The organism is Achromobacter dolens (genome assembly GCF_902859745.1).
Classification (GTDB): Bacteria; Pseudomonadota; Gammaproteobacteria; order Burkholderiales; family Burkholderiaceae_B; genus Achromobacter; species Achromobacter dolens.
On the sequence record NZ_CADIJW010000028.1, the window covers coordinates 1 to 57,671 of the forward strand.

Annotated in this window: 44 protein-coding genes and 1 pseudogene (1 of these 45 running past the window's edge); 27 read left to right on the top strand and 18 right to left on the bottom strand. The window is 68.2% G+C overall.

The window, feature by feature from the left end; all coding sequences use genetic code 11:
- Together HV783_RS18515 and HV783_RS18520 are read right to left on the bottom strand one after the other, a co-directional pair.
- Positions 1-216: pseudogene (locus HV783_RS18515) on the bottom strand (hypothetical protein); the annotation flags it as partial.
- A 64-nt stretch (positions 217-280) separates the two neighbouring features.
- Positions 281-1,132 (bottom strand): M15 family metallopeptidase, encoded by an 852-nt coding sequence (locus tag HV783_RS18520; RefSeq protein ID WP_054504393.1) that lies wholly within the window; start codon positions 1,130-1,132, stop codon positions 281-283.
- A 190-nt stretch (positions 1,133-1,322) separates the two neighbouring features.
- Here HV783_RS18520 and HV783_RS18525 point away from each other — a divergent pair, with 190 nt between their 5' ends.
- From HV783_RS18525 to HV783_RS18550, 6 genes are read left to right on the top strand one after another with little or no spacing between them, the layout of a single operon-like run.
- Positions 1,323-2,255 carry a hypothetical protein gene (locus HV783_RS18525; protein WP_144657684.1) on the top strand — a complete coding sequence of 311 codons (933 nt, stop codon included), beginning with the start codon at positions 1,323-1,325 and terminating at the stop codon, positions 2,253-2,255.
- A gap of 50 nt (positions 2,256-2,305) precedes the next feature.
- A complete protein-coding gene (locus tag HV783_RS18530) occupies positions 2,306-5,158 on the top strand; it encodes a type VI secretion system Vgr family protein (RefSeq protein WP_254603948.1) in 2,853 nt (950 codons plus the stop codon).
- Positions 5,159-5,166: 8 nt separating this feature from the next.
- Positions 5,167-6,135, top strand: a complete 969-nt coding sequence (locus HV783_RS18535; RefSeq protein WP_063583456.1) for a DUF4123 domain-containing protein — start codon at positions 5,167-5,169, stop codon at positions 6,133-6,135.
- On the top strand, positions 6,128-6,907 hold the full coding sequence (locus tag HV783_RS18540) for a DUF3304 domain-containing protein (RefSeq protein WP_063583455.1): 780 nt from the start codon (positions 6,128-6,130) through the stop codon (positions 6,905-6,907). The genes HV783_RS18535 and HV783_RS18540 overlap by 8 nt, the downstream gene beginning before the upstream one ends.
- A complete protein-coding gene (locus tag HV783_RS18545; protein ID WP_063580024.1) occupies positions 6,900-9,200 on the top strand; it encodes a T6SS phospholipase effector Tle1-like catalytic domain-containing protein in 2,301 nt (766 codons plus the stop codon). The genes HV783_RS18540 and HV783_RS18545 overlap by 8 nt, the downstream gene beginning before the upstream one ends.
- Positions 9,197-9,985: a DUF3304 domain-containing protein gene (locus tag HV783_RS18550; RefSeq protein ID WP_063580025.1), complete on the top strand. Its 789-nt coding sequence runs from the start codon at positions 9,197-9,199 to the stop codon at positions 9,983-9,985. Before HV783_RS18545 ends, HV783_RS18550 begins: the two co-directional genes overlap by 4 nt.
- Before the next feature lie 36 nt (positions 9,986-10,021).
- Here the strand turns inward: HV783_RS18550 and HV783_RS18555 are convergent, their stop codons facing one another.
- From HV783_RS18555 to tssJ, 6 genes are all read right to left on the bottom strand, one after another.
- Positions 10,022-10,411, bottom strand: coding sequence for a hypothetical protein (locus tag HV783_RS18555; RefSeq protein ID WP_175189644.1), 390 nt, complete (start codon positions 10,409-10,411; stop codon positions 10,022-10,024).
- Between the two features lie 29 nt (positions 10,412-10,440).
- Positions 10,441-10,935 carry a hypothetical protein gene (locus HV783_RS18560; protein ID WP_254603949.1) on the bottom strand — a complete coding sequence of 165 codons (495 nt, stop codon included), beginning with the start codon at positions 10,933-10,935 and terminating at the stop codon, positions 10,441-10,443.
- 127 nt (positions 10,936-11,062) lie between these two features.
- Complete coding sequence (locus HV783_RS18565) at positions 11,063-16,171, bottom strand: type VI secretion system Vgr family protein (protein ID WP_175189646.1); 5,109 nt, start codon at positions 16,169-16,171, stop codon at positions 11,063-11,065.
- A 25-nt stretch (positions 16,172-16,196) separates the two neighbouring features.
- Complete coding sequence (gene icmH, locus HV783_RS18570; RefSeq protein ID WP_054504401.1) at positions 16,197-16,976, bottom strand: type IVB secretion system protein IcmH/DotU; 780 nt, start codon at positions 16,974-16,976, stop codon at positions 16,197-16,199.
- A 50-nt stretch (positions 16,977-17,026) separates the two neighbouring features.
- The gene (gene tssK / locus HV783_RS18575) at positions 17,027-18,373 is read right to left on the bottom strand and encodes a type VI secretion system baseplate subunit TssK (protein ID WP_054504402.1); all 1,347 of its coding nucleotides are present in this window, start codon (positions 18,371-18,373) and stop codon (positions 17,027-17,029) included.
- 81 nt (positions 18,374-18,454) lie between these two features.
- Positions 18,455-19,072: a type VI secretion system lipoprotein TssJ gene (tssJ, locus tag HV783_RS18580; RefSeq protein ID WP_231132838.1), complete on the bottom strand. Its 618-nt coding sequence runs from the start codon at positions 19,070-19,072 to the stop codon at positions 18,455-18,457.
- Positions 19,073-19,228: 156 nt separating this feature from the next.
- Here tssJ and HV783_RS18585 point away from each other — a divergent pair, with 156 nt between their 5' ends.
- The 16 genes from HV783_RS18585 to HV783_RS18660 all read left to right on the top strand — a co-directional run bounded on the left by HV783_RS18585 (position 19,229) and on the right by HV783_RS18660 (position 41,252).
- Entirely contained in the window at positions 19,229-19,951 is a 723-nt protein-coding gene (locus tag HV783_RS18585; RefSeq protein ID WP_254603951.1) for an outer membrane protein assembly factor BamD, read from the top strand.
- 66 nt (positions 19,952-20,017) lie between these two features.
- Positions 20,018-20,542 (top strand): type VI secretion system contractile sheath small subunit, encoded by a 525-nt coding sequence (tssB, locus tag HV783_RS18590; RefSeq protein WP_054504404.1) that lies wholly within the window; start codon positions 20,018-20,020, stop codon positions 20,540-20,542.
- Positions 20,535-22,028 carry a type VI secretion system contractile sheath large subunit gene (tssC, locus tag HV783_RS18595; RefSeq protein ID WP_068959502.1) on the top strand — a complete coding sequence of 498 codons (1,494 nt, stop codon included), beginning with the start codon at positions 20,535-20,537 and terminating at the stop codon, positions 22,026-22,028. Before tssB ends, tssC begins: the two co-directional genes overlap by 8 nt.
- Positions 22,029-22,068: 40 nt before the next feature.
- On the top strand, positions 22,069-22,572 hold the full coding sequence (locus HV783_RS18600; RefSeq protein WP_006384074.1) for an Hcp family type VI secretion system effector: 504 nt from the start codon (positions 22,069-22,071) through the stop codon (positions 22,570-22,572).
- A 70-nt stretch (positions 22,573-22,642) separates the two neighbouring features.
- Complete coding sequence (tssE, locus tag HV783_RS18605) at positions 22,643-23,128, top strand: type VI secretion system baseplate subunit TssE (protein ID WP_054504406.1); 486 nt, start codon at positions 22,643-22,645, stop codon at positions 23,126-23,128.
- A gap of 53 nt (positions 23,129-23,181) precedes the next feature.
- A complete protein-coding gene (tssF, locus tag HV783_RS18610; protein ID WP_054504407.1) occupies positions 23,182-25,020 on the top strand; it encodes a type VI secretion system baseplate subunit TssF in 1,839 nt (612 codons plus the stop codon).
- Entirely contained in the window at positions 24,984-26,084 is a 1,101-nt protein-coding gene (gene tssG / locus HV783_RS18615) for a type VI secretion system baseplate subunit TssG (protein WP_175143757.1), read from the top strand. Before tssF ends, tssG begins: the two co-directional genes overlap by 37 nt.
- Positions 26,085-26,103: 19 nt before the next feature.
- Positions 26,104-28,788 (top strand): type VI secretion system ATPase TssH, encoded by a 2,685-nt coding sequence (tssH, locus tag HV783_RS18620; RefSeq protein ID WP_175189647.1) that lies wholly within the window; start codon positions 26,104-26,106, stop codon positions 28,786-28,788.
- Between the two features lie 16 nt (positions 28,789-28,804).
- Positions 28,805-31,498 carry a type VI secretion system Vgr family protein gene (locus HV783_RS18625; protein ID WP_175189648.1) on the top strand — a complete coding sequence of 898 codons (2,694 nt, stop codon included), beginning with the start codon at positions 28,805-28,807 and terminating at the stop codon, positions 31,496-31,498.
- Positions 31,491-32,477, top strand: a complete 987-nt coding sequence (locus HV783_RS18630) for a DUF4123 domain-containing protein (RefSeq protein WP_054504410.1) — start codon at positions 31,491-31,493, stop codon at positions 32,475-32,477. Before HV783_RS18625 ends, HV783_RS18630 begins: the two co-directional genes overlap by 8 nt.
- The gene (locus HV783_RS18635; RefSeq protein WP_175189649.1) at positions 32,461-35,634 is read left to right on the top strand and encodes a toxin VasX; all 3,174 of its coding nucleotides are present in this window, start codon (positions 32,461-32,463) and stop codon (positions 35,632-35,634) included. Before HV783_RS18630 ends, HV783_RS18635 begins: the two co-directional genes overlap by 17 nt.
- On the top strand, positions 35,634-36,692 hold the full coding sequence (locus HV783_RS18640) for a hypothetical protein (protein WP_254603953.1): 1,059 nt from the start codon (positions 35,634-35,636) through the stop codon (positions 36,690-36,692). Before HV783_RS18635 ends, HV783_RS18640 begins: the two co-directional genes overlap by 1 nt.
- A gap of 152 nt (positions 36,693-36,844) precedes the next feature.
- Positions 36,845-37,855, top strand: a complete 1,011-nt coding sequence (locus HV783_RS18645) for a hypothetical protein (RefSeq protein WP_240317341.1) — start codon at positions 36,845-36,847, stop codon at positions 37,853-37,855.
- A gap of 86 nt (positions 37,856-37,941) precedes the next feature.
- Positions 37,942-38,679 carry a putative type VI secretion system effector gene (locus tag HV783_RS18650; protein WP_175189650.1) on the top strand — a complete coding sequence of 246 codons (738 nt, stop codon included), beginning with the start codon at positions 37,942-37,944 and terminating at the stop codon, positions 38,677-38,679.
- A 249-nt stretch (positions 38,680-38,928) separates the two neighbouring features.
- A complete protein-coding gene (locus HV783_RS18655; protein ID WP_254603955.1) occupies positions 38,929-39,840 on the top strand; it encodes a DUF6708 domain-containing protein in 912 nt (303 codons plus the stop codon).
- Between the two features lie 77 nt (positions 39,841-39,917).
- Entirely contained in the window at positions 39,918-41,252 is a 1,335-nt protein-coding gene (locus tag HV783_RS18660; RefSeq protein WP_175189652.1) for a carotenoid oxygenase family protein, read from the top strand.
- 117 nt (positions 41,253-41,369) lie between these two features.
- Here the strand turns inward: HV783_RS18660 and HV783_RS18665 are convergent, their stop codons facing one another.
- From HV783_RS18665 to HV783_RS18690, 6 genes are all read right to left on the bottom strand, one after another.
- A complete protein-coding gene (locus HV783_RS18665) occupies positions 41,370-42,098 on the bottom strand; it encodes a DUF2894 domain-containing protein (RefSeq protein WP_437341324.1) in 729 nt (242 codons plus the stop codon).
- Positions 42,088-42,744 (bottom strand): OmpA family protein, encoded by a 657-nt coding sequence (locus tag HV783_RS18670; RefSeq protein WP_175189654.1) that lies wholly within the window; start codon positions 42,742-42,744, stop codon positions 42,088-42,090. The genes HV783_RS18665 and HV783_RS18670 overlap by 11 nt, the downstream gene beginning before the upstream one ends.
- The gene (locus HV783_RS18675; protein WP_175189655.1) at positions 42,741-46,040 is read right to left on the bottom strand and encodes a DUF802 domain-containing protein; all 3,300 of its coding nucleotides are present in this window, start codon (positions 46,038-46,040) and stop codon (positions 42,741-42,743) included. The genes HV783_RS18670 and HV783_RS18675 overlap by 4 nt, the downstream gene beginning before the upstream one ends.
- A gap of 10 nt (positions 46,041-46,050) precedes the next feature.
- Positions 46,051-46,938 (bottom strand): DUF3348 domain-containing protein, encoded by an 888-nt coding sequence (locus HV783_RS18680; protein ID WP_116792359.1) that lies wholly within the window; start codon positions 46,936-46,938, stop codon positions 46,051-46,053.
- A 163-nt stretch (positions 46,939-47,101) separates the two neighbouring features.
- A complete protein-coding gene (locus HV783_RS18685) occupies positions 47,102-47,743 on the bottom strand; it encodes an NHL repeat-containing protein (RefSeq protein WP_175189656.1) in 642 nt (213 codons plus the stop codon).
- A 36-nt stretch (positions 47,744-47,779) separates the two neighbouring features.
- Positions 47,780-48,997 (bottom strand): helix-turn-helix domain-containing protein, encoded by a 1,218-nt coding sequence (locus HV783_RS18690; protein ID WP_175189657.1) that lies wholly within the window; start codon positions 48,995-48,997, stop codon positions 47,780-47,782.
- Positions 48,998-49,180: 183 nt separating this feature from the next.
- On the opposite strand from HV783_RS18690, the gene HV783_RS18695 reads away from it, so the two are divergent.
- Positions 49,181-50,410: an SMI1/KNR4 family protein gene (locus HV783_RS18695; RefSeq protein ID WP_175189658.1), complete on the top strand. Its 1,230-nt coding sequence runs from the start codon at positions 49,181-49,183 to the stop codon at positions 50,408-50,410.
- A 12-nt stretch (positions 50,411-50,422) separates the two neighbouring features.
- Here HV783_RS18695 and HV783_RS18700 read toward each other — a convergent pair whose 3' ends face one another.
- A complete protein-coding gene (locus HV783_RS18700; RefSeq protein ID WP_175189659.1) occupies positions 50,423-51,853 on the bottom strand; it encodes a CoA transferase in 1,431 nt (476 codons plus the stop codon).
- A 109-nt stretch (positions 51,854-51,962) separates the two neighbouring features.
- Between HV783_RS18700 and HV783_RS18705 the strand changes: the two genes are divergently transcribed.
- Entirely contained in the window at positions 51,963-53,174 is a 1,212-nt protein-coding gene (locus HV783_RS18705) for a citrate synthase family protein (RefSeq protein WP_175189660.1), read from the top strand.
- Between the two features lie 31 nt (positions 53,175-53,205).
- Here the strand turns inward: HV783_RS18705 and HV783_RS18710 are convergent, their stop codons facing one another.
- On the bottom strand, positions 53,206-53,685 hold the full coding sequence (locus tag HV783_RS18710; RefSeq protein WP_054504422.1) for a DUF6882 domain-containing protein: 480 nt from the start codon (positions 53,683-53,685) through the stop codon (positions 53,206-53,208).
- 215 nt (positions 53,686-53,900) lie between these two features.
- Positions 53,901-54,710 carry a nucleotidyltransferase domain-containing protein gene (locus HV783_RS18715; RefSeq protein ID WP_175189661.1) on the bottom strand — a complete coding sequence of 270 codons (810 nt, stop codon included), beginning with the start codon at positions 54,708-54,710 and terminating at the stop codon, positions 53,901-53,903.
- A gap of 136 nt (positions 54,711-54,846) precedes the next feature.
- Here HV783_RS18715 and HV783_RS18720 point away from each other — a divergent pair, with 136 nt between their 5' ends.
- The gene (locus tag HV783_RS18720; RefSeq protein ID WP_175189662.1) at positions 54,847-55,389 is read left to right on the top strand and encodes a MarR family winged helix-turn-helix transcriptional regulator; all 543 of its coding nucleotides are present in this window, start codon (positions 54,847-54,849) and stop codon (positions 55,387-55,389) included.
- Positions 55,386-56,147: a DNA alkylation repair protein gene (locus HV783_RS18725; RefSeq protein WP_175189663.1), complete on the top strand. Its 762-nt coding sequence runs from the start codon at positions 55,386-55,388 to the stop codon at positions 56,145-56,147. Before HV783_RS18720 ends, HV783_RS18725 begins: the two co-directional genes overlap by 4 nt.
- 61 nt (positions 56,148-56,208) lie before the next feature.
- Here the strand turns inward: HV783_RS18725 and gstA are convergent, their stop codons facing one another.
- Positions 56,209-56,814 (bottom strand): glutathione transferase GstA, encoded by a 606-nt coding sequence (gene gstA, locus HV783_RS18730; protein ID WP_175189664.1) that lies wholly within the window; start codon positions 56,812-56,814, stop codon positions 56,209-56,211.
- 112 nt (positions 56,815-56,926) lie between these two features.
- Between gstA and HV783_RS18735 the strand changes: the two genes are divergently transcribed.
- Positions 56,927-57,671: the 5' portion of a LysR family transcriptional regulator gene (locus HV783_RS18735; protein ID WP_175189665.1), read on the top strand. Its footprint extends 131 nt past the window's final position; only the first 745 of its 876 coding nucleotides appear in the window; it begins with the start codon at positions 56,927-56,929; the stop codon falls past the right edge of the window.

Genomic DNA, 57,671 nt, shown 5'->3' on the forward strand with positions numbered 1-57,671 from the left:
CGCCGCGGCCGCGGCACGGGCTTCGCGGCGGGCGCGCGCGATGCGCAGGCCGGCCCAGCCGGCCGCGATCAGCGCCAGCGGCAGCGCGAACAGATACAGGCCGATGTCCAGCCCGGTGGGCAGCGTGCGTGATTCCTGCCACCAGATAATGACGGCCAGCCAGACCGCCCCGAAGACCAGGGCCAGCAGCAGGCCGGTTTTGAGAAAGCGGGTCATGTGGATTCGTAGCGGTAATCGGTTGTCGGGGCAGGGGGCAGGGTAGTCGCGCGAGATGATCGGCTCATTGCGCGGCCCCCGCGTCGCGTCGCATGACGCCGGGGCGCCGCAATTCGGTGTGGCCGAAGTCCATCAGCTTCCAGCGGCCGCCCCACGTCAGGCCGACACGCTCGGCGGTCTCGCCAAACAGCTCGTAGCCGCGCATGGCCCAGGGGTCCTTCTCCGACACCACCACCTTGCCGTCGCGCAGGAACGCGCTGTCGGCGGCCAGGCCGTATTGGTGATAGCTCTGGTAGGCGCCGGCGTTGGTTACGTGGGAACCCTTGCTGGCCAGTTCTTCCTGGCGCTCGGGGCTGCGGTAGCCCTCGATCAGCACCATTTCATAGCCATGCTCTTCGCGCATGATGCGATAGGCGGCCAGCAGGCGCTGGCGGTAATCGGCGTCCAGCAGGTTCCAGTCGCGGCTCGCGCCGCCCAGGTTCGGGCGCACCAATTCCACCTCGCGCGTGGTGAAGACTTCGGGCGGCAAGGGCGGCGGCGGAACCAGTCTTTCTCCGGTCAGAAGGGCCTGGATGCGAGGGTCCGGACCGGCCATCCGATCCTCGTAAATAAATGTGTGATTGTGTCGCATGACGAAAGCGAAAAGGGACGGAAGCAACACGACAGCGAGGCCCGCGGCGATCTGCCAGCGGTACGCGGAAAACGTGCTGCCGGCACGGCCCACGCCCGCGCGCACCACCTGCGCGGAGCCGCCGACCATCCCGCCCGCATGTCCCGCGCCGCGCGCCACGCGGCGCCGCATTCCCTGTGCGAACGCACGCAGGCTCCGCGCGGTTCCCGTCCGGAATGACGGAAAGACCAGCAGCGCGGAGACGCCAATCGCAAGCAGAAAATATAGGGGCAGTAGAACTAGCAACGGTATCCCTCAATCACGAAGGCGTAATCTTTTGTTCTATTCGGGATTGAGGCAAGCGCTTGGGCGTTGCAGACAGCGTCGATGCTTTAGAAATCGTAACAAGAAGCCGTGATCTAAAAGATGTCATCAGGTATTCTCGGACACCTTGGTTAAAGGGGCTTCGTGCGCCCTTGCCGACACGGGATCTCGCATGGCAGAAGACGAAAAAAGATCGCGACCACCGCCTCCTATTCCCAGCTTGCTAGCCGGACGCTCATCCTCCGCGGATGCGCAGCAGTCGTCGCGCATTCTCGCCACGCTCGAGGGCCGCGTGCCCGAAGCCGAGGCGGGGCACTTGCCGCCCAGGCAACGTTCGAGGGCGCCGCTGCGGGTGCTGCTGGTGCTGCTCCTGGTATGTCTCGGCGCGGGGCTGTGGGCGGTCTATGACACGGCGGAATTGCCGGCCGTCGTGGCGCGCATCGAGCCGGATGCCCGGCCCGCGGGCAACCCGTCCGCCGGAGGCGCCGCCGCGGTCGCGACGCAAGCCAACCCGCAGGGCAATGCTCCCGCGAGCGCGCAGGCGCGCATGCCGGCGGACGCGCCTGCGCCGCCGCCCAGCGCGGCCGCCATCATCGACGATCATCCGTTGGCGCAATTGACGCAGCCCGCCGACGAGGGCGAACCCGCCAATCCGCTGGCGGCGCTGGCCGTCACGGCCGCCGCGCCCAAGCCCGCAACCGCGCCGCGCGCCGCAGCGCCGAAGGCCCCCGGCCCGACCACGCAGCGCGCCGAGCGCTCGCGCGAAGCCACCGTGATCGCCGCGGCAACGCCCGGCGCGGCGGCGTCGACGTCGAAGAGCGCGCCGGCGCGCGGCAAGGCGACGCCACGCAATGACAGCGACGCGGCCTTGCTGGCGACGCTGATGGCCTACGGCTTGCCGCCGGCGTCTCCGCCCGGCACCAAGGTCTACAAGACCGACGGTATCTTCGTGCGCGAGTTGCCGGGATCGTCGCTCGCCACCCGCCTCGGGGAATGCCGCAAGCTCGGTTTTCTCGAAAGCGAACAATGCCGCCTGCGCGTCTGCGCGGGCCACTGGGGCACGGCCCCTGAATGTCCCAACGCGCAATCCCACATCGAACCGTGATCGCGCCTGACCAAGGTTTTTCCTCGATGGATCCGACCGCAACCGCTGGCTTGTTCAATGCAGATGCCCGACTCTACCGTTTGCAAGGCGAGGGCGCGCTTGCGTCCCTGCAGGTGGAGGGTTGGATCGCGCGCGAGGCGCTTTCGAGCGTGGGCCAGTTGCGCGTGGTGGCGCTGTCGGATGACGCCGGCCTCTCGTTGCAGGACATGATTTCTCGCCCGGTCACGCTGTGGACCGCGCGCGCCGACGGCAGTCGCGCGGCGCGCAGCGGCGTGATTCGGGAAGCCGAGCTGCTGTCGGGCGACGCCGGCCTGGCGCGCTACCGGCTGACCGTGGCGCCGTGGCTGTGGCTGGCCACGCAGCGGCGCGCCAGCCGCGTGTTCGAAGGCAAGGCGGTGCTGGACATCGTGCGCCACGTGCTCGATGGCTATGAAGGCTATGTCTACCGGTTGGCGGCCGACGTCGAACCGGCGTTGGCGGACCTGAAGCCGCGTCCCTACACCACGCAATATCGCGAGACCGACTACGACTTCCTGGCGCGCCTGCTGGCCGAGGCCGGCCTGGGCTGGACCGTGCTGGAAGACGAAAGCGTGCCCGCTCGCCACGTCGTGCAGTTGTTCGCCGACAGCCGCAACCTGGCCGAGGACGCCGAGTCCGCGAACGGCGGCATCCGCTTCCAGCGCGCCGCCGCGACCGAATCGCGCGACACCGTACAGGCGCTGGCGCGCCAGCGACGCCGCACGCCGGACAGCATCACCGTGCTGGGCTGGCATGACAGCGGCAAGCGCGCGGTGGCCGCGCAGTCGCTGGTCAATCCGGCCAGCGGCAACAGCGACGAGCATGGGCTGGATTGGTACGAGGTCGCCGGCCACGGCGGCTTTGCGGATGAAGCCCAGGCCCGCCGCCAGGCGGACCTGGCGACCGAAGCCGTGCGCGCCCGCGCGGAAACCTTCGTCGGGCGCGGGGTGGTGCGCACGTTCCGCTCGGGCACGCGCTTCACGCTGCAGGACCTCTCGTCGCTGGGGCCGGCGGGCGAAGCCGGCTTCGAACCGGTCTTTGCGCTGGACCGAGTCGAGCACGTGGGCATCAACAACCTGCCGCCCGAAACGCGCGCCTCGCTGGCGCAGCGGCTGGGCGGGCTGGATCAGTACCTGGCGCTGGATGGCGACGCCTTGGCCGGGCCGGGCGCGCAACCGCATGACGCCATCGCCTTGCGCGCGGATGCGGCCGTGCTGGCCAGGGCGCGCGAGGTCGGTTACGCCAACCGCTTCGAGGCGGTGCGCTGTGACCGTCCCTGGCGGCCCGCGCTGCCGCAACCACGTGGCGCGCGCCTGACGGGCGCGCCGTCGGTGCACGGCGTGCACACCGCTGTCGTCACCGATGCCGAGGGCGGCACGCAACCGAAAGAGCAGGACGAGATCCTGCGCAACAAGCGCGGCGACGTTCGCATCCGTTTTCATTGGCAGGCCAACGCCGCCGAGGGCGAGGCCGCCAGCCGTTGGGTTCGGGTGGCGCAGCGCCAGTCAGGCGCGGGCATGGGCATCAGCTTCGTGCCGCGCATCGGCCAGGAGGTGCTGGTGCGCTTCCTGGATGACGACATCGACCAACCCATCGTGGTGGGCGCGCTGTACAACGGCCGAGGCGAAGGCGGCACGCCCGCCACGCCGGGCGGGCGCCAGGGCGCCAAGGCCGACACGCAGGTCTATGCCGCCGCGCGCGATGGCGCGCCCAGCGCCCAGGCCAACCTGGCCTCGGGCAACGCGCCGGCCTGGCACGGCGCGGCCGGCGGCGACGAAAACCATCGCAACGCGGCCGCCTTGAGCGGCTTCAAGAGCAAGGAGTTCGGCGGCGCGGGCTACAACCAGATCGTGTTCGATGACACCGATGGCCAGTTGCGCATGCAGGTCAAGAGCAGCGCGCAGGCCAGCGAGCTGAACCTGGGACACCTGATCCACCAGGCTGGCAACTACCGCGGCGGCCTGCGTGGCCTGGGCGCCGAGCTGCGCACGGATGGCTACGGCGCGGTGCGCGGCGGCGCGGGCGTGCTGCTGAGCACGTATACGGCGACCGGCGGCCTGGCCAGCGCCATCGGCGATGCGGCCGGGGTGCAGGCGCTGGCGGGCCAGACTGAGCAGATGGCGCGTTCGCTCGACGGCGTGGCGGGCGCGCATCAGGGGCTGCGGCTGGCGACTGTGCAGGGCACGCGCGGGCCGGGCGCCAGCGTGCTCGATGGCGACAAGGCGCCGCTGGCGGCCATGCATCGCGCGGTTTCGGGCACGGTGGCCGGTGACAGCGTGGAAGGCGCGCGCGGTGACGCCTCGGCCAAGCATACCGACGCGGCGCCAGGCAAGGTGCCGCACGCCACCGATCCGGTGGTGCTGATGGCCGCGCGCGCCGGGCTGGCGCAGGTGGCCGGCCAGCACCTGCAGTACAGCGCCGGCGAGGCGCTGCACTGGTCGGCGGGCAAGGACCAGAACCTGGCGGTGATGGGCGCGCTGCGCCTGCATGCGGGGCAGGGCCTGGGCATCGTGGCGGGCCTGCAGCAGGGCGGAGCGCAGTCGGGGCTGGATCTGATCTCGGCCAAGGGCAATGTCGACGTGCAGGCGCAGCACGACATCCTGCGGGTGCAGGCGCAGCAGGACATCACCATCGGCAGCGCCCAGACGGCGGTGGAATACGCCGCGCCCAAGCGCATCCGCATCGCCACGGCGGCCGGCGCCAGCATCGTGCTCGAAGGCGGCAACATCACCGTCACCGCGCCGGGCCGCATCGACGTCAAGACCGGCAACAAGCAGTTCGCCGGGCCCGACCGCCTGCCGTATGCCTTCCCCCAGTTCACCGTCTGCAAGCAGTGCGTGCTGGACGCGCAGGATGGCGTGCAGTCGATCACCGACAAAGCATGAGGGGCGGCATGATGAATTGGGAGTCGCGCCTGAGCGACACGCTGGCCCAGGCCGTTGAGCTGGCCGCCGATGTCGGCGCCGCATTGAATACCTTTCTGCTGGTGGATTTTCGCGGCCACGCCGAACTGGCAGCGCCGATCCGGGCCAGCGCGGATCTCAGCCACGGCTCGATCTGGGTTGGCACCGAACTGGCGATCTACGAAGACATCGCGCCGTTGCTGATCGAGGTCGATGACCTGACCCGTTTCGAACTGTCGCGCGACCCGGGCGAGCCGCGTACCTCGGAATTGCTGCGCCTGCTGAAGCGGCTGCACCAAAGCGATAGCGGCGCGTATGCGCTGACCCATCTGGTGTCGCCCTTGCCGCTGGCCGAACTGATGGCGCACTTCGCCTATTACGGGGAGTACGGCCTGCCCGATGGCCGCGAGTACTACCTGCACCTGTACGACAGCCGCATCCTGGACCGCGCCTTCCAGGTGTGGACGCCGGCCGAGCGCGCGCGTTTCCTGGCGCCGTTCAATCTGCTGCGCTACCCGCGCCGCGACGGCACCCTGGCGCAGTGGACCGGCCCCGGCCAGCGGCCGGCCGACGATGCGCCCCGGCAGCAACCGTTCACGCTGGCGCAGCACCAGGCGCTGCTGGAGCTGGACTATCCGGACAAGCTGGCGGTGCAGATCCGCCGCATCTACCTCGGCGTGCTGGGCGAACTGCGGCAGGATGAACTGGTCGAGCGCGTGACCGAACAGATGGCGCGGGCGCGCTCATACGGCATCGCCAGCGAGCGCGACATGCTGGACTACGTGGCGTGGGGCATCACGATTTCCCCGCGCTTTGACGAACACGAGGCAATCGCGCCGGCGCTGCGCGCCTTCCAGGGCGAGGGGCTGTCGCAGGCGCTGGCACATGTGCCCGACGCGGTGTGGGATGGGCTGCTGCGGGCGGAGCAGGAACGGGAACAGGGGGTTTTGAATGCGTAAGGGCTTGGTCATTCTGTTGATGTGGCTGGGGATGCTGGCGGGATGCAGTGGCGAGCCTAGCTACAAGGGACTCTCGTTCGTAACTTACAACTACACGCCTTGGGATTTGGATCGTGTCGAGGTCACGGATAAAGAGGGAAACTCGGCCACTACAGGTGCCATCATCGCGGGTGGCGGGGAAGGTTCGGTGACCTGCTGCTATCACCTCAAGGGCACCGATTTCAAGGTGCAATGGCGGGGAGCGGACGCGGAGGAGGCCCGCCAACACATGTTTGACGGCAAGTTGGAGGAGGTGATCTTCAACAAGGAGACGCCCGTCCGTTTCCCAGCGGCCGAAATTCCGCCGGGTGATGGGCCGCTATATCTGGAGCTGCACATCTACCCCGACGAGCATATGGAGCTGGCACTGAGCCGCAAGTTGCTGGGGCAGGTACGCATTCCGATCGTCGAGGTTACGCGTTGGCTTTATGCCCAGCATCGTGACGCTCTGGGCGACTATCGCAGTAGTGCCGAGGTTCGCAGGGTTGTCGCCAAGGTGACCAAAACGGCCTGGACGAAATACCGTCTCGAGGATAAGCAGGACCTGCAGGAATACATGCTGCTGTATTTCACCGTGGCATCGAACTTCAACACCGACCCGGACATCGCGGCGCTGCTGGCCAAATCTGGTCGCCAGCCGGGCGACTTTGCCAAGGCCGTGCAGGCCTTGCCTGCCGACAAGATCGCGCATCTGAAAGCTACGGGAACCGCCCCGGGAGACAAGAATGGCTGACCGCCTGCCGCCGGTGGATCGCACCCCCGCCACCGTGCTCAAGAAAATGGCCGAGAACGAGGCTGCCTATCCCAAGCAGGACTGCCAGGAATGTGGCGCCGTGATCCGCATCGGGTTCTTCTTCGACGGGTTCGGCCGCAGCCGCGATGTCGATAACAAGCATCCCACGTTCTACTCGAATATCTGTCGGCTCTGGGAAGCGCACTATGCTCATGACGACGAAGATCGTCCCGTGAATCAGTATTGGTTCCGGTTCTACTATTCAGGACTGGGCACGGAGTTGAATGCGGACGCCAAGAATGACGATTTGATATACGGAGCGACCACCGCCGGAAAAAAAATCCTGAGCGAAGCCGCGAAGAACGCCAAGAACGCTGCCAAGAACATCACCCGCACCGACGAGATTCCGGAGACGGATGCGCTCAAGCGCTTGCGCAGTGCTACCCAGAAGATGATCAAAGAGGGCTCGTTTCAGCCGGTGGTCAAGGCGTACAAGGATGTGGTGAAGGACGTCAAGACGCTTCCCGACAAGGTGGTGCGGATCTGGAATGCCTGGGACCCGGAACGCCTGGTCAATCGAGCCAAAGGTACGGTGCGTGGCTTCTGGGCAGGCTTCAAGAAAAATCCCTTGAAAGTTGGTTGGACCGCGGCCAAGGAAGTCGCCAAGACCACGGCGCTGGAAGGCGTACCCGTCATTCGTGACAACGAAACCGTGGCCTACCTGATGGGAACCGGTGTTGACGTGCGGGTCGATGCGGCGCTGCGCCAGTTGCGTGCGGTCCATGAGGCGGTAAGCGCCGAAATGAATAACGTGCGGCGGATCGAGATTTCGGTGTTTGGCGGCGATCGGGGAGGCGTCATGGCACGCCAGTTCATCAACGACGTGGTCAAGAAGTACCGCCGTCGCCATGACAAGGATCTCGTCTTTCCGGGCGTGAATGGCGCGCGCGAGGCTGAAATCCGCATCCGCTTCCTGGGGTTGCTCGATTCCGTCTCGTCGATCATGGATGAGAATACCTTCCTGGGTTTTCTGCCATTTACGGATCTGATCAAACAGACTCACAAGGATCGTACGCTGACGGTGCCGGGCGCAGTCGAAAAATGCGTCCACTTTGCCGCCGCGCAGGAGCTGCGTGCCAACCAGCGTGTGGATAGCCTTGAGAAAACCCGGGGTGAGCAGTATCTCTACCCCGGGTCGAGCGGGGATGTCACGGGTGTCAGTCCCGAGGGGTCGCTTGGATCACGCGGCGAGCTGTCGCGGGTGCCGTTGCGCGACATGCTGAATCTTGGCCTCTGCCACGGCGTGGGCTTCTACAGCATGGAGCAACTATTCGACAAGCGGGCGCTGACTTATGCCAAGTTCAGCATGGCTGCGTCTATCCAGGATGGCGGCCAGACATACCATATCAACGAGTTGGTTGATGCCTATCGCAGCGTCGTGAAATACGAGCCCGGCATCGACTTCATGCCCCACATGGAAGTCTTCCTGCGCTGGCTCGCCGTCCGCTACCAGGACCCCGTCTTCAAGAGCGAACTGTCTGATCCCGCGGAAAAGTGGATCAAGGATCGCGATTTCTTCACGCCCGAACAGGAATACAACGAAGAACTCCGCCGCGTGTCGGCGCTGTCCCGCGAAGAGCGGGCAAAGCCCGAAAACACGGCTCGCCTGAAAGAACTGGAGGCGCTGAAGGACGAACGCTGGGAGCGCGCGGCGGCCAGCCGTGGCGAGTTGCCGCCCAAGCGGTTCAAGCCGTTGTGGCAGCGGCTTGAGGAGGAATACCGGGCGCTGGAAGATGCCGAGCGCAAGGATGCCGAGAACGAGCGGCGCAAAGACGAACTCCGCCGCACCAATCCTGAGCTGGTGCGCCGCATCGAGCAGGTGAACCAGGGCCCGCGCGATATGCAAAAGATGCGCAACGACATCATCGTGCGCAATGGCGGCAAGTTGACCGACGAAGACCAGCCCAAGGACCCGTTCGCCGACATGAAGGCAAGGCGGGCCACCGAACAGCGCCTGCTGAACGTATGGCGCGAAGCCAGCGCCGGCAAGAATCCGCTGCCGCCCAAGGTCATGGCGCTGTTCGACTTCCTGGTGCACGACGCCATGCTGAGCAGTTGGCCGGATCACCTGCTGGCCAGCACCACGCTGTACTTCCGCACGCGCGACAAGGACATTTTCGGCAAGACCGATTTCAAGGCCGAGGAGGCGAAGATGAAGAGCGACACCGCCGCTGCGGCGCGCGTGGACCAGATGCGGGCGAACCTGGATAGTTTGGCGCCGGCCCGGCCATGAAGCGGCGGCACGCAAGCCGGGTTTTCGCAATCGCATTGCTGGCGGCATCGGCCGCTTGTGGCGGCGAGCCCGAGTATCGTGGTCTGAACCTGATCGCCTACAACTACACGCCGTGGGACATCGACACCATCCTCATTTCCGACAAAGCGGGGCGGACCGCCAGCAGCGGCGCCATGGGTGTTGGCGGCGGCGAGGGATCAGTGACCTGTTGCTACACCTTGAAGGGCACGGAGTTCACGGTTCGATGGTCAGGTCTGGATGGTGAAGAGGCGATCAAGCATCTCTATGACGGTACGATGGACAGCTTGCTGTTTCGCAAGGAAACCAAGGTCCATCTCGACCCGACGCCCATACCCGCTGGCAATGGGCCGTTGTACCTGGAACTGCACATCTACCCCGATGAGCATATGGAGCTGGCCCTGAGCCGCAAACTGCTCGGCCAGACACGCTTCCCGTTGGTCGACACGACGGACTGGCTTTACCGGGAATACCGAGGCGCATTCGAAGATTATCGGGATGGCGATGAGGTCCTGCGTGTGCTTGGCAAAGTCGCCAGGACGGCCTGGATCAAGTATCGCATCGTGGAGAAGCAAGACATGCGCCAATACATGCGCCTGTATTTCACCGTCGCCTCCGACTTCGACACCGACCCGGAAATCGCCGCGCTGCTGTCGCAACCCGGCCGCCAGCCAGGCGATTTCGCCAAGGCCGTCGCTGCATTGCCGGTGGCGACCATCGCACGCTTGAAAGCCCAGGGCACGCCGCCGGGCGACAAGAATGGTTGACGCCGACGCGGTCGCAACGCTCGGGCTACCGCGTATTCACGATTCGGACTGCGCCCCTGAGCGCCGCAGCCATCGCCGCAACCCGTTCCACAGCCAGTGCTTGACCCTGCCTCCATAGGCCCAGGACAGCACCATCAACCCCAGCATCGCCACCACGTAATAATCCGTCGCCCAGGGCGGCACCGGATTCAATTCATGGATCCGGTCGAGGATCGGGTGAAACGGCAGGATTTCGCTGGCGGCCAGCAGGCTGAACACCAGGGCCAGCAGCGGGCCGGTGAAATGGGGCCGCTCGCCGTGGGTCGCGTCGTCGGCCCAGTACCCCCAGTGGATGAAGCGCAGCACCTGGATCGCCACCCCCAGCACGGCGACGCCGACGGCCAGCGCCATGCCACCCATGAGCACAAGGATTTCGAGCGGGAACATGCTCAGCCGGGGGCAGCGCCGCGCCAGGCCTAGGGCGCCGCCTGCACTTCGATCGTGACCGTATTGGACCGCACGCCGTTGGACTCGATGTACACCTCGTATCTCGCCGGCTCCGTGGGCAATCCCACCTGCGCCGCCAGGTCGGTGCTGAACTGCGTGCCGACGCTGATGCCCGGGCTGATCGGGATGCCCTTGGGCGGGCGCGAGCCCGGGATCTCGTCGACCTCGACGCCGGCGCGGGGCGGACGGCGCTTGTATTCGTAGGCCACGCCTTCGTAGGTCTTGCCGGTCTGGGTGTTGACCGCCACGAAGCGCGGCAACTTCTGATTTTGCGAGACGGGGATGATGCCCTGCGCGCATACCGGGATCACTAAGGCGCCGGTGGCCTGCGGCCGCACGCGGGTGGGCGCGGCGATGTTCAGTTGGTCATCGCTGCCGTGGTTGGGCGGGATGCAGGCGTGGTCCAACACGGTGCCGATGGGGGCGGTGGCGAAGGCGGGCGGGTCAATCCAGTCGGTGGTCATGGAAGCGGTCTGGGTAGCGGGTTGAGAGGGGGCGCGCGGACCGCCGACGGTCCGCGCCGACGCGGGCAGGGCGGAGAGCGCGGCCGCGAGCAGCAAAACCAGGGCTGGCGCCGCGCGGCGCCAGCCGTCAGAACGTGGGCCAGCCACCGGACATATCCACTTTGCGGACGGCCTTGGCGCAATGGACGCAGAAGCGGATGCTCATGCAGTCGGCGCCGAACATGACGCAGGCGCCAGTGTCGGCATCGCTGAACCGGTTCGCAGGCAGGCCCTGATGGCAGTGGTTGCCCCACTTGGAATAGAAAAACGGCCCCTTGTCGAGTTTGGACGAGTCCATGTCGGCTTCGTCCGGATGCGCTTGGACCCATTCCGGGCCGCTGGGCGTCATGCCGATCAGGTGGCCGATTTCATGGACGAAGGTCTCCTGCTGGTAGTTCATCGTCACCGGGTCCCAGGGGGACATCGCGGCCACGCACAGCAGGTTGGTGTTGTAGAACGCGAGACCGGCCGCCGCGCTTTCCATGAGTCGCACGCGCAACACGATCTTGCCGGCCGTGGGCACGGGCAGCAGCCCCTCAAGGCGTACGTTCACCGCGTGGCAGGCCTTGGGCTGGGCCGGATCGTAGGGGACCGGCGTGACCCGATCGCGTGACACCTCCGCGCGTCGCACGCCGGCGGCCGGGTCGGTGTACTCGAACAGGCATTCCAGGAACCAGTCCTGGGCCGGATCGATGTTGTACCAGAGGAAGCTGACGTCGCCGGCGGCGTCGGCGAACTGGACCTGTGTGCTGCCGGCGCCCGGGCCCGCGTTGGCGCGGATGTAAAAGGGTTGCACCGGCTTCGGCGTGGCGAGCCGGTCCACGTGGCAGGCCACGATGGTGTACGGCTCGCGCTCGGCGCCCTGCGATTGGGCGTAGACCGACCGTGCCGCGCTGCGCAGGCGGGCATCGTCAGCGCTGTTGTCGTAGATCACATCGTAATTGGCCTGGCCGCGCGTGGTCAGCGGCGGCAACTGCACCACGTCCACGCCGTGCCGCGCGTACTCGGTCGCGGTCGGCTGGAAGCCGTGGGGGCGTTGCATCGGCTCGGGGCCGGGCAGCATGATTTCCTGGATGTACAGGCGCCTGACCGTTTCCACGACCTCGGTGGAGATGATCTGGTTCTTGTCGTTGACCACCTCGAACAGATAAGTGTTCAGTCCGGCGGCTGGCAGCGCGATATCGTCGACGATCTTGGTGCCGTCCGGATCGGTGACGTAACTGTAGGAGCGCTGGTTCGGTTCGCGGTAGAGCGGCTGACGGCTCAGTTCGCGCGCCGAGTACACCGCATTGCCCGGCCGCGGGCTGACCTTGACCGTGAAGCGGTGTTGGCCGGCCTTGTCGAAGCGCACGCGGATCTTGGGCTTGTTGGTCTGGCGGTCCAGGCTGGTGAGCGCCTGGCCGTCGTTCCAGCGTTCCTCGGCCTGCGGCAGGTTGACGTATTGCAGCTTGGCGCCGCTACGCGCCTGGTAGGCCGAGGCCACCGTGGTGGCTGGCCTTGGCGTGTCGCCCGCCGGTTCGCCGGTGGCGCCGCCGGGCACCCGCGCGGCGCCGGGCAGGTTGATGCCGGCCGCTTCCATCACGCGCCGGGCCAGGCCCGGATAGGGCGAGTTGGCCACCGCGGGGATGTTCATGATGGCTTGCGCCACCTTGGGCAGCGTCACGCTGGAAATGCTGGGCGATTGCAGGATGGCGCCCACCACCGCCGGGACCGCGGAGTGGGTCAGCCCCGGCGTGCTGAGAATGGCGCCGGCCACGGCGGGCAGGTTGCCCTGGGTGACGTCCGGCATCGACAGCAGCGTGTTCACGGTGGAGCCGAGCGCCGCGCCGCGGTCGCCCATGACGCTCATGGCCTGGGTCATCATCGGGCCGATGGCTGCGCCCACGCCGCCAGCGGATGTCGACGCGCCCGCCGCGCCACCCGCGGATGCCGAGGCACCCGCCGCGCCAGCGGCACCGTCCGAGGCGCCGGACAACATGCCGCCGGCTTTCGAACCCAGCGCGGCGGCCTGCGATGCCATCGCCGTGGCCTGGCCGGCCATGGCGCCGGCCTGGGAGACCGCGTCGGCGGCGTTGGCCAGGCCGGCAGGCATGGGCACGGCGCTGGCGAGCGCGCCGCCGGCGCCTTGCGTCAGGGACGCGGCGCTTTCACTTACCAGCGATTGCGTGGCATTGCCGGCGGCCGAAGCGGCGCGCCCCATCAGCGACGGGGTGCCGCCGCTCATCAGCGACGGCGTGACCGCGCTCACCGCGGACTGCGCCATGCCGCCGGCCTTGGCCGCGACGCCCGAGACCAGGCCGGAGCCGGCTTCGGTGACGGCGCCCATGGCTTTGCCGGCCATCGCGCCCAGGTCCTGCACCGGCTTGAGCACGGCGCCGGCCATTGACTTGGCTTTGTCCAGCATGCCGGAAGCGGCCGTCAGGCCGCTCGAAAGCGCGCTGGCGCCACCGGCCAGGGCCGAGCCGGGGCCGCCCGCGGAAGTCGCATCGGCGGCGGCCGGCGCGGCGGCTAGGGCGTCCGAAGCGCCAGCGGCATTGAGCGCCTTGCCTGAACCGCTCAGGGCCTGGAGCAGCGCGGCGGGCCGGTGCACCAGTTCGGCCGTCACCAGCATCGGGTCGCCGACCTGGCTGGAGGGTAGCGCGGGCAGGGCGGCCGCGTCGCTGGCCGGGCCGATCAGGTTGTGCGAAGCGCCCTTGACCGAGAACATGCCCGGTCCTTTGAAGAGGATGTCGCCGCCGTCCATGACGATGGCGCCGCCCGCGGCCTGCAAGGTGATGCGGGTGTTCGCCAGGATCTCGATGCTGTCGGTGGTGGAGGTGATGGTGATGTCCTGGCCCGCCAGCATTTCCAGCATGTCGGTGTGCGCGTGGATCGACACCGGCGCGTTGGCGGCGATGGCGCGCAGGCCGCCGTCCTGCACGAACAGGCTGGTGGAACGGCCCGAGGCGCTGGCGAAGGTCTGGCGCGCCGCGACGTGGCCGTCGGCCTGGGTGGTGGCGTGCAGGTTTTCGCTGGCATGCAGGATCGCGCTGGCGGGGGTCGCCAGGTTCAGCGACGAGGGCGCGTCGACCAGCATGCGGGCGCCATCGATGCGTTCGACCGGGTCGGTGCCGCTGCGTTCGTTGGCGCTGGCCTTCACCGCCTGCTGGCCGCCGACGCTGCCGGCATAGCGGCCGTCGGCCTTCGGGTCCAGCGCCTGGATCAGCGGGTTGAATTGTTCGTTGGCCGCCAGCGCGCGCGCCTGGCTCTGCGTGGCCAGGTTGTCGATACGCTGCGCGGCATGTTGCGCGCCGCGCAGCAACAGCAGCGCTTCCTGGGCATCGGCCTGGGTGGAGCGGGCGCTTTCGCGGGCGTTGGCCGACAGCAGCATGCCCTGGCCTGAACGCACCACGGTCCAGGCGTCGGAACGCAGCTCGAAGCCCGTGCCGCGCCATTGGCCGCGCGAGGCGTCGTCGGCGCCTTGCTGCACCAGATAGCCCAGCCCCAATTGCGAGGCGGCGATGGAGCTGGACAGGCGCGTGCGCACCTGGCCTGCGGTGTCGTCGAACAGCCACTGGGTGTGGCCGCTGCCGTCCAGGCCCTGGCTGTGCCAGCCGCTGAGCGTGCCGGGATGGTTGGCATCGGCGTCCACGCCCGCGCTCCAGGGCGGCAGGTCGCTGTCGTTGTACAACTGCGCCACCACCACGGGCTGGTCGATGTCGCCGTCGAGGAATTCCACCACGACTTCGGTGCCCTGGCGCGGCAGGTGGTGCGCGCCCCAGTTCGGGCCCGCTTGCGCGCCGGCCACGCGCAGCCAGGTGCCGGAGCGGTCGTCGCCGGGCGCGTTGCCGGCGTCGTCGCCGTGGCTGCGGTGGCGCAGCCCGCCCGGCAGCGGCCGTTCGCCGCGTTGCCACGGGAACTGCACCTTGACGCGCAGGTCGCGGCCGGTGGTCACGCTGGCGTCCTGCGCCGTCACCACCAGCGCGGTCACGCCCTCGGGGGCCGTGGGCCGGGCGCGCCAGGCTGGCAGCAGCGCGGCGGCGGCCGGCTGCGCGCCGAAGTTGTTGCGATAGGCGCCGTGCTCCAGATCGGGCGTGTCCAGCGCCTGGGCGGCCTGGCTGCCCAGGTTGTTGGCGGCCTCGTGTTCCACCCACAGCAGGGTGTATTGGTTGCCGCCCAGCTCGTCGCCCGGGGCGGCATCGCCCTGCGCGTAGCGGTCGTGCTGGGTCAGCGCGAAGACGTGGCCCGGCAGCATCTGGCGGGCCGTGCCGCCGCCCTCGAATTGCAGCGCGCGCGCTTCGTGCGCCTGCAGGCCGCGGCTGGCCAGCTGCTCGGCCGTGGCATCGTCGGGATGGCGGCCGTGGCCGTCGTAGTCGTAGTCTTCCAGCGGCGGCAGCGCGCCGGCGTCCAGGGCCGATTCGGCATGGGCGCCGTGCGCCAGCAACGCGCGGTCGTTCCAGGCGACGCGGGTGACGGTGTTGGCGCGCAGCGCGCGCGCCGCGCCAAAGCGCGTGACGCTGTCTTCGGATTCGGTGGCGTCGCTGCGATGAAAGCGCAGCGAGGCGGCGGGGTTGGCCGGCCGCGCGGCGCGGGCGTCGAACACCACCAGGCGGTGGCGCGCGCCGCCGCCGTCGGCCTGGCCGTCGCCCTGCTGGTGGTCGAAGCGAAAGCTCAGGCCGGCCTCGGCCATCAACCGCAGCACGAAGTCCAGGTCGGTCTCCCGGTACTGGGTGCGCACCGGGCGCGGCGCCAGCGGTTCTGTGATCTCGAAGGCGAACGCGGCCAGCGGGTAGTCCGCGAACACGTCGGTCAGGATGTCGGTGACCGACTTGTCCTGGAACACGAAGCTGTCGCGCCGCAGCCGCAGCGTGGCCAGCCAGGGCGCGGCGTGCAGGCGGTAGCGCGCCAGCCCGCCGTCGGCGCCCAGCGCATCCACGCCTTCCACCACCGCGTGCCAGCGCCGCTGTCCGCCATCGGCCAGCAGCAGGCCGACGCTGATCTCCTTGCCCAGCAGGGATTCGATATCCAGTTCGGCGGACGAGGACAGGCAGTCCAGCGTCAGCGCGAACAGCTCGGACACGCCTTCGCGCAGATGCATGCGTTCGACGGCGAGCGCCTCGCCCAGCGGGGTGTCGACGCGCAGCAGGCGGGCGTTCTGGGACAGCGAGGCAACATTCAGGCTGCTATAGCCCGCGGGCGGGGAGGAGCGATCGATCATGGTGCGTGGCGGTGTGCGTGAACCTTCAGGGCAGCGAGATGGTCAGGTGGGCGGCGCGCGGCCCGAGCTTGACGATGTCGTGATAGGGCGCCATGGCGGTCTGCATGTCGCCGTTCAGGAAGTGGGCCATGCCCAGGTAGGCCAGCAGGCCCAGCAGGGCGAACAGCGCGCCGATGCTCCACAGCGGCACGTCGCGCTTGAGCGTGTGGGCGATCTTGTCGGGCAGCGGCCAGTGCGGCGCGAAGCCGGCGCGCTTGCCGCGCAGCAGCGCGATCTCGTCGCCCAGGCGCGCGGTCAGGTAGCCGAGTTTTTCCTGGCCCTCGATCATGTACTTGCCCTGGAAGCCCAGCAGCAGGCACATGTAGAACACCTCCAGCGACTGCAGCCGCGGCGCGCCCTGGGCGCGCAGGTCCTCCAGGCGCGTGAAGAAGTTCTCGCCGGCCAGTTGCTCGCCGAACAGTGTCAGTTGCAGCGGTTGCAGCATCCACGCGTCGCGGATCGAGAAGCCGGAGTTCAGCACGGTTTCGTCAACCGCGGCGCAGAACGCGTACTTGGTGGCGTAGACGTCCTCGGCCGGGATGTCGAGCTTCTTGGCGCTGCGTTCGAAGTCCGCGAGGAACTGCTGCACCCGGGCCGAGAACGACGCGGCGCTGGCCGGCTCCTGCCCGCTCTTGAGCAGGAACAGCATCAGGAAACCGTCGTACAGCAGGTCCAGCAGTGACTTGGCGGGACGCGAGCCGTAGAAGTCGGCGGCGTGGGGCGGGAGCGAGGTTGCAGGCATCAGAGAGGGCGCGGCGGTGTTCATGGCGGCTCTTTCAGTGGGCGTCGGGTTGCGTCGGGTCGTACGGGCGCCGGTCAGCGGGTGACGGCGATCAGGTCCAGTTTCAGTTCGGGTATGCCGGCAGGCGCATAGATGGCGATGCTGCGGGCCTGCAGCATGCGGTCGTACAGCGAACCGCGCGTCTGCAAGGCGAAATAGCACGCGCCGGGCTTGACCGGCACCGCCGGCGGCACCTGCGGGGTGTAGGCCAGTTGCACGCCCGGCATGGCCGACAGCACCAGCTTCTCGACGTCGTCGGGCGCGCCGACCTTGAAGCGCAGCGGCACGGTCTCGGCCAGTTCGCTGGCGGGCGTTGCGGCCGACACCGACAGGTACAGCGCGGTGGTTTCGTCGAGCTTGTCGGAATCGAGCCGGCCGACGTGGAACGACGGCCGCAGTTCTTCCAGCACGATCGAGAAGTAGCGAGTCGAGATGACGGTGTCGAGCAGGTCGCGCAGGATCGTGTCGAGCTGCGCGAAGGCCGCGCCGGGCTGCTCGTGGCGATACACCGGCAGGTCGGCCAGCGTGTGCACTTTCGAGAACGTCATCAGCGCGCCGGCCAGCCGCAGCATTTCCTGGAACAGGCGCTCCGGATGCAGTTGCGGGTTGTGGAACAGGTGCGACAGCGCCGAATAGGCTTCGTTGGCGGTATGCAGCAGCCAGAACGAGGCCACGTCGCCCGAGCGGAACTCGATGATGTTCTTGTTGGGTTCGCGGTGAAAGCCGTACAGCGCGTTGACCTTGGCCTGCAGCGCGTCCAGCAGGCGGCGCAACTGCTCGAACAGCGCGCCGCAGGCCTGCACCGTGAGGCTGGGGGCGATGAAGCTGGTGTCCAGTTCGTAACCGGCGCTGGCGGTGCGGCGCACGCGCGCCACCGGCAGGGTCAGCAGCGCGTCGCGCGGTTCGTGCTCGGACAGCAGCCGCACGTTCTTGCGCAGGAACGCCAGGTCGGCGGTGCTGGCGTTGGTGTAGAGGTCCGGCGCCGGGCTGTCCTGGTGCGCGTAGCGGGCATCGAAACCTTGCGATTGCTGCGCGTCGCGGTAGTTGCCGCCGATGTCCTTCATCGGATGCAGGGCCAGGTAGAACACGGCCTCGCTGGCGCCGTCGAGCCCGTCCAGCGCCACGGCCGGCGGCAGGTCGTCGTTGTGCGGCGCATTGTAGATCTCGCCGTCGGGAAAGATCGCCGACAGCTCGGTGGCGCGCAGCATGCCGTTGGCGAGCGCGGCGGCATCGAAGCGCGCCGCGCGCAGGCCCCAGGAATAGGGATGCAGCGCCCGGCTCATCTCCGCCAGGCGGGCCTCATGGTAGGCGTCCTGGCGCTGAAAATGCTGGGGCCGCAGGAACAGCCCCTCTCCCCACAGAATCTTCGCTGAATAACTCACGTTGGCGGGCTCTCGTTATTGACTATCTATATATAAATATAAAGAGGACGTTTCGGTGAACGCATCCGGCTCGCGCCGGATTCAGTTCGGGCATTGCAACGAACCGAGCCGGGACGGATCGAACGCGGGCATGCCTGGCGGCACCACGATCTTGCCGGTGGCGACCGTCATGGCGCAGGCATGCGCGCCCAGGACGATGCCCGTGTCCTCGACCTCTTTGACCTCGAACACATATTTCCAGCGCTGCGGCGCGGGCGCGTAAAACAAGGCGGCAACGGCGATATACGCGGCGCCTTTCGGCACCTTCTCGACGTTTTCGAAACGCTGGCCTGGAGTCAGGGTGATTTCGCGCGACGCGATCAGACTGTCGCCCAATGCCGCCTTTTCCTGCGCAGTATCAACCAATTGCGTGAGCGGTGCGCGCTGAAATGCCTCGGCATTCTTCAAATAGTATGCTTTCGTAACGACGGCGGTTGGCTGGCCGCTGCTCGCATTCAAATTTTCTCCGGCGTGTATCGCCAATTTCACGTCCGTGGGCGCATTCGGGTCCTTTTTCAGGCCCGCCGCATCGAGCGCCGTGCCGGTGATTCCGGCCACCGCGCCAAGGGCGGAAACCGCCGCACAACCAGTAATGACGGGGGCTGCCGCGATAAGCATCGTGGCGGCCAGGCATCGCGATAAATTGAGATGTTTTGACATGGCTCTTTATACCGGATCATTGCGACGGCATACAGATGACGGCACGTTGAGCGACATTTCGGCGTGAGTTACATGACGTAATGCCCTGTAGTGGTGTACTAACAAAAAGTTGTTGAAATACGCGGCCCTTGGTTACATCAGACACGTGCCCAAAAAATGCAACTTTCCCGGTATTTCCTCATAGGTGGCATGGTGGCGTTAATGGCCGGTTGCGCCACCACCAGCAAGCCCCAGACGGACGCTGAATACAAGCAGTCGATCACCCAGGCCACGGAGACGCTGGCCAACAAGGGCGGCGACGAGGCCGTGGCCCAATTCCAGGAAATCGCACAACGCAACCCCTCGCGCGGCGAGCCCTGGTCGTATATCGCCAAGATCCGCTTTGACGAGCAGAAGTACGGGGAAGCCATCGTCGCCGCCGACGAGGCGCTGAACCGCGATTCGAACGATTTCACCGCCAAGACGGTGCGCGCCGTGGGCGGCCTGCGGGTCGCGATGCAGTCGCTGGCGGACCTGCGCGCCGACGCGCTGCTGGCCGGCAATGCCCGCAGCGACGCGGTGGCCCTGGCCGCCGCCATGCGCGAGACGCTTGGCCAGGACGTGTTGTTCCCCGAGGGCCGCAAGCCGCCGCGCGGCGGCGGCGCGCGTCCGCCCAAGCCGCGCAACGACGGCGCCGCCGGCACGGGCACGCCCGCAGCCGGTACGCCCGCAGCCGGTACTCCCACCACGGGCGGCGCGCCGGCCTCGGCCGCCAACACCCCCGCGACGCCCGCGGCCAGGCCGGCGCAGTCTGGCGGCGCCGCCTCGTCCGCCCAGACGCCTCCGCCCGCATCGGGCCGCGCGCCGGATCCGTTCGGCAACCTCCTCAACAAACCCTGATCGGCCGCCGGACCCGGCTGGCCGGGTCCGCTTGCCATCGTCAATACGCACCCGCTTGGAGCCCCCATGGCTAAGAAAGAAAGCGTTCAGAAAAGACTCCAGAAAGTACGCCCGCCGCGCGTCCAGTTGACCTATGACGTCGAGAAGGGCGACGCGATCGAGCAAAAGGAACTGCCCTTCGTCGTGGGCGTGGTGGGCGACTTCAGCGCGCAGTCGGAAGCCGAGCTGCCGCGCCTGAAGGACCGCAAGTTCGTCAACATCGACGTCGACAACTTCGACGACGTGATGCGCGGCCTGGAGCCGCGCGCCGCCTATCGCGTCAAGAACCGCCTGACGGAAGAGGGCGGCACCTTCGGCGTCGACCTGAAGTTCCGCTCGATCGAGGACTTCCGGCCCGAGGCGGTGGTGCAGCAGATCGAACCGCTCAAGGAATTGCTGGAGATCCGCACCAAGCTGGCCGACCTGCGCAACAAGCTGGCCGGCAACGACAAGCTGGAAGACCTGCTGGGCGAGGTGCTCAGCAGCACGGAAAAACTGCAGCAACTGACCAGCGAAGCCGGCAAGGACGGCAAGGGAGGCAGCAATGAGTAATTCCGCCGCTGCGCAGAACGCATCCGCCCCGGCCGCCGCCGCCGACTCGGGCCTGCTCGACCAGATCGTCGAGCAGAGCCGGGTGGCCAAATCCACCGCCGAGCACGATCGCGCCAAGGACCTGATCGGCGAACTGGCGCGCGAAGTCATGAAGGGCACCGTGGTGGTGTCGGACAACCTGTCCGCCATGCTCGACGCCCGCGTGGCCGAGCTGGACCGCCTGATCTCCGCCCAGCTCAGCGAAGTCATGCACGGCGCCGAGTTCCAGAAGCTCGAAAGCACCTGGCGCGGCCTGCATTACCTGTGCCAGGAAAGCAATACCGGGCCGATGCTCAAGATCAAGGTGCTCAACGTCACCAAGCGCGACCTGGTGCGCGACTTCCAGACCGCCATCGACTTCGACCAGAGCCTGATGTTCAAGAAGGTCTACGAAGAGGAATTCGGCACCTTCGGCGGTTCGCCCTTCGGCGCGCTGCTGGGCAACTTCGAGATCACCCGCCAGCCCGAGGACATGTACTTCATCGAACAGATGTCGCACGTGGCCGCGGCATCGCACGCCCCGTTCATCGCCTCGGCCTCGCCCGAACTGCTTGGCCTGGACAGCTTCGCCGACCTGGGCCGGCCGCGCGACCTGGCCAAGGTGTTCGACACCGTCGAATACACCAAGTGGCGCAGCTTCCGCGATTCCGAGGACTCGCGCTACGTCGGCCTGACCATGCCGCGCTTCCTGGGCCGCCTGCCGTACGACCCGAAAGAGGGCACCTCGGTGGAAGGCTTCAACTTCGTCGAGGACGTCGACGGCACCGACCATTCCAAGTACCTGTGGTGCAACGCCGCCTGGGCCTTCGGCGCGCGCCTGACCGCGGCCTTTGCCGACTTCGGCTGGTGCGCGGCAATCCGCGGCGTCGAAGGCGGCGGCCTGGTCGAGAACCTGCCGACGCACACCTTCAAGACCGACGACGGCGAGATCGCGCTGAAGTGCCCGACCGAAATCGCCATCACCGACCGGCGCGAGAAGGAACTGAGCGACCTCGGCCTGATCCCGCTGGTGCACTGCAAGAACTCCGACTACGCCGCGTTCTTCGGCGCCCAGTCGGTGCAGAAGGCCAAGAAGTACAACACCGACAGCGCCAACGCCAACGCGGTGCTGTCGGCGCAGTTGCAATACATCTTCTCCGTGTCGCGCGTGGCCCACTACCTGAAGGCGATGATGCGCGACAAGATCGGCAGTTTTGCGTCCGCGCAATCGGTCGAGAGCTTCCTGAACCGCTGGGTCTCGCAGTACGTGCTGCTGGACGACAACGCGAACCAGGAGCAGAAAGCGCAATTCCCCCTGCGGGAAGCATCGGTGCAAGTAGCCGAAGTGCCGGGTCGTCCTGGCGTGTTCCGGGCCGTGGCGTTCCTGCGGCCGCATTTCCAACTCGACGAGCTGTCGATTTCCCTGCGCCTGGTTGCGGAACTGCCCGCCCAGGCCCAGAAATCGTGATGACCGTCTGATTCAAAGCTTTTAACCGGAGAGTACTTTAATGAAGGACATCTACGTCAAATTCGGCAATCCCGCGCTCAAGGGCGAGTCCCAGGACAAGGACCACCCGGACTGGATCGAAGTGGGCTCGTGGCGCCACGAGATCATCCAGCCGCGTTCGGCCACCGCCTCGACCTCGGGCGGCCATACCGCCGAACGCACCGAGCACGGCGAAATGGTCTTCACCAAGGATCTGGACGTGGTCAGCCCGCTGCTCTACCAGCACGCCTCGGGCGGCACGACGTTTGACGAAGTGACCATCGACTTCCTGCGCGCCGACGGCGAAGGCAACCGCGTCAAGTACCTGGAAATCAAGCTCAAGTACGTGATCATCTCGCGCGTGGCGCCGGAAGTGGTCAGCGAAGGCCTGCCGCACGAATCGTTCTCGCTCAAGTACGCCGCGGTGCAGTGGAAGTACACGCAGCAGAAGGTGGGCGGCAACCAGGGCGGCAATTCCCAGGGCGCCTGGAGCCTGACCAAGAACGACAAGACCTACTCGGTCTGATCCCGACCGCGCGGCAAGGCGAAGGCCGCGGCTCGTCCCCGGGCCGCGGTTTTCCTGAAAGAGGTCCGTGATGAAGGGATTCGAACCCAGCCTGTTCGACAAGCTGTTCGAGGCGGACGGCCCGGCGCCGCACGCGCTGCGCCGCCTGTCGGTCGAGGAAATCAAGGAAACCGTCGCGCGCGACATCGAGGCCCTGCTCAATACCCGCATGGTCTTCACCGAGGCGTCGCTCAAGCGCTATCCGAACTGCCAGCGGTCGATCCTGACCTATGGCCTGTCGGATTTCTCCGGGCTCAGCCTGGCCAGCCACTACGACCGGGAATTCATCTGCCGGTCGCTGGAGCAGGCCATCGCCCGCCATGAGCCGCGGTTGACGCACGTGCGGGTGGTGCTGCAGGTCGACGGCCGCGCCACGTCGGTGCTGTATTTCGCGATCACCGCGATGCTGGACGTCGGCCCGGCCCACGAGCCGGTGACGTTCGACGCGACCCTGCAGCCGTCGACGCTGCAGTATTCGGTCAGCAAGGGCTGGGCCAAGGCCGCGGCGGCCGCCTGACAACATAAACGCACGCGGGCGCCGGCGGCCAGCCGCCGGCGAGGAAGGGAAAGATGGAAGAACTGCTGCCGTACTACGAACGCGAGCTGGGGTTCCTGCGCGGTTCGTCGCGGGATTTCGCCCAGCGCTATCCGAAGATCGCCGCGCGCCTGGGGCTATCGGGCGAGACCTGCGAGGATCCGCACGTCGAACGCATGATCGAGTCGTTCGCCCTGTTGGGCGCGCGCATCAACAAGAAGCTGGACGACGACTATCCGGAGTTCACGGAAGCGTTGTTCGAAGTGATGTACCCGCATTACCTGCGGCCGTTTCCGTCATGCTCGATCGCGCAGTTCGACATGGGCGGGGTGGCGGCGCAATTGACCGCGCCGGTGCGCGTGGCGCGGGGCACCGAATTGAAATCGCACGCCGTGCGCGGCGTGGCCTGCCGCTTCCGCACGGCCTATGACGTGACCCTGGCGCCGGTGGCCATCCGCCAGGCCACGTTCGCCTCGACCGCCAACGCGCCATCGGCCACGCAGTTGCCGCCGGGCGTGACCGGCCGGCTGTCGCTGACGCTGGCCTGCCTGGCCGAGACGCAAAGCTTCGCCACGCTGGCCGTGGACCGCCTGCGGGTCTATCTGCATGGCGAGCCGTCGTTCGTGGCGGCGCTGCGCGACTGCCTGTTCCTGCGCACCGCGGCGGCTTACATCGAAACCCAGCCCGGCCGCTGGAACCGGCTGCCTGACGTGCCGCTGGCGCAAGTGGGGCTGGCCGAGGACGACGCGCTGATCGACTTTCCGGCCAGCTCGCATCCGGCCTATCGGCTGCTGGCCGAGTACTTCGTCTTCTCCGAAAAATTCAATTTCGTCGACATCGACCTGGCGGCGCTGCGGCGCGCGGTCGGCCCGGCGCGCGAATTCACGCTGCACCTGCCGGTCAAGGGGCTGCGCGCCGATTCGAATACCGCGCGCCTGCTGGAGTCGGCGTCGGCGGATAACTTCCGGCTGGGCTGCACGCCGGTGATCAACCTGTTCGAGCAGCGCGCCGATCCCATCCGCGTCACGCATGCGGCGGCCTCCTATCCGGTGGTGGCCGACGCCCGCCGCGCCTACGGCTACGAGGTCTATTCCATCGACCGCGTGCGGCTGGTGCGGCAGAACGCGCAGGGCGATTCGGTGGTGGAGTTCCGGCCGTTCTATTCGCTGCATCACGGCGAAACGCCCGAGGGCGCCAGCCATTACTGGACCGCGCGGCGCGATGCGATGGTGGCCGAGCGCAGCCCGGGCTACGAAATGGAGATGTCCATCGTCGACATCGATTTCAACCCGGCCTTGCCACAGACCGAAACACTGAGCCTGGAACTGACCTGCACCAACCGCGACCTGCCGTCGCACCTGGCGGTGGGCCAGCCGGGCGGCGACCTGTTCCTGGAGGGCGGCTCGGTGGCGCGCGAGATCCGCATGCTGCGCCGCCCGACCCACACGCACCGCTTCCAGCAGGGCCGCGCGGCGCACTGGCGGCTGATCTCGCACCTGGCGCTGAACCACCTGTCGCTGGTGCACAGCGGCCTTCCTGCCCTGAAGGAGACGCTGCGCCTGTACGACCTGTCGCACGCGGCGGTGGCGGCGCGCCAGATCGAAGGACTGGTGGGGCTGGACTACAAGCCCGCGACCCACTGGATGCCCGGCGAGCCATTCGCGACCTTCGTGCGCGGCATCGAGATCCGGCTGACGATCAATGAAGACAACTTCGTGGGCACCAGCCTGCATGCCTTCGTGGCGGTGCTCAACCGCTTCTTCGGCCTTTACGTGCATGCCAACAGCTTCGTGCAGTTGGTGGTGCTGTCGCGCCGCGGCGCGGAAGAAATCCTACGGTGTGCTCCATGCAACGGCGACGCGATCCTAGCGTAATCGAATCGCTGCTGGCCGAGCCGCAGCGCTTCAAGTTCTTCCAGGCCGTGCGGGTGCTGGAACTGTGGTTCGCGCGCCAGGAAGGCACGCGCGCCAAGAATGCCGTGCCGGCGCACCTGCGCTTCGTCAACTCGTCATCGCTGGGCTTTCCGGCCAGCGAGATCGCGGGGTTGACGGCCTTCGACAAGAACGGCCAGGCCCTGCACGACGCCGAGGCGCGCCTGGCGGCGCTGGCGGCCGGCACCCTGGGGCGGGTGGAGATCGAGCCGGCCTTCTTCGGCCTGCTGGGCGGGCAGGGCGCCTTGCCGCTGCATTACTCCGAGATCCTGAGCCACCGCGAAAGCGCCACGCGCGACCGCGGCGCCCGCGCCTTCTTCGACATCTTCTCGAACCGGGCCGCGGCGCTGTTCTACGCGGCCTGGAAGAAGTACCGCATGCCGCTGCGGCACGAGACCGAGCAGGACCATCACTACCTGCCGCTGCTCCTGGCGTTGGGCGGCGTCGGCCATCCGGCGCTGCGCGACCGCCTGCATGCGGGCGAAGGCCGCGTGTTCGACGAGTCGCTGGCGCACTACGCGGCGGCGGCGCGGCAGCGGCCGGTGTCGGCCGCGTACCTGCAGCGGGTGCTGGCCGACTATTTCCAGGTGGCCTTGCGGGTCGAACAGTTCGTCGGCCGCTGGTATCACGTGCCGCCCGAGAACCGCACCCAGTTGGGCCGGCCCGGCGCGGTGCTGGGCGTGTCCGCCATGGCGGGCGACCGCATCTGGCAGCGCGACCTGCGCATCCGGCTGTGGATCGGCCCGTTGTCCAAGTCGGCGTTCGCCGACTTCCTGCCCGGCGGCGCCCGCGCCCAGGCGCTGGAAAAGCTGCTGACGATGTTCGGCGGGCTCAGCTTTGAATACGAGGTGCGCCTGGTGATGGCCAAGGAGGACGTCGCCGGCAGCGCGCTGGGCGGCGACGCCGAGGGCGGCGGCGCGCGCCTGGGCTGGAATTCCTTTCTCTGCACCGAACCGTCGGCGTCGGACCGCGACGACGCCAGCTACGAACTGCACACCATCCACTAAGAACAAGACAACCGAGAACATGGCCACTCCCCTGAAAACCCTGATCGGGAAACTGAACCAGACCTGCCGCCAGGCCGCCGAGCGCGCCGCCAGCCTGTGCATGGCGCAAGGCCACTACGAGGTGGACCTGGAGCACCTGTTCCTGGCGCTGCTGGAAAAGCCCGCCAGCGATTTCAGCATCGTGGCGCGCCGCAGCGGCATCGAGGCCTCGGTGCTGGAGGCCGACCTGAACGCCGAGATCCGCGGCTTCAAGAACGGCAATACCCGCACCCCGGTGTTTTCGCCGCATCTGCCGCGCCTGTTCGAGCACGCCTGGCTGATCGCCTCGCTGGACACGCAGACCACCCGCATCCGTTCCGGCCACCTGTTGCTGGCGCTGCTGACCGAGCCCGATCTGGCGGCGCTGGCGCGGCGCGGCTCGCGCCTGTTCGAGTCGTTCCGGCTGGAAGAGCTGAAGCACGATTTCGCGGCCCTGACGGCCGGCTCGGAAGAGGCCGGCCAGTCCGTCGCATTGGGCGATGACGCCGCGCAGGGCGAGGCCGCATCACCCGCGGCCGCGCTGTCCAAGACGCCGGCGCTGGACCAATACACCACCAACCTGACCGAGCGCGCCCGCGAAGGCAAGATCGATCCGGTGATCGGCCGCGATGCCGAGATCCGGCAGATGATCGACATCCTGACGCGGCGTCGCCAGAACAATCCCATCCTGACCGGCGAGGCCGGCGTCGGCAAGACCGCGGTGGTCGAAGGCCTGGCGCTGCGCATCGTGGCCGGCGACGTGCCGCCGGCGCTGGCCGGCGTGGCGCTGCGCACGCTGGACATGGGCCTCTTGCAGGCCGGCGCCAGCGTCAAGGGCGAGTTCGAGAACCGCCTGAAAAGCGTGATCGACGAGGTCAAGCAAAGCCCCACGCCCATCATCCTGTTCATCGACGAGGCCCACACCATGATCGGCGCAGGCGGGCAGGCCGGCCAGAACGATGCGGCCAACCTGCTCAAGCCGGCGCTGGCGCGCGGCGAACTGCGCACCATCGCCGCCACCACCTGGAGCGAATACAAGAAGTATTTCGAGAAGGACGCCGCGCTGGCGCGGCGCTTCCAGGTGGTCAAGGTGGAAGAGCCCAGCGAGACGCTTGCCGCCAGCATGCTGCGCGGCATGGCGCCGCTGATGGAACAGCATTTCGGCGTGCGCATCCTGGACGAAGCGATTGTGGCCGCCGCCCGCCTGTCGCACCGCTACATCAGCGGCCGCCAATTGCCGGACAAGGCGGTCGGTGTGCTGGACACCGCCTGCGCCCGGGTGGCATTGGGCCGTAGCGCCACGCCGGCCCTGATCGACGACGCCCGCCACCGCCTGGCGCGCCAGGAAACCGAGCGCGCCGCCCTGCGCCGCGAGGCCGCCGCCGGCGCCGCGCAGTCGGCCCGCCTGCGCGAGCTGGACGAGGAGATGGCCGCCACCCGCCAGCAACTGGTCGACGCCGAAGCGCGCCTGGCCCAGGAAAGCGAGCTGGTGCGGCAGATCCACGCGCTGCGCGAGGAGCTGGAAGCCGCGGGCCAGGAGCCCGACGCCGAAGCGGGCGCCAAGCGCCGCGGCGGCAAGGCCGCCGAGCCGACGCCCGCCCAGGCGCAACTGGCCGAGTTGCAGCAGCAACTGCGCGCCCTGCAGGGCGAGGCGCCGCTGGTGCCGGCCTATGTGGATGCGCAGGTGATCGCCGAGATCGTCTCGGCCTGGACCGGCATCCCGCTGGGCCGCATGGTCAATGACGAGATCCGCACCGTGCTGGAACTGCAGCCGCTGCTGGCCGAACGCGTGATCGGCCAGGACCACGCGCTGCACGCCATCGCCCAGCGCGTGCGCACCGCGCGCGCCGGCCTGGAAGACCCGAACAAGCCCAAGGGCGTGTTCCTGTTCGTCGGCCCCTCCGGCGTGGGCAAGACCGAGACCGCGCTGGCGGTGGCCGACATCCTGTACGGCGGCGAGCGCAAGCTGGTCACGATCAACATGAGCGAATACCAGGAGGCCCACAGCGTCTCGGGTCTGAAGGGTTCGCCGCCCGGCTACGTCGGCTACGGCGAAGGCGGGGTGCTGACCGAGGCCGTGCGGCGCCAGCCCTACAGCGTGGTGCTGCTCGATGAAATCGAGAAGGCCCATCCCGACGTGCTGGAATTGTTCTTCCAGGTGTTCGACAAGGGCGTGATGGACGACGCCGAGGGGCGCGAGATCGACTTCCGCAACACGCTCATCATCCTGACCTCCAACGTCGGCTCGTCGACCATCATGCAGGCCTGCCTGAACAAGACCGCCGAGGAGCGGCCGGACCCGGACGCTTTGCAGGAACTGCTGGCGCCGCAACTGTACAAGGCCTTCAAGCCGGCCTTCCTTGGCCGCATGAAGACCATCGCCTACTACCCGGTGGACGACGACGCCCTGGCGCGCATCATCGGCCTTAAGCTGGCCCGCATCGCCGAGCGGGTGCAGGCCAACCACCGCGCCGTGTTCGATTGGGACGACGCGCTGGTCGAGGCCGTGCTGGCGCGCTGCACCGAGGTGGACACGGGCGCGCGCAACGTCGACCACATCCTGAACGGCACGCTGTTGCCGCAGATCGCCGAGCAGGTGCTGGGCCGCATGGCGCAGGGCGAGGCGATCGCGCGCATCCGCGTCACGGCCGGCAAGAACGGCGACTTCCGCTACCGCCTGACCTGAGCCCGGAGCCAAGACCATGCCCCAGGATGCTTCCGGACTGTCCCGCCTGTCGACCGCCGGCATCGCGCAGGCCAACCGCCTGCTGGACCTGCGCACGCCGCTGGGCGATAACCGCCTGGTGGCCGAGACCCTGTCGGCCACCGAACAATTGAGTGGCGGCGCCTATCGCCTGGAGATCACTGCGCTGTCCGACGACGCGCATATTCCATTGAAGGCCCTGATGGGCCAGCCCGTCACCCTGCGCCTGCAGACCGCGCTGGACCGCGAGCAGCCGCGCCTGTGGCACGGCCACGCCACGGCGGTGCGTTTCCTGGGCGCCAACGGCGGCCTGGCGCGCTATGGGCTGACCGTGGAGCCGTGGCTGGCGTTCCTGCGGGCGCGGCGCGACAGCTTCGCCTATCAGGACAAGACGGTGATCGACATCGTCGACAGCATCTTCGGCGACTACAAGGGCCAGGGCACGCTGGCGCCGCAATGGCGCTGGGAGGTCAAGGACCGCGCCGTCTACGCCAAGCGCAGCCTGACCATCCAGTACCGCGAAACCGACTACGCCTTCATCGAACGCCTGCTGGCCGAAGAGGGCCTGTTCTACTGGGTCGAGCATGCCGACGACGGCCACACCCTGGTCATTGCCGACCACAACGATGCCTTCAAGGCCGGTCCGCAGGCCAGCGTGCGCTTTGCGCGCGCCGACGTGACCGAGACCGAAGACAGCATCCAGCGTTGGAGCCCGCGCCAGCGCTGGCAGACCAACGCCGTGCGCATGGCCAGTTGGGACTACCGCAGCGCCCAGGCGCGGCCGGTGTCGGCGCAGGCGGACGCCGGCAAGCTGGCGAACCCGTTGGAGCTGGTCAGCGACGACTACCCCGGCCAGTACGCCTACGAAGACAGCGCGCAGGGCGAGCGGCTGGCGCACAACGCGCTGGCGGCCCTGCGCGTGCGCCAGCAGAGCGTCGAGGGCGCTGGCACGGTGCGCACGCTGGCGCCAGGCCAGCGCTTCACGCTGACCGGCCACTATCAGCAGGGCGGTCCGTCCGCGTTCGTGGTGATCGCGATCACGCACCAGGCCCGCAACAACTTCGACGCCGACCTGGGGCGCGCCGTCAGCGAGGCTTTGGGGGGCGACAACGGCGACGACGCCGATTTCTATCGCAACACCTTCACCTGCATCGGCAGCGACACCGAATTCCGTCCCGCGACGCAGGATGGCCACGGCGAGCGCCTGCATCCCCGTCCCACGGTGTTCGGCGCGCAGACCGCCCTGGTGGTCGGCGCCGAGGAACCGGTGCACACCGACCGAGACCACCGCATCAAGGTGCAGTTCCATTGGCAGCGCGGCAAGGCTTCCAGCAGCCGGATGACGCATCCATCGGGCGATGAGAACGCGCCCGCCAAGGATGAACTGGGCACTTGGGTGCGCGTGGCCGAGCCGGTCGCCGGCGGCGACTGGGGCGGCCATTTCGTGCCGCGCGTGGGCCAGGAAGTGCTGGTGGAATTCCTGCACGGCGATATCGACCGTCCGGTGGTGGTGGGCGCGCTCTACAACGGCGAGGGCGCCGAGGATGCCGCGCACAACAAGGTGCAGGCGGGCGGCGCCAACGCCACCGGCAATGCGCCGGCCTGGTTCGCGGGCGCCAGCGAGGGCCACGCCCACAACGCGGTCATGTCGGGCTTCAAGACCCAGGCGCTGGCGACCAGCGGCGCGGGCACCGGCGGCTACAACCAACTGGTGCACGACGACACGCCGGGCCAGTCGCGCCTGACTGCATCGACCACGCAGGCCGATTCGCGCCTGAACCTGGGCCACGTCAAACAACAGCGCGACAACGAACGCCTGCAGGACCTGGGCCACGGCGCCGAGCTGTCGACCAAGGAGGCCGTGGCGCTGCGTGGCGGCCAGGGCCTGTTGATCAGCGCCGACCTGCGCGAGAACGCCGACGGCGCGCTGCTGGACAGCGCGGAGGCGGCCAAGCAGATCGAGGCCGCGCTCGAGTCAGCCAGGGAACTGGGCGACATCGCGGTCAAGCAGAAGGCTTTCCTGGAGGGGGATCCGCAGGCGCTGCCGGCGCACGAGGCGCTGGAGCACGTGCGGGACGTGGTCGAGGCGACCCAGGACGACCCCCGCGCGCAGGGGGGCGGGGCCAAGGTCGCGGCCTATAGCGAACCGCATATCCAGGTCAGCGCGCCCAGCGGCATCGGCCAATACACCCCGGGCAACGCCTTCCTGGTGGCCGGCGGCACGCTGGCACAGGTGGCGCCGGACGTGAACTGGGTCAGCAGCGCCAACCTGGCGGTGGGCGTGGCGGCCGGCGTGGTGCTGTTCACGGCGGGCCACGAGGCGGGCGGTAGCCGCCCGGTGAAGGACCGTGGCCTGCGGTTGCACGCGGCGGGCGGCAAGCTGCGCCTGCACAGCCAGGGCGCCAAGATGACCCTGACGGCAGAGAAGGCGGTGACCTTTGCCTCGGCCAGCGCGGCCGTGATGGTGCAGGCCAGGCAACGCGTGCTCGCCACCGCCGGCGGCGCCTATCTGCGCCTGGAGGGCGGCGGTATCCAGTTGCACGCGCCGGGCAAGGTCGAGCTCAAGGCGAGCGCGCATAGCTGGGTGGGGCCGCAGACCGCCAGTGGCGACTTGGCGCTGCCCTCGGGGGAATTCAAGGATTGCCCGAGCAAGGTGAATAGCGCCGCGGCGGGAGGGTCGGCCTTTGTTTGATGGAGACTTTCTCCACGACGCGGACCGGGCCGCCTGCGCGCGGCTCTATCAGCAACTGCTGGCCGCGGCTTCACGCCCGCAGCACAGCCGGCTCTATGTGCTGATCGACCCCACTATCGAGGATCCGCTGGCCCATGCCGCGCACCGCGGGCAGGCTGTGGCATTGCCGCTCGATCGCAGCCGCTTCCTGCCCGAGCACTGCCCCTATCTGCTCGAATTGGGCGAGTTCGGTCGCGATGACGCCATCGAGCTGTCTGTCCAGGCGGCTTGCGCGGCCGCCGGTCCTGGACAGACGCATCGGCCGGTCTGTGGCTGGATCGCCAGTCCCTTGGTAGCCTCCGTGCTGGCCCGGCATCTGGCCCGCATGGCGCGTTGCCTCGTGCCGGATCGCGTCGACCCGGTGACGCTGCGCCATTGGGATCCGCGCGTCGCTGAAGTCCTGGCGCAAGTGCTGTCCAGCGACCAGATGGCCCAATGGCTGGCACCGGTCCAGGCCTGCTGGCGGCCGGGCCGCGCCGCCGGCGAACTGGAACTCCAGTACGAACGGCCAGCGACGGCCGGCGTGGCGCAAGCCGGCCCGGCCGCGCCGCTGGTGCTCGATCACGCGCAGTGCGCCGTGCTTGAACGTGCCGGCTGGGTCAACCAGGCGCTCGACGCCTTGGCCGAGGCCGGCCACCACATGGCCGAGGCCGGTCTGCGCGCGCGCGCAGACCGGCTGGTGGCGCGCGCCCAGGCGCGTTGGGGGCTGGAGACGGATACCGACATCGTCGACTACACGCTGCATGGTTTGTTGGTGCACCCGCACTTCGACCAGCACCCGGATATCCGCCACGCCATGGCGACGGTGCAGGCCAACGGCATCGCGGCGGTGGCGGCCCTGAACGACATCACGCAAGAACAATGGAACCGCGTGCGGCAATGGACCGGCGAGGCATCCGAATCGGAGCAGACAGAGGTGAGGGATGGCGGAGCTTTCTAACGCGCGCAGCGCCGCGGCGGCGAACACCTGCGGCGAGACCAAGGGCAAGTGCATCAACTGCGACAAGCAGGGCGGCGTGGCGATCATGCCGCTGGTGCCGGCGCCGTTGCCGCGCCCCATGGTGCGCGAAGCCTGGGCCAATAGCGAGCATGGCGGCGCCAGCAATACGCAATGGGAGATCCCTGCCCATCGCATGTACAGCACCTGGCTGGAAAAAAAGCTGAACGCGCACGCCAAGGTGCGGCTGTTCGATCCGCGGTTCGACCCCGTCGGGCTGCCGGTGGAAACCTATTTCGTGCGCGTGCCCGCGGCCGGCTACCTGTATGTGCTCAAGCAGGACAAGACCTGGGACGGCTACCTGCTCGACAAGAAGGGCTACTACCGCAAGATCCCGGTCGCCAAGATGCCGGAGGACGCCGAAACCACCAAACCGCTGTCCGAGGCCTGCTCGTCGGAGGGGCACAACAATACCGCCACGCAGTTCATCACCATCGATCACGTGCGCAGCCCCAAGGTCTGGATCGCCTACAGCCGCTACGTCTGGGACAGGGAGACCCGCAAGGATTACGAAGACGACAAGGATGGCTGCCGCACGGCGCGGATGACCGAACTGAACCTCAAGGACATTGCCGACGGCAAGGTGGGGCCGGGCAGCACCGCGCCCAACACCTGCAAGCTGACCATGCCCGACATCACGGAGATCGTCGCCGATTACGCGCCGGCGGACGTACAGCGCTGCCTGAACGCGGGGCTGCACAACCCGCTGCAGCTGCGCGCCGAGCCGGAGCCGCAGTTGCTGACGTCGTTCATGTGGGCGGTGAATTCGAAACTACCAGCCTTGCAGTGGGGAGTGGGGCTGGTGCTGCCGGATCCGGTGGGGATCGTGCAGGAGTTGAATCTGCGGCGCAATATCGCGGCGGCGCGGGCGTCGGAACTGGAGGGGGCGCTCGACCCGGAGCGTGCTCGCAAGCGTGTCATCGCCGATATCATCCAAGGGATGTGCTTGAGCGCCAAGGCCAATCCGGGGCCGTTCTGGGCGCCTAATTATGGGCCGGAGCGCTACCAGCGCAATATCGACACCGGCGCATGGCAGAGTTCGCTTGCCGACAGCGAGGGCAGGGTTTCGCTGATGAACCAGATCGAGAGCGTCAGTGCCCTGTTCTGCACATGGATGGGAAGTCCATGCTGGAAGCAGCAGCAGCGTTCGGATTTTCACGACAAAGACGAAATGGCCGGCGTGCGGCGTGAGTTCATGGCTGCATCGTGCGTGGCCGGGTCCGGTCATACGGAACGGGAACGAAACCAGATCTGGGGCGAACTCTGGAAGTTGCCTATCGAATCGCCTGACAATTGGTACTACCGTAGTCTGGCTGCCGGGAACCCTGATTTCCTGAAATTGCTGGCTGACACTTCGTCGGTTGATGAAGCGATCACCACGATCAAGGCTGCGGTCGACATGAGCAAGGAGTTCAGCCAGGAGTACGCAAAAAAAATCGACACTTTGCGTGAAGTCTTGAGAGCCAAGCGCCGTTACAACGAGGCGACTGCGGCGCTCGTGGAAACGGTTTCGGGGCAGTTGGCCAGGCTGCTGGTTAAAGACATCAAGACCTATAACCGGTTGATGCGCGGCGTCGCTATGACCCTGGTGACGCGCGAAGACTTGCTGGTGAAACCAACAATCCTCAGCGGTCCGCTGGAGGAGATCAAACGTTTGGTCGAAGAGGCTGCCACCAAGCCCTTGAAAGGTGCTGCGCCCGTTACCTTGGGAGATGCGCTGCCTGTTGGTCGCGGCTATTTGTCCCAACCGGGCAACCTTGGGCAGAAAGGACTCAGCCTATCGGAGTCTGTTGGAAGAGGCGTCTATCTCGATCTCCCCTCGGAGAAGACGACCATCGCAAGCGTAGTCGCGTTCACGGTCCAGAAGCTGGAACAGGGCCAGACCTTGAGCAGGGCGTTGGCAGGGGGTACGCCACTGCAGGAGCTGGAGTTGCCCATGCGCAATCCGGCCCAGGTCAATCCTTATCTGGAGACGCGAGTGGCCCTGGCTGGTTCCATTGCGGGAACGGTGTTGGGGGCGGGCATTATGTTCTTCCAGGTTCAAGGCGCAATGAATGCGTTGAACGCGATGCTCAAGGAGGACGCGGGCCTCGACGACAGGATGGTGAGCGGCGCGGGAGTCGCGGCCAATGTCCTGGCGCTGGTCAGTGTGGGTATGGACATGTCCACCACGATAGTGGCGTTGGTGTCGCAGACCGCCGCCAAGAAGGTAACCACAATGGGCGCGAGGTTTGGTCTGTTCGCCGGCGTCCTCGAAGGAGGGGCGACGCTGATCGGCGCTTCGTACAAGATATATCAGGGGAAGAATACCCGCTCCGCGTATTGGAGTAGCGCGTCCGGGTTGGCCACGATCATCGCTGGCGGGGCGTCTTATGGGCTGACCATGGCGTCGGTTTCGACCGTTGGGGGGGCGGGCGTGGCCACGGTATTGGGCGTTACGCTGGGCCCGGTAGGCTGGACATTGTTGCTGGTCGCCGCGCTGGGCGTGGCGATCTGGACCGCCATCAATGCGGCGGGTACCGACGAGGGCAACCGTCTCCCGGTGGAGTATTGGCTCGATAGCGGGGTTTTTGGAAAAAAGGAGCAGCTTTCCAACACTCAGGCCAACCCGTTCGCGATCAAGGCATCAGGGGGCCAGAAAGCGGCGCCAGCTATTCCCTTCGCCAATCTTCGCGATGAATTGCAGGCGCTGGAGCGCATTTTGTTGGTGGCGGCAGGCTATCTGATGCCGGGGGCCCGGGGCGGCGGGTATGCTTATATCCATTTTCACGTCTCCGTTCCGCGGTATATCTCGCAGAGCCGAATCAGTATCGAGTTTTTCCGCAACGAGCGCGCTGGTGCCAATACATTCCGCAAGCTGGTGGCAGCCAGGAATGCGCAACAACCCACGGTCACCGATACCCCTTCTTTTATCCCGGCGCCGACGTTCCGGTCTACGGAAATGGAAGTGGATGGATCCAGCAAGAGTGTCAAGATCGTAGGGCTGTTTCAGGTTTTCCAGGGGCAGGGCGGATTCTATTGCATGCGGGTCAAGTATTGGCCGGATGAGCACAGCCGTCCCGAGCTGGAAACGGGCTTTGAGTCTTGGGTATACATTTGATGAATCGAGCCAGCAAGAAGCAATCAGTGGGCAATGAAATTCCGGAAAAAAGCGGAGCGTGGGGCTGGCTGCTGCCCGTGGGAAAAGAGCGTGGAACGTCGACGCCTTCTGGCCATGATCATGTCGTCGAAATATCCCCGGCATGCCTGCGGCTCGTACCGCCCCGGGATTCCATGCGTGGGTATGGGGCGGCGGTAGCCTATCTGTTCGGATTGCTGATGAGTTTCACGGCGATCAATTTCATCGTGAAATTCGATCCCACCGGCCGAGGCTACGGCCAGGATTTCTTCATATTTGCAACGTTGTACGTTGTCCTTGCCTTGGTCGGCCTGATTACCGCATTGAAGCTGACGTTCGCGCTCGTGCCGGATACGGTGATCATCAGTCGCCGTCTGCGCCGCCTGTACGCGTGGGAAAAGAAGGCGGGCTGGATCGCGGTCGACTATGACCAGGCTGTTCCCTATGTTGCCAACCGCATGGTTGTCACCACGACCGGCGCGGGTGCGCTGTATCCCTTGCGTGTGGCGCAGCTGTGGCCGGGGAGCCGTCGTGTCAAGACGGGGGTGACGCCCACCAGTCCGTTCGCCAGTCCGCAGTTGGCGGGGGAGGTCTGGGAATTCATTCGGTGCTACATGGACGGGGAACCGGCACAGGTGCCGCCGGTGGCGCTGATTCCCGATCATCGCGCCAATGCGTATGCGTGGATGGACCGTGAATTGTTCTCGGACTCGGTCGATCGGCGGCACCGCTTGAAGGGAGGACTGCAGTCGGTGGCGTTCTGGTTCTTCGGCAGCATGTATTACGTGCCCAATTGGCTGGAATACTGGATCCGTTGCCACGGCCGCCGTCCGGCGCTGCCGGCGGAGTTGGCCGAGTCGATGAAGTGGGAGGGCGAGAATCCTTATCCCATTATCCCGCCCACGCCTGAAGAGCGCTTGGCGATTGAAGGCAAGCTGCCGCATATGCTGAATCGATGGCGCTTGGTAAGCGTTTTCGGGCTATTGACCTGGGTGGTGTTGCCGGTCGGGTTTGTATCGGTATTCGCGTTTTTCTTGTAGTTGACTCCAAGGGCGTGGGTATGGGCTGAGCGTGAAAAGTAACGGCACGTGATCCAGGGATTTTCTGTCGTCCAGAAGAAGGAGGCGCGTTGTGGGCGGTTGCCGCATCGCCGTCCTGTCGAACTCGATGACAACTATTAGGAAAATGAGAGATGGAAGTACTGCCGGAACGCACCGGCACCTGGGGCTGGCTGCTGTCGGGACGGTCTGGCGTGCAGCCGGCCGCCGAGGGCATGGTTACCGAATTGACGCCGGCCTGCTTGCGTCTGACGGGGCCTTTCGAGGCGTCTCGCGGTTACGTGGCCTGCGTCTCGTTGGCGGCGGCGGTTGGGTTGACATTGCTGTTTCTCACCGCGCTGATCGATCTCCGTATGGGTAGGACCACCCTGGATACGGGCCTTGCGGTCATGATGGCAAGTTATCTCGTCTGTGCGTTGATCGGCTGGGTCTGCGCTTATCGATCGGTTTTTTCACCCATCCAGGAGACCACTATCGTCAGTCGCGCACTGCGGCGCTTGTATGCGTGGGAAAAACGGACCGGCTGGACGTCGGTCGACTTTGACCGTGCGCTGGCTTACGTGGGCAACTATCACGTGGTCACCACGACCGGGGCGGGAGCGGCCTATCCATTGCGTGTCGTCGAGATCGCGCCCGACACGCGCCGCATTCTCAAGGGCGTGGCGCTTACCGCGCCATTCGACCGTCCCGAAGCCGGGGCGCAACTTTGGGAGTTCATCCGCTTGTACATGGACGCCGAACCCGCGGCATTGCCGCCGGTCGCGTTGGTGCCGGACCATCGCGTCAACGCGTATGCATGGATGGAGCGTGAACTCTTTCCCTATGCGATCGATCGTCATCACAGACTGGTGCGGCCGTTCGCGTTCTGGTTCTTCAGCGGCGCCTATTACCTGCCGAATTGGATGGAGTGCTGGATTCGCCGATTCGGACGCCGCCCTGCGCTGCCGGCGGAATTGGCGGCAGTGGCGGGCTGGCAAGGCGACAACCCGTATCGGATCGTCCCGCCGACGCAGGAAGAACTGCTGGCGCGTGCCGGGAATCTGCCGTCCATGAAAAGGCGATGGTGGCTGGCAAGTATTTTCGGTTTGGCGCTCTGGGTTGCCCTGCCGCTGTTTTTCGCGGGCGTCGTGGTGTCCAACTGGTAGGCGGGTATTGACGGGGTCGGTTCCACGCCGGCGGTATGCATTCGATGAGCGGAGTGCGATCGATGGGATATTCGGAATCGGTAGCAATGACGACGGAACGTCATGACAAGGTCCGCAAGCTGGCCGGCAAGATCGCGGGACTGCGCCGCGTCAGGCGCTCGCGTGATTTCGTGATGGAGCAGCTAGGCGGCGGCGTTGGCGCGTCGGCGGTGTCCGCCGGCCTGGCGGAGATGGGGGGCGCGGCCATTGCGATCGCTACCCTCGACAGTACGGAGAAGGCGGACTTCGTGGAGTTCACGCTCGGCGGCGAGCCCGTTCGAGGCTGGTTCTGGCGGTTTCCCTTTGACGAGGGCGATGACATCGAACTGGTGGCCGAGCGCGACGGGCAGGCATGGATCGCCTACGGCGCCCGGCGGCCGGCCGATGCGCTGGTTGCGGTGTATCCGCATTGTTTCGAGGGGCGCCGGGCGCACTACGCTTCCACGTTCCGCTTCTGGGGCATCGTAGTGGGGGCGGTTTTTCTGTTCATGATGTGCCTGGATGCGATTTTCGCAATGTTCAAGGGCACATTCAGCCTGAGCAGCCAGTTGTCGGCGTATGCGGTCTACCTGGCCTATGGGTTGCCGGCGTTGTTGCTGGTTTTCGGGTTCCTGGCTTGGCGCGGCGGTTGCAAGACGGAAGGGTTTGCGCGGATGGCAGAGACCATTTTCGCCGGCTTTGGCTGGCGGGATGCCAGCCGCATCAATTTGCGCAAGACCTCCAGGGCGTTGCGTCGCGACGGTGATGGGCGTGACTATGGCACGCTCTATTTCCGCTACAGGTGAGCGCTTGGCGATTGAAGGCAAGCTGCCGCATATGCTGGGCCGGTGGCGCTTGGTAAGCGTTTTCGGGCTATTGATCTGGGTGGCGCTGCCCATCGGGTTCGTGTCGGTATTTGCGTTTTTCCTGTAGTTGGCGCGTTGACGCCGACTCGCTTGCGCCTGACGCGAGAGTATTCCCCGCTCGGTGCCGGGGGGCGCCTTGCCGGCGTTTTTCCTTGACCCAGGAGGGGCCCGATGGATTTCAACGGACTCATGTCCAAGTTTCCCAACGACCGTCCACTGACGGAATTCGAGCGTGAGCACCGACTGCTGCAGAAAAAGCGGCTGGATGTCCCGCTGCTGGCGCAACTGTGCGTGGTGAGGATGAATTCCAACAGCCTGCTGTCGGTCGACCGTTGGTATGCCTGGCGTGGCTTCGTGGCGCTGCTGGGTGCGATCGGCCTGGCCTTCGGCATCGGCGGCGTCCTGATGCTGGCCTGGATCCTGGTGGTGGACCGGCTGCCCAATGAAAACGGCCTGTGGGAAGCCGTCTTCTTCGGCATGGCCATTTGCGCGGCGCTGGGCGCGGCGAGCGCCTGGGTCGCCCACAAGGAAATGTTCCGCTGGACCTACTATCCCATCGCGCTGGATCGCAAGCGCCGCCTGGTGCATGTGTTCCGGCTGGACGGCACCGTGCTGACCGCAGCGTGGGACAAGATCCATTTCACGCTGGGACGGGGCAGGGGCAGCTTCGGTTTGCTCAACTGGGATATCCGCGGACTGATCCTCGATCAGGACGGGGCCACGGTCAGGGAGACCTTTGCGTTCTGCATCGCCACCAGCCGCATCGAAAACGCATATTCGCATTGGGAGTTCCTGCGCCGTTACATGGAAGAGGGCCCGCAAGCGGTGCTGGACGCGGTGCTGTTCTGCATGCCGGTCGACGGCAAGCGCGAGAGTTTCGCCTTCAGCAAGGAGCGCATCTTCGCCAACGATGCCCAACAGCCGGGCCTGGCCTGCCTGATCTTGGCGCCCGTCAACTACCTGCACGCGATCATGCGTTGGGCTGTCATGCGCACCAGCAGGATCCCGGCGTTTTCGCCCGAGATCGAGGCGACGCTGCGGCCTGAGCCAGGCGATCCGTATGTTCGCGACGCCTCGATGATCCCGGAAGACCTGCGTTAATTAAACCCGGGTAATATTGACGAATAATTTAATCCGGGTAAAAATTACATCCTTCTCCAACCCGAAGGATGCAAGGCATGACCCGATTCGACCTGAACACCGGCGCCACCGCGCCGCTTGCCGATGAAACCGACCTGACCGACCTGCCGGTGACGGGCACGTTGCCGCCCGAGCTGGACGGCGCGCTGGTGCGCAACGGTCCCAACCCCCTGCGCGGCCGTTTCGAGGGCAACGACGTGCTGTCCTGGTGGCCCCAGCCGGCGATGCTGCACGCCATCACCTTGCGGGATGGCCGCGCCATGGACTACCGCAACCGCTGGGCCCGCACCCGCCTGTGGGCGCGCGAATACGCGCCCGCGCTGGCCGCCGACCTGCCCGACACCAATCCCAACGTCAACGTGCTGCGCCATGCCGGCGAAACCCTGGCGCTGGCCGAAGGCGGCGTGCCGCTGGCGATGACGGCGGGGCTGGACTTCCTGGGCGCCTGCGGCCGCCATCCCGGCTTGGCGGGCGGCATGACCGCGCACCCCAAGATCGATGCCGTGACCGGCGAGTTGATGAGCTTTCGCGCCCATTGGGAGCGACCCTGGCTGCGCTATGGCGTGGCGGATGCCCACGGTCGGCCGCTGCTGGACCAGCTGATCGAGGTGCCCGAGCCGTCGATGATGCACGACATGGCCATCACCGCCCGCCACAGCATCCTGCTGGACCTGAACGTGGCCTACGATTTTTCGATGCTGTCGCGCGGCTACCGCATGCCGCTGCGCTGGCACGACGAGCGGCAATCGCGGCTGGGCGTGATCCCGCGCCATGGCGGGCCGGTGCGCTGGTTCGAGGTGGCGCCGTGTTTCATCCAGCACGTGGTCAACGCCTACGAGGCCGACGACACCACGCTGGTGCTGGACGTGGTGCGCTATCCGGAATACCTGCGGCTGTCGCGTGACGGCGCGGGCTTCGTGGACAGCCCGTTGGGGGTGCTGTGGCGCTACGTGATCGACCAGGCCGGCGGCGGCGTCAGCGAGCGCCAGCTGGATGACGCCGGCATCGAACTGCCGCGCATCAACGATGGCCGCACCGGCCATGCCTATCGCTATGCCTACGCCGTGCATCAACCCAACAATCGCGAGATGCGCGGGGTGGTGCGCTACGACCTGGAGACCGGCGCGCGGCAGCGGTACGAGGTGCCGCCGGGCGACCAGAACAGCGAACCCGTGTTCGTGCCGCGCCCCGGCGCGCAGTCGGAGGACGACGGCTGGGTGCTGGTGTGCGTCTATCGACAGGAGGGCGACCGCAGCGACGTGGTGGTGCTCGATGCCCGTGACCTGACGGCCGGGCCGCTGGCCACGGTGCGCCTGCCGCGGCGGATACCGGCGGGTTTCCATGGCGCCTGGCTGCCACGCGAGGCGGGCTGAAGGCGAGGGCGGCGCGGGGAGGGGGCCGCGCCGGGAGGCTGCTTGAGGGCGCCCGCCAGCGGGGCTTTGGGCCGGCATGGCCAGCGTTGCCTGTCGCGGTTGCGAGCGGGAGGTGTCCTAGCGGCCCTTGGCGCGCGCGCCTTTCCTGGCGGGCGCGCGCGACGTCTCCCTGGCCGGCGGCGCGGCGGCCGCCGTTACCTGTTCCATCCAGGCCAGCGTCTCGGTGTAGGTCACGAACTGCTGCAGATAGCCCGGCGACAGCTCGCGCATCAACGACAGGGCGCGGTGCACCAGCTGGTTGGAATTGAGCGGGCCGGCGTTCTTGTGCACCTGCTCCTGCGACTGGCGCACCTGACGGTCGGCGCTCAGGCCGGACCAGATCTCGCGCAGGCCATCCAGCACCGGCATGTCCGGATAGGCATCGCGGCGCGCCTGCGCGGCGATGGCGTCGGGGTCTTCGCCGGGCGCGCCGGGGTAGGCGAGATACGCCGCCAGTTCCGCCAGCGGCCCGCGCGCGGGCTTGGGGGCTGCCGTGGCCGGCGCGGGGCTGGCATCGGGCGTGGCGGGATCGTCCAGCCCTTCGGCTGCGTTGGCCGCGCGGGCCGCGGCGACGCGCGCCGCATACGCCCGCAGCAACTGCGCCAGCCGCTCGTCCAGCCGGGCGCGGGCCGCGCCGGCGTGGGCGGCCGCGCGCCGGGCCAGCGCCTCGATGAAATGGAAACCGACCGGATCGAGCCGGTCGTCGCCGCGCTCGCGCCAGGCCTGCAAGGTGGCGAGCGTGGCGTCGGCGGGCGCGGTATCCGCGCCGGTCGTCAGCGCCGGGCCCAGGCCGCCATCACTGGCCACGCGCGGGCTCCGCACTGTTGGTCGGCTTGGGAATGGGGGTGATCTCGACCCGGCGGTTCTTCGCGCGGCCGTCTTCATCGGCGTTCGAGGCCACCGGCTGCTCGGCGCCGAAGGCGGCGGCGAACACCAGCGACGACGGCACGCCTTCGTCGATCAGGGCGCGGGTGACGGTCAGCGCGCGCTGCGCCGACAGGTCCCAGTTGTCGGCAAAGCGCCGGTTGCCCTCGCGCACCTGCTGGTCGTCGGTGAAGCCGCTGACCATCAGGATCTCGTCATTGGCCTTCAGGTAGGCCGACAGCGGTTCGATCAGGCTTTTCAGCACCTCGCGGCCTTCCGGCTGCAATTGGTCGGAATTGAGCGCGAACAGCACGCTGCCGCTGATGCCGATGCGGCCGTTGACTAGCGTCACGCGGCCGGCCGCCAGCGGCGCGGCCAGGGCCTGCTCCAGCGTCTGGCGGCGCTGGGTCTCTTCCTGGCGCTGCTTGACCTCGCGTTCCAGTTGGGTCGACAGCTCGAGCTGCACGGCCACCACGCTCACCAGGATCAGCACGAAGGCGCCCAGCAGCACCGACATCAGGTCGCCGAAGACGGCCCAGGTCGGCACCGCGGGTTCCACGCCGCCGTCGATGTCCTCGCCCGCGCTCATGCCGCCTGCGCTCCGGCGGTGGCGGCGCGCTGGCTGGCCAGTTCGCGCAGGTTCTCGACGATCTGCTTTTGCGACATGGTGCTCAGGTCGACCACTTCACGCGCCTGCGCCACGTAGTAGGCCAGTTGTTCGTCGCCACGGGCGATGGACTTGTCCAGCGCCGCTTCGATGCGTTCCAGGTGCGCCACGAGCCTGTCGTTGGACTCGCCGAACAGGCGCACCGCGGCGCCGAAGGCTTCGCCCAGGCTGGCCACTTCGGCCGCGCCGCTGGTCACCTGCGCGGCCACGTCGTCCAGGCGGGCGGTCTCGGATTCGACCTGCTCGGTGAACTGCGCGCCGACCCGGTCCAGCAGGTCGGTCGACGACGACACCAGCGCGTCCACCGCGCTGCGCTGTTCGCTGGAGGCGTGGTTGACGGCATCCAGCAGCGTCGCCAGCGTGTCCAGCAGGCGATTGCGTTCTTCCAGCATGGCGTTGTCGTAGGCCAGGCTGTCCGACAGTTTCTGGCGCATTTCGCCGATGACTTCGGCGGCCGCGCGCGGCGCTTCGGAGGCGGCCTGCACCAGTTGGCCGATCTCGGCGATGGTGCCGCTGGCGTGGGCCTCGGTCTGGGTGGCGATGTCCTGCGCGGTCTGGGCCAGGGTGGCGCAGATTTCCTGCTGCAGGGCGGCGCTGCGGGCGCCGGCTTGTTCCCATTCGTGGCGCAGCGCTTCGGCCATGCGGCCCAGCTCGCCGGTCCAGGCGGCCAGGCGTTCCTGGTCGCGCGCGGCCAGCTCGGCCTGCAGGCCGGCCTGCGATTGGCCCAGGGTCTGCAGCAGCGATGCCGAATGCTGCTCGAAGGCGGACGCCGCCGTGGTCAGGGCCTGCTGGTTGTCGCTGGCCAGTTTCTCGTTGGCCAGCTCCTGGCGTATCTGCGCCTCGGTCCAGGCCTGCGTCACGCCGCCAGCCGCCGTTTCCAGGCGGGCCGACAGGTTTTCCAGCAGCGCGGCCTGCGCCTGGGTCTGGGTGGTCAGGTCCTGCGCGGTGCGCTCCAGCAGTTGTTCCAGTGCCTGGTGGCGCGCGGCGGTCTGCTCGCCGGCCTGGCGCCATTCGCGGCCCAGGTCGGCGGCCATGGCGCCGAGCGAGGCGTGCCAGGCGGCCAGGCGCGCTTCGTCGCGCGAGGCCAGGGCGGCCTGCAGCTCGGCATGCGACTGGTCCAGCGTGCGCAGCAGCGACGCGGAATGTTGTTCGAACGCGGCGGCGGCCGTGGCCAGGGCCTGCTGGGTGTCGCCGGCCAGCTTCTCGCTGGTCAGTTCCTGGCGCACCTGCGCCTCGGTCCAGGCCTGGGTCACGCCGGTGGCGGCCGTTTCGATGCGGGCGGCGACCGTGTCCAGCAGCGCGGCCTGCGCGTCGGAGCGGGTCGCCAGTTCCTGCGCGGTCCGCGCCAGCGTCTGGCTGACTTCCTGCTGGCGGGCGGCGGCTTGCGCGCCGGCCTGTTCCCATTCGCGGCCGAGCTTGTCGGTCAGGGCGCCGAGCGTGCCGGCCCACGTGGCCAGGCGCTGCTCGTCGCGCGAGGCCAGGGCGGCCTGCAGGTCGGCGTGCGACTGGTCCAGCGTGCGCAGCAGCGTCGAGGCGTGTTGTTCGAAGGTGGCGGCGGCGGCGGCCAGGGCTTCGCGGTTGTCGCCGGCCAGCTTGTCGCTGACCTGCGACTGGCGCTCCAGCGCCTCGTGCCATTGCGCCGAGACGTTGCCGGCGGCGCTTTCCAGGCGCGCCGACACGTTCTCCAGCAGGCCGGCCTGGGTCTGCGCGTGCTCGGTCAGTTCCTGGGCGCTGCGCGCCAGGGCCTGGTTGATTTCGAGCTGGCGCTCGGCGGCCTGCGCGCCGGCCTGCTGCCATTCCTGGCGCAGGGTGGCGGACAGCGCGCCCAGGGTTTCGGTCCACGCCGCCAGGCGTTGCTGGTCGCGCGAGGCCAGTTCGGATTGCAGGGCGGTGTGCGACTGGTTCAGCGTGCGCAGCAGCGACGCCGAGTGCTGCTCGAAGCTGGCGGCGGCGGCTGTCAGCGCCTGCAGATTGTCGCCGGCCAGTTTCTCGCTGGCCCGCTCCTGGCGGTTCAGCGCCACGTTCCAGGCTTCGGACATGCTGCCCGAGGACGCCTCCAGCCGTTCGGACACGCTGTCCAGCAGCGCGGCCGAGCGCTGCTCGAAGGTCTGCGCGAAGCGGTCCAGCGAATCGCGCAGGTCCTGCGCCAATGCTTCGCTGGCGCGCTGCTGGCCGGCCAGCGCCTGGTTCCAGATGCCGGCCACGTTGCTGGTGGCGGCCTGCAGGCCGGCGGTCATGCCGTCGAGCTGGCGCTGCACTGCCTGGGTCACGCTTTCGTGCAGCGAGGCGGTCTCGCGCGACAGGCCGGCCATGGTGGCCTCGACGGCGGGCTGCAGCGCCGCGCCGGCCGAACGGGCGCTTTCGGCCACGCTTTCCTTCATCGATTGTTCCATCACGGCGGCCAGGCGCGCGTAGGCGGCCTCGGCCTTGCCCTGGAACGCATCCTGGCTGGCGAGCTGGCGCTCGTTCAGCGTGTGGTTCTGCTGCTCCAGGTTGCGCATCATGGCGTCCAGGCGGTCGACCAGCGCGGGCATGGCCTCGGCCTGCCGTTGCAGCACTTCGGCCTGGCGCTGCAGCAGCTTGAAGCTTTCTTCGCGCTGGTGCGCCTGGCTGTACAGGCGCAGCGTGGTGGCCGCCTTGGCGTCCAGCAGTTGCGCCGCCTGGATGCGGTCGCGCCGGCACAGCGCCGCCAGCAGGCCCAGCATGGCGGAGGTGGCCACGCCCGCGATCGAGGTGCCGAAGGCAAAGCCCAGGCCCTTGACCGGCGCGGCCAGCGAGGCGCGGATGGCGGCCAGGTCGGTGGCGCTTTCCAGGGCGGTGCCGGTGCCGCGCAGCGTCACCACCATGCCCAGGAAGGTGCCCAGCATGCCCAGCAGCACCAGCAGGCCGACCAGGTAGGGCGCCAACGCCGGGCCGGGCAGGCCCACGCGTTCGCCTTCGATGCGCAGCCGCACGGCGTTGCGCAGGCCGGCCGGCAATTGGTCGAGCCAACCGCCCAGGCTGGCGGGCGCTTCCGACAGGTTGCCGACCGCGCGTCTGAGCGACGCGGTGGCCTGTTGGTAGCGCAGCAATTCAAGCGCGCCCGCCACGTAGCAGGCGCAGATCAGCAGCGTGACGGCCAGCGCCAGGGGGTTGGTGCCCGCGTAGCCCGCGCCGATCCAGCCGGTCACGGCCAGGCCGCAAATGAAAACAACGATATTGATCAGATACTTGGACATAGTGTCCCGGTTAGCTGGCGCGAAGGGTGGCAAGCAGCCCTTCCACCGGTTGTAAACGAACATCCAATTCGGCCAGCAGCACGCTGCGCATATCCTTGCGGAACGTCTCCAGCCACGCGCCCGGCGTGGGCGCGGATAAAGCGGGTTGCGGCGCCGCGCAGGCCGCCGCCTGCGCGGGCGCGGCGGCGGGAGCGTCGTCCGTTGCGCTGCCCCCCGGCGCGGCCGGCGCCTGGGCATCGGCCGCCGGCTCGTCCGCGGTTCCGGCCGGGACCCCGGTCTCGGCTTGCGCTTGCGCCGCCGCTTCCAGCGCGGCCTGTTCGGCCAGCCGCAGCCGGTCGAAATGCCCCTGCAGCAACTTCGGAATCGCGCCCAGCAGCGTCCGCTCGCGCGGCAGCAGGGCGCGGTCCATGATGGCGTCCACCACCGCCAGCCGCGTCATCTCCGGCGTTTTGGCCGCGAGCATGCCGCGCAGGCGGCTGCGCAGGTTGCCGATGCTGGTTTCCATCGTGTGCTGCAACGACAGATAACGCTGACGAAAATTCGAGTAATCGGCGTCGTCGGCCTGCAGCGCCGCCACCTTGGCGGACACCTGTCCCGGCATCTGCCGCTTGGCGGCCGTGGCCGCGGTGTCGCTGGCGATGGCATCGGCCAGCGTGGTGCGGACGCGCTCGCACTCGCGCTCCTCGGCGCTGCTGAACTGGCGCGCGCCCGGCGCGATCGCCGGCGGGCGGTTGTTCAGGGCGGCGGACAGGGCAATCGCGTCGGTCCAGCCGAGCCACTGGCTCAGATGATCCGACAACGGTTGCCGGGATTCCGGCACGTCGACATCCGTCAGGCGAGTCAGCAAGCGAATGAGCGTCGGGCCGCTTAAACCTGTGCGCTGTGGGGCTTGCAACATACCACCAGAGTCAAAAAGGGGGGAGTTTACACGCTGGCGGGGGCTCGCTGGGTCGGAAAAGGGCCGCCGCGCCAATGCCTGCAACAATTTGTCAGGACGGCGCGGCGGCGCGGGACACCGCGGATCAGCGGGATCAGGGCGGATCGGGGCGGATCGGGGCGGATCAGGCGCTGGCGCGTGGCCGGCGCACCGCGCGCACCCGGCCGCTGCTGGCGCCGCCGCAATAGAGCACGTCGCCGCCGTCCGACTCCAGGCCGGAGACGTACACGCCGGGCGGCATCGCCAGTCGTTCCAACACCTCGCCACCGGCCGGGTCCACCCGCCGCAGCTCGCTGGCGTCGTCCTCCCAGGTGCCGTGCCACAGGTCGCCATCGACCCAGGTGACGCCGGTCACGTAGCGGTCGGACGCGATGGTGCGCAGGACGGCGCCGGTGGCGGGATCGACCTGGTGGATCCTGCGGTCCTTGTAGCGCGCGATCCAGAGCATGCCTTCGGCCCAGGTCATGCCCGAATTGCCGCCGCCTTCGGGCGCCGGCACGGTGGCCAGCACGCGGCCCGATGCCGGGTCGATTTTCTGGATGATGCTGTCGGCCAACTGGTAGAGATGCTTGCCGTCGAAGGCGGTGCCGGCGCGGGCGATGACGTCGATGGTACGAACCACGTCGCCGCTGGCCGGATCCAGCGCGTGCAGCTTGTCGCCGACCGCGATCCAGATGCGGCTGCCGTCGTACGAGACGCCGTGCACGTCCGTGACGCCGGGGAAGGGGCCGTATTCACGGAGAATTTCTGCGGGCTTGGTTTTCATGACGCTGTCCTTGTTGGGAGGGGTGACGTCTCCATGCTAGGCATTCGGCAGCGGGACCGGGAGTAACAATGTCGTCGCGAAACCGGGCAGGGGCGGCGTGATCCAGCGCCGCGCCCGGCCCTGGCCGAACGAATGCGCCTGGCCGGAAGCCGCCAGCGCCTCCAGGGCGCGCTGCACCTGGCGCTGACTGGCGCCGGTGGCCAGCGCCAGCGCCGAACTGGACCAGGCTTGGCCGTCGGCCAGCAGCGCCAGCACGGCGGCGTGGCGGTCCCGCACCGGCGGCGTCAACACGGCAACGGTGTGCGCGGCTGGCATCAATGCAAAGCCTTGCCGCGTTGCCCGGATTTCTGCCCACGGCGCCAGGGCCGCCCGCAACCGGCCGATTTCCACCCGCAGCCGCGCGCGGTGCGAGTCATCGGGATGGCGGGTGCGGAACGTCTGTGCAATCAACGCGTCGCGCGGCGCGTCGTCCGGCCACGCCTGGCCCAGCGCCTGCGCCAGGGTGAAGAGCACGGGCCGGCTGGCCAGGGGCAGGGTGCGGCCCGCGCCATGCACGGCATAACGGCACGCGTCGATCACCAGCGTGTCGGACGCGAGCAGCGCTTGCACCTGCTCCAGGCGCAGCACCTGCGTGTCGCCGGCGCGCTGCAGGTGCGCGGCCGGCGCTTCCAGTACGAGCGACGCCTGGCGCACCTCGGCCTGCAGCGCCGGGATGCCGGCCGCTTGCGCGGCGCGCGCGGCCAGGTCCAGCGCGGCGCGTGCCGCCGTGGCTTGGAGGCGCCGCAGCGCAATGCCGGCCAGGGCCAGCTCGTGCACCGCTCGCAAGGCTGGCGGAAAAGGGGCGGGATTCAGTTCCGACAGCACCTGCTCGGCCTGCTCCAGCCGTCCCATCAGGATCAGGCGGCGGCCGGCCAGATAGCCGGCGTAGGCCGCATTGCGCCGGTCGCCATGTTGCTCGAGCGTGGCGCGGGCGGCGTCGAGCGCCGTCTGTGGCCAGCCCAGGTCGCGCGCGGCCAGCGCGATCTCGGCCTCGGCCACCACGCAACGGGCGCGCGCCACCGGATCCTTGGCGCCGAACGCGCGGGCGGCGCGGCGCACCAGCGGCCGGGCGCGTTCGAAGTCGCCCAACTGCGCCAGCGCGATGCCGCGCAATGCCAGCGCCGGCGCATCGTCGCGCAGCGCCACCCGGCTCAACGCGCCCAGCGGATCGCCGCTGGCCAGCGCCCGCGCCGCGGCCATGATCAGCCCGTCCATGACGCTCCCGCCATCGTCCCCGCGCCCCGTTGCCACGTCCATTCGTGGATGCCGCCAATCTACCACCGCGCCGCGGGCGCGGGGAGTTCGTCGGCGATGCGGCAGGGCGCCTGCGTCTGCCGTGGCGTCGTCCCCATCCCCCACGGGTAGAATCCGAACCGGCATCTCCCAGGAAACCTGAACATGAGCGAGCATCATTTTTCCGCCGACGACATCCAGTCGCTGCGCCAACACGGCATTGCCCTGTTCGCCGATCGCGTCCTGATCGCGGTCCAGCCGCCCCTGGACGAGGCGCGCATCGACGAGATCGAAGCGGCCTGTGCCGGCCCCTTGCCCGATGCGCTGCGCGACTTGTGGCGCCTGACCGCCGGCGGCGAACTGGCCTACGACCTGCATGCGCGCATGGACGGCAACGAAGAGGCCCTCAGTTGGTCCGAGCTGTTCTATGACGGCAGTGACCAATACCGCGACCTGGCGGGCTGGATCGAGCACGAGCAGGAATGCGCCGAAGAGGCCGCCGCGGAACGCGGCGAGGCCTGGGACGGCAAGCTGCGCTATCTGCCGATCGGCGGCTTCGAATACTGCGACCGTATCTATGTGTGCGTGGAACCCGGCCCGCGGGCCGGCAGCATCGTGGCCTGGAAGCAGGGGCTGCCGGGCTGGACGCATGCGTTGCAGCAGGACGCCATCGCGACCGTCGCGGCGGACCTGCACGCGGCCTTTGCCGCGCTCTACCTGGAGCAGGATATCGACGACCCCGACAGCACCGGCATACGGGTGCTGGAATACCTGGACGAGCGCGTGGCCGATCACGGCATGCCGCAGGCTCTGGCGGACAAGCTGGCGGCGTTCTATCGGCGCGCGCTGGTGGACTGGCGCGCGCCGTTGGCGGCCGGCACGCTGGGCCAGTCGCCCACGCTGGCCAGGCTGGCCTTGCGGCATGCGTTGGCGCATGATGACGGCGCGCTGGTGGCGCACTTGGCGGCGCAGGGCGTGGGCTTTGACCAGCCGTTGCGCGGCAGCGCGCTGGCGCTGGACGTGGCGCTGACGCAGCATGCCTATGCGGCGGCGCGGGCGCTGTTGCGGGCCGGCACGCCGGTCAGCGCGGAGGCGATCCATCGATTCGATCGCAAGCCGCCCGCCGATCTGGTGGCGCAGTTGCTGGCGCGCGGGGCGCGGGCCGACGGCCTGGGTATGGCGCGCTGCGTGGCCTGCGGGTCGCCCGAGGCCGCGCGCGTGATCGCCGCCGCCGCGGGCGAGGGGATCGCGGCGGCGTATGCCGAGGCGCGCGACGCGATGGCGGCCCGCTACGAGGAAGACCTGCGCCGCGTGCGGGCGGGCAAGCTGGGCCATTACCTGGGCGTGGACGGCCTGGCCGAACGGGTGGCCAACTTGCGCGCGTTTGTGCTTTGAGTCGGCCCCGGGCTAACGCGAGCCATCGCGCCAGGCCGCCTCGGAGGATCCCAAGGCGCTTGCCGGGTAATCCCAAGATTGCGGCGTGTCCGCGATCCGCAGCGGCGGCTTGACGCGCCTGATCGGGCCCCACGCGGTTGCCTCGATTTGTTCGGACCAGTCGGCTGCGCTTTCCGGCGCCAATGCCGGCCCGCCTTCCAGCAAGCCGCCATGCGCGACCAGCAATTGGGCGCTGCGGGCGAGCGACGCGCGCGTGGTGCTGCCCGCGCCGGTGGCCAGCCGTTCGGTCAAGCCCCGGATCGCCGCCGCCGCCATCAGATAGCCGGTGCCGTGGTCCAGCGCCTGGCACGGCAACGGCACCGGGCGGTCGCCACCCTTGGCGCGCATGCCGGCCTCGGCGATGCCGGTGCTCATCTGCACCAGGCTGTCGAAGCCGCGGCGGCCCCGCCACTCACCGCTCCAGCCATAGGCGTCCAGCGATACGTCGACCAGCGTCGGGTTGAGCTGGCGGCGGCGCTCGGCGTCCAGGCCCAGGCGGGCGAGGGCGTCGGCGCGATAGCCGTGGATCAGCACGTCGGCCTGGGACAGCAGGCGTTGCAGCGTGGCCAGCCCCTCGGCGGACTTGAGGTCCAGGCGCGCGCAACGCTTGCCCAGCACGACCTCGGGCACGGTGCCGGGCTCTTCCCAGCCGGGCGGGTCGATGCGCAATACATCCGCGCCAAAGCCCGCCAGGAAGCGCGTGGCCACGGGGCCGGCCAGGATGCGGGTCAGGTCCAGCACCCGCAGACCCTGCAACGGACGCTGGCGCGAAATGCGCCAAGCAGGGCGGGCGCCGCCGCCGCTGGCGGCGCGGTGCAGCAGGGGTTCGGCAGCAACGCTTTGGCCTTGCGGATGCTGGCGCCAGGCGTCCAGGCCGCGCATGGCGGCGGCGCAACCGTTGTGTTCGACCACCGCCGCTTCCAGTTCGTCGGCGCGCCAGCCTGCCACGGCGCGGGCGACGGCGTCGCGGTCGGCGGCCACGCCCAGGACCGCCAGGGCGGCGTCGCGATGATGGGGCGCGTTGGTGTGCAGCCGGATCCAGCCGTCCGCCGCGCGGTAGTCGCCGGCGACGGCGTCCCACAGCGGCGGCATGCTCCAGCCGATGGGGCGCAGGCTGGTGCCGAACCAGAAAGAGGCCAGTCGTTGGTCGACCTCGACCGCCGGCACGGCGGGCGCACCGGCCGCGCCTGCGCCGGCCGCGACGAATTCCGCCATGGCCAGGCCGGCGGCGCCGATCGCGGCGGTGGCGAATTCCGTGACGGCGAAGGCCGAGGGCAAGGCGCCCTGGCCGGTGATGGCGACCTGGCTCAGCAGGGCGGGATCGCCGCCCGCCGCGAGCCAGAACTGGCGCAGGTAGTCGGCGGTGGCCGGCGAGGGCGGGAGGGAGCGATGGATGGCGGACATGTGGCTTCCGGGTCGTTGAGGGATGACGCCAGGATTCATCTTGCCGCATTAATTGTCAATATTGATTAATATAATCAACCCATTGCCCTCGTTCCCCGTCTCGGAACCCATGCCCAATTACCTGACCTCCGCCGCCGCGGCCACCCGCCTGGGGGTGTCGCGCCAGACCCTGTACGCCTACGTCAGCCGGGGATTGCTGCACGCCGAGACCGGCGCCACGCCGCGCGAAAGCCGCTACCTGGCCGAGGAGGTCGAACGGCTGGCGGCGCAGCGCACCCGTGGCCGCAAGCCGAAAGAGGTGGCCAAGGCGACGCTGAACTGGGGCCTGCCGGTGCTGGAGTCGGCCATCACCCTGATCGAGGATGGCCAGTTGTTCTATCGCGGTGAAAACGCCGTGGCGCTGGCGCAATCGTCCTCGGTGGAAGCGGTGGCCGCGCATCTGTGGCAATGCGACCAGGCCATGGCGTTCGGCGCGGCCGCGCCGGGGTTGTCCGAGGATCTGGCGGCGCTGTTCGCGCGCCATCGCGGCCAGCGCGCCGAGGCCGCGCTGTTGCCGCTGTTCACGGCGGCCAGCGATGACGATGCGACCGCGTTGTGGCAGCGCTCGCCCGAGCGCCAGGCGCAGGGCTGCGGCGCGCTGGTGCGCACGCTGGCGGCCTGCCTGCTGCAGACCGCGCCGGACGACGCGCCGATCCACGCGCAGTGCGCCCGCGCCTGGGGCGTGGACGCGGCGGGCGCGGATCTTATCCGCATGGCGCTGGTGCTCTGCGCCGACCACGAACTGAACGCCTCCAGTTTCACCGCGCGCTGCATCGCATCCACGGGCGCCAGCCTGCGCGCCGGCATTGTCGGCGGGCTGGCGGCGTTGACGGGCGGCCGCCACGGCGCCACCACGGCGCGCGTCGAGGCGATGTGGGAGGAACTGGAACGTGGCGACGGCGGCGCGGACGCCGGCCAGCGGCTGGCGCGGGGCTTGCGCGAGCGGCTGGCGCGGGGCGAAGACATGCCGGGTTTTGGCCACCACCTTTACCCCGCGGGCGATCCGCGCGCCAGCGCCTTGCTGGCGCGGATACTGCCGCGGCGCCCCGAGTGGGAGACATTGATCGAGCAGGCGTTCGAGCTATCGGGGCAGCGGCCCTCGGTGGACTTCTCGCTGGTGGCGGTGCGGCGCCATCTGGGCCTGCCGCCGGGCGCGGCCTTCGGCCTGTTCGCGCTGGGACGCTCGATCGGCTGGCTGGCGCATGGCCTGGAGCAGCGCGGCAGCCCCGATGTGATCCGGCCGCGCGCGGCTTATACCGGGATTCGTCCGGACGCGGCCTGACGGCGGCGCGGTGGCGCGCGCCGCCGGCGCGTCAGGCCTTGGACAAGGTCACCTGGCCGAACGTCATCCAGACGTGGGCGGTCTCCGAGGCCTGCGCGCGGTACGAGCCGCTGGCCTCGCCCAGCCGCATGGCCACGGCGGTGAATTCCCAGGCCAGGGCGTCATCGCATGGCACCTTGCGGTGGGTGTATGCCTCCAGGCCGTGGGCCTTGCCGAAGGCCAGCGCCAGTTGGGCGTGTTCGGCCAGTTCGGCGGGCACCGACGGATGATCCCAGCCCCACAGGAAGCTGCCGTCCTCGCTATTGGAGGTGCCGACGATCTGCACCGGCGCTTGCGCGGTGATGCCGCCGGGCAGTTGGAACACGATCAGGCCGCTGTCCATGTCCACGGACCATTGCTCGGCCTCATCCAGGTGCCAGGTGGCGCAGTGCGCCGAGGTGGCGGCCCGCATGCCTTCCAGGCTCTGGGCGATGTAGTTGGAAACGTCGAAGGGCTGCGTGGTGTCGGACATGCGGGGCTTTGCGGGTGATGGAAAGGCGATAGGGTACCCGCAAAGCGCTGGCCGGCGCATCGCTCATGCGCGACCGGACCGCCGCGATCGCGCGGCGCCATGCCGAAGCGGGTGAACGGCGGCGTTCAGGTCGGCGATCAGTGCCCCGGACGCGCCAGCACGTAGACGCGAGTGTGCGGCCGTAGTGCGTTCGATCCAGCGGTTCCTGGCGGTGTTCAATACGTCAGCGGCGCGCCGGTCACGACTTCGTACAGGAACCGGTCCAGCCGCTCGGTCTGGCCGTCCGGCCGGTCGAAGAAGGGCGCCTTTTCCAGGGCCGGCAACGTGGTTTCCAGATAGGCGTGGATCAGCGGGAAGCGCGGGCCGTGCTTGGCCTCGCCGGCCTGCATCTTGATGGCCAGCAGCGCGTTGATCTCGTCGCGCAGCGCGGGGTCGGTGACCATGGCGTCGGCCAGGTCCGCGAAACGCATCGGCGGGATGCCGCGGCCGCTGTCGATCCATTGCGCGGCCAGCACCGGACGCAGCACGTACAGGTATTTCTTGAGCCGCACCGTGTCGCCCTGCAGCGATTCGCGGAAGTTGCGGCCGGCCATGGCCACGTAATGCCAGCGGCCCTTGATGTGCGAGAAATACTCGCTGCGGAAGTGCCGCAGCCAGGCGCTGGTGGCGTCGTCGTGGCGATACAGCACGGGCGAATCCAGCCATTCGAACAAGGTCGGGTTGGAGCCGCGCAGCAGTTGCAGCGCCTTGCGCAATTCCCAGCCGGACACGTCCAGCTCGTCGTCGATGGGCAGCTCGATCACGTCGCGCTGGGGCACCACGCGCAGGTACCAGTCCAGCTTGTGCACGTACAGGAAGCGCACGTCGTAGTCGCTGTCTGGCGAGGCGAACCCCCAGCCCCGGCTGCCGGATTCGCAGGCGAGCAGGACGCGGACATCGTGACGCTGTTCGATGTGTTCCAGGGTCGCCATGACGCGCTCGCGGATGGCCGGGTCGATGGGGTGGGCATGCAGAATCGAAGTCATGGTCCGGATGCTAGCACTTCGCCAGGCGGGCGCCGCGCGGGGCGATCGCTCGGCGGGATGTCGCCATGGCCTGCTCGTTTGTCCTGTATAGTTAGGTGCCTTATCATATGCTGCCGTATCAACTGCCGGAAATCCCATGCCACCCGCCATTCCCATCATTTCCGCCATGCTGGAACCCAAGCACCACGCGCTGCTGGACGAGGCCGCCCGCCGCGGGCTGCAATCCGCGGACGGCATGCGGTTGTGCCTGCAGGTGCTGGCTCTGGCCGGCGCCATCGACCGCGATTGCGCCGCGCGCCTGGCGCCGCGGCAGTTATCGGAAGGCAAGTTCGTGCTGCTGTTCCTGCTGCACGGGCAGGCGGGCGGTCTGTCGCCGCACGAACTCGCGGCGCGCGCGGGGGTGACGCGCGCCACCGTCACCGGCCTGCTCGATGGACTGGAGCGCGACGGCTTCGTTTCGCGCCAGCCGGGCCAGGACGACCGGCGCCGGATCGCGGTGGTCCTGACGCCCAAGGGCAAGACGGCGGCGGCCAGGTTGTTCAAGGAGCACACGCAGTGGATCGGCTCGTTGTTCGACCCGCTTTCGCCGACCGAGCGGCGCCAGCTCGGCGAGCTGCTGGCGAAGGTATGGCGCGGCACCGACAGCGGGCGCGCGGCGTTGGCGAAGGACGCGCCATGAGCGCCGCCCGTCGAGGCGTCAAGGACATCGGCGCCGACCGCCTGGCGCGGCTGAACGCGGGCGCGCCGGCCACGCACCTGACCGAGTGCCTGGCGGTGGACTTTGCCGTGTTGATGCAGGCGCTGGCGCCCGAGGTGGGCGCCGATGGCATCGCCGCCATGCGGGCCGCGGCGGCGCTGGGCATCTCCAGGCGCATGGCGGTGGCGGCGCGCATCCTGCATGAACGCCTGGGCCCGGCCGGCTGCGCGCGGATGGCGGCGCAGGCCTCCGACACCGCGCGCGGCTGGGCTTGCTTCATGATCGGGGCGGCGCCGGATGTGCCGCTGGCGCAGCGCCTGGCGCGCATCCGGCCGTTGGCCGACGACGCGCACTTTGGCGTGCGCGAATGGGCCTGGCTGGCGCTGCGGCCGGCGTTGACGGCCGACCTGGACGCGGCCATCACGCAACTGCAACCCTGGACGACGTTGCCGTCCGAGCGCCTGCGGCGCTTTGCCAGCGAAGCGCTGCGGCCGCGCGGCGTCTGGTGCGCGCACATCGCCGCGCTCAAGGCGGATCCGGGGCGGGCGCTGCCGCTGCTGGAGCCGCTGCGCGCCGATCCGGCGGTCTACGTGCAGGATTCGGTGGCGAACTGGTTGAACGACGCCAGCAAGGACCAGCCCGACTGGGCCCGGCGGGTGTGCGCGCGCTGGCTGACGCACAGCCCGGTCGCGGCGACGCAGCGCATCTGCCAGCGGGCGCTGCGCACCATCGGACCGTAGCGCCGATCGTTGCGCCGCAAGCGCGGCCATCGGTGTCGATAATGCGTTGGCCGCGTGCGGCTCAACCCTGCGCTTCGGCCGCCAACGCGGCCTGCACGGCGGGGCGGGATTCGATGCTGCGCTGGAATTGCACCAAGGCAGGCCAGCGTATCAGGTCCACGCCGAGTTGCGGCGCCCAGCACAGCACCGCGTACAGGTAGATATCGGCCACGCCATAGCGGTCCTGCACCAGGGCGTGCCGCGCGTGCAGCGCGGAGGCCACGTAATCGAGGCGTTTTTCCAGCCGCGCCTGCCACCACGTGCGCGCAGCCTCGGGCAGGTCGCGATTGAACAGCGGGCCGAATCCGCCGTGGATCTCCGCGGAGATGAAATTCAGCCATTCATGCAGCCGGTTGCGGGCCCAACTGCCGGCGGGCGGGACCAGGCCGGAATCGGGACGCAGGTCGGCCAGGTACAGGCTGATGGCGGGGCCTTCAGTCAGCACCTCACCCCCCTCGACCTCCAGCGCGGCAACGTAGCCCTTGGGGTTGATGGCCAGGAAATCGCGGCCGTCCGCGGTGCGCTTGGCGCGGTTATCGACGCGGATCAGGTCGAATCGCAGGTCCAGTTCGCGCAGCAGGATGTGGGGCGACAGCGAGCAGGTGCCGGGGGCGTAGTAGAGCTTCATGGAATCGTTTCGGGGGTGGCCCGATCTGGGGGAAAGGACGCCCAGGATCGCTCGGCCTGGAGTATTCGTAAAATTACTTCTTCAGAAATAAGGAATAAGTTGAGCTACTTCCATGATGAATCTGATCCATTGGCGGCTGCTGCTGGCGGTGGTGGACGCCGGCAATATCACCCATGCCGCGCGGCAGGTGGGCATGACGCAGTCGGGCGCGAGCCAGGCCATCGCCCAGCTTGAACATCATCTGGGCGCGCCCCTGTTCACGCGCGAGCGGCGCCAGAGCGTGCCGACCGCGCTGGGACTGCGGGTGGCGCATGAGGCCCGCGCCATGCTGGGCTCGCTGGGCCGCATCCAGGCGCTGGCGCGCGAAAGCGCCGGCGTGGCCGGCGGCGTCCTGCGGCTGGCCAGCTTTCCGATGGTGTTCTCGACCATTCTGCCGCCGGTGCTGCGACGCTTCCGGCAGTTGCATCCCGCCGTCGAGGTGGTGCCGTTGGAAGCCAGCGACAGCGAGATCGAGACCTTGCTGGCCGCCGGCACCGTGGACGTGGGCGTGGTGCTCAATCCGCCCGCGCGGCGCGGCGCCTGTCCGCTGGGCGAGGACGACTGGGTGGCGGTGCTGCCGGCCTCGCATCCGCTGGCGCGCGGCGCGTCGGTGACGCTGGCGCAACTGGCGGCGCAACCGTTCGTGCTGGCCACGGGCGGTTGCAGCGTGCACGCGGCCAGCGTCGCGGCGGATGCCGGCCTGGCGCTGGCCGACGTGCGCGCCACGGTCATGGAATGGTCCAGCGCCTACGCGCTGGTGCGCGATAACGTCGGCGTGGCCCTGGTGCCCGAACTGACGCTGCCCGAGAATCGCCGGG

Coding starts and splice junctions, on each gene's coding strand:
- HV783_RS18660 (WP_175189652.1), top strand. CDS start 39,918: ATGACCCGATTCGACCTGAACACCGGCGCCACCGCGCCGCTTGCCGAT.
- HV783_RS18700 (WP_175189659.1), bottom strand. CDS start 51,853: ATGTCCGCCATCCATCGCTCCCTCCCGCCCTCGCCGGCCACCGCCGAC.
- HV783_RS18600 (WP_006384074.1), top strand. CDS start 22,069: ATGAAGGACATCTACGTCAAATTCGGCAATCCCGCGCTCAAGGGCGAG.
- HV783_RS18640 (WP_254603953.1), top strand. CDS start 35,634: ATGAATCGAGCCAGCAAGAAGCAATCAGTGGGCAATGAAATTCCGGAA.
- HV783_RS18560 (WP_254603949.1), bottom strand. CDS start 10,935: ATGACCACCGACTGGATTGACCCGCCCGCCTTCGCCACCGCCCCCATC.
- HV783_RS18550 (WP_063580025.1), top strand. CDS start 9,197: ATGAAGCGGCGGCACGCAAGCCGGGTTTTCGCAATCGCATTGCTGGCG.
- HV783_RS18645 (WP_240317341.1), top strand. CDS start 36,845: ATGGAAGTACTGCCGGAACGCACCGGCACCTGGGGCTGGCTGCTGTCG.
- HV783_RS18710 (WP_054504422.1), bottom strand. CDS start 53,685: ATGTCCGACACCACGCAGCCCTTCGACGTTTCCAACTACATCGCCCAG.
- HV783_RS18680 (WP_116792359.1), bottom strand. CDS start 46,938: ATGTTGCAAGCCCCACAGCGCACAGGTTTAAGCGGCCCGACGCTCATT.
- tssC (WP_068959502.1), top strand. CDS start 20,535: ATGAGTAATTCCGCCGCTGCGCAGAACGCATCCGCCCCGGCCGCCGCC.
- HV783_RS18690 (WP_175189657.1), bottom strand. CDS start 48,997: ATGGACGGGCTGATCATGGCCGCGGCGCGGGCGCTGGCCAGCGGCGAT.
- HV783_RS18715 (WP_175189661.1), bottom strand. CDS start 54,710: ATGACTTCGATTCTGCATGCCCACCCCATCGACCCGGCCATCCGCGAG.
- HV783_RS18695 (WP_175189658.1), top strand. CDS start 49,181: ATGAGCGAGCATCATTTTTCCGCCGACGACATCCAGTCGCTGCGCCAA.
- HV783_RS18540 (WP_063583455.1), top strand. CDS start 6,128: ATGCGTAAGGGCTTGGTCATTCTGTTGATGTGGCTGGGGATGCTGGCG.
- HV783_RS18685 (WP_175189656.1), bottom strand. CDS start 47,743: ATGAAAACCAAGCCCGCAGAAATTCTCCGTGAATACGGCCCCTTCCCC.
- tssJ (WP_231132838.1), bottom strand. CDS start 19,072: ATGTCAAAACATCTCAATTTATCGCGATGCCTGGCCGCCACGATGCTT.
- HV783_RS18535 (WP_063583456.1), top strand. CDS start 5,167: ATGATGAATTGGGAGTCGCGCCTGAGCGACACGCTGGCCCAGGCCGTT.
- icmH (WP_054504401.1), bottom strand. CDS start 16,976: ATGAACACCGCCGCGCCCTCTCTGATGCCTGCAACCTCGCTCCCGCCC.
- HV783_RS18705 (WP_175189660.1), top strand. CDS start 51,963: ATGCCCAATTACCTGACCTCCGCCGCCGCGGCCACCCGCCTGGGGGTG.
- HV783_RS18675 (WP_175189655.1), bottom strand. CDS start 46,040: ATGTCCAAGTATCTGATCAATATCGTTGTTTTCATTTGCGGCCTGGCC.
- HV783_RS18650 (WP_175189650.1), top strand. CDS start 37,942: ATGACGACGGAACGTCATGACAAGGTCCGCAAGCTGGCCGGCAAGATC.
- tssB (WP_054504404.1), top strand. CDS start 20,018: ATGGCTAAGAAAGAAAGCGTTCAGAAAAGACTCCAGAAAGTACGCCCG.
- HV783_RS18555 (WP_175189644.1), bottom strand. CDS start 10,411: ATGTTCCCGCTCGAAATCCTTGTGCTCATGGGTGGCATGGCGCTGGCC.
- HV783_RS18525 (WP_144657684.1), top strand. CDS start 1,323: ATGGCAGAAGACGAAAAAAGATCGCGACCACCGCCTCCTATTCCCAGC.
- HV783_RS18670 (WP_175189654.1), bottom strand. CDS start 42,744: ATGAGCGCGGGCGAGGACATCGACGGCGGCGTGGAACCCGCGGTGCCG.
- HV783_RS18655 (WP_254603955.1), top strand. CDS start 38,929: ATGTCCAAGTTTCCCAACGACCGTCCACTGACGGAATTCGAGCGTGAG.
- HV783_RS18635 (WP_175189649.1), top strand. CDS start 32,461: ATGGCGGAGCTTTCTAACGCGCGCAGCGCCGCGGCGGCGAACACCTGC.
- HV783_RS18720 (WP_175189662.1), top strand. CDS start 54,847: ATGCCACCCGCCATTCCCATCATTTCCGCCATGCTGGAACCCAAGCAC.
- tssH (WP_175189647.1), top strand. CDS start 26,104: ATGGCCACTCCCCTGAAAACCCTGATCGGGAAACTGAACCAGACCTGC.
- tssE (WP_054504406.1), top strand. CDS start 22,643: ATGAAGGGATTCGAACCCAGCCTGTTCGACAAGCTGTTCGAGGCGGAC.
- HV783_RS18585 (WP_254603951.1), top strand. CDS start 19,229: ATGCAACTTTCCCGGTATTTCCTCATAGGTGGCATGGTGGCGTTAATG.
- HV783_RS18565 (WP_175189646.1), bottom strand. CDS start 16,171: ATGATCGATCGCTCCTCCCCGCCCGCGGGCTATAGCAGCCTGAATGTT.
- HV783_RS18545 (WP_063580024.1), top strand. CDS start 6,900: ATGGCTGACCGCCTGCCGCCGGTGGATCGCACCCCCGCCACCGTGCTC.
- HV783_RS18725 (WP_175189663.1), top strand. CDS start 55,386: ATGAGCGCCGCCCGTCGAGGCGTCAAGGACATCGGCGCCGACCGCCTG.
- gstA (WP_175189664.1), bottom strand. CDS start 56,814: ATGAAGCTCTACTACGCCCCCGGCACCTGCTCGCTGTCGCCCCACATC.
- HV783_RS18625 (WP_175189648.1), top strand. CDS start 28,805: ATGCCCCAGGATGCTTCCGGACTGTCCCGCCTGTCGACCGCCGGCATC.
- tssF (WP_054504407.1), top strand. CDS start 23,182: ATGGAAGAACTGCTGCCGTACTACGAACGCGAGCTGGGGTTCCTGCGC.